The organism is Azospirillum sp. (genome assembly GCF_050789165.1).
Map to the genome: position 1 here is coordinate 1 of NZ_JBOZRT010000162.1, position 52,931 is coordinate 52,931.

The following is a 52,931-nucleotide window of genomic DNA, read 5'->3' on the forward strand; positions in this document are numbered from 1 at the left end:
CTGAAGCCGCCCGAAAGGCGGGCGCGCCTCGGCGCGCGCCTTGACAGGGAGCACCCACGGTTCACTCCCTCCTTCGGAAAAAGACGGTTGCTACAGCTCCGACGACCAGGGCGCCGGTTCGTACTCGAAGCCGCGCTCGCGCGCCGTGATGTGGCCGACGCCCGGGAACGGGAAGTGGTAGGCGACCACCGGCGCGCGGTCGGCGGCGACGCGGTCGAACAGCTTGCGGCGGTTGCTCTCGGCCAGCGTCGGGTCCATGTCGAAGATGGCGTGCCAGCCGGGGTTGCGCACGAACAGCGCCGGGTGGTTGCTGGTGTCGCTCAGCACCATCAGCTGCTTGCCGCCGGAGGACAGCCCGTAGACGGTGTGGCCCGGCGTGTGGCCCGGCGCGGCGATGGCCTGGATGCCGGGCACCACCTCGGCGTCCGATCCATAGCGCCGGATGCGCTCCGCCGGGTAGGCGGCGAAGCGGCCGCGGACCAGCTTGAAGGTACCCTGCATCGCCTCCGGCGCGCGCGACATGGCGCCGTCGTCCATCCAGAACGCCCACTCCGCCTCCGGCACCAGGATCTCGGCGTTGGGGTACGCCGCCTTGCCGTCGGCGCCGGTCAGGCCGCCGATGTGGTCGGGGTGGAAGTGGCTGATCACCACGTGCGTGACGCCGGCCGGGTCGATGCCGGCCGCCGCCATGTTGCGGGCGCCGTGCGCCGCCGTGGGCATGAGCTGCCCGCCGGTGCCGACGTCGAGCAGCACCGTGCGCCCGCCGCCCTGCACGGCCATGAAGGTGATGGGGATGGTCAGCGCCTCGGTCGGCAGGTGGGCGTTGCGCAGCGCCGCCGCGACCTCGTCGGCAGAGGCGTTGCGCACGAAGCCCTCGGTCGGCTTCGGGCGGGCGAACTGCCCGTCGTTGATGCGGGTGACGACGAGGTCGCCGACCCTGGTCCGGTAGAAGCCGGGCGCCTGCTGGGCGGCGGGTGCCGCCGCCGGCTGCTGGGCCAGCGCGGCGGCGGGGACGAGGTGGGGCAGAAGCGGAGCGGCGACGGGAACGGCGGCCAGCGCGCCCAGCGCCGCGCGGCGAGACAGCTTCACCATTGGGAGCACCCCTTCTTCGTTGGTGGAAGAAGGATTGCTCGGTACCCCGGCAGGTCAAGGGGAAGGGGGCGCGTGGTGCGGGCCGGGGGAGTCGAACCCCCACGCCGTTTCCGGCTGCGGATTTTAAGTCCGCTGCGTCTACCGTTCCGCCACGCCCGCGGCACGCGCACCGGTTGAATAGTGGGTTGCGCGAAACGGGTCAAGAGTCGTGGACGCCGCCGCCCCGCATCCCCATGTGGCAAGCATGACCGAGAACCAATGGATCGCCCTGGTGGGGCTGCTGATGGCCGCGGTGCTGGTGGTGCCCGGCGCGCTGCGGCGCACCCGCGGCCGGATGCTGCCCTACGCCGCCGCGTGGCTCGCCATCGTGGCGGCGCTGGTCTTCGCCTACAGCACCTTCGGGCCTTCCTGAGGGCGGGCCGTCCCGAGGGCGGGCCGACCTAGTCGTCCTGCCGCCCGTTCCAGCCAAGGGACATGATGCCGATGCCCATGGCGACGCTGCCGAAGGTGATCATCAGGCTGGCGAAGAGCAGGAACGAAGCGGCGAAGACGCTCTCGCTGGCGAAGATCAGCGTGCGCAGGTTCGCCACGTCGCACAGCAGCAGCCCCAGGCCCAGGACGACCGCCCCCGCCATTCCCGAGATCAGGTGGTTGAGCAGGAAGAAGACAGCCTCTTTCTCGAACGGCTTCATGGCTCGGTTACCGGACTGTTCACTGACTTATCGAAGTAGGAACAGCCGGGGCCGCGGCAATTCGCCGTTACGCAATAGGCTAGAAAGCTACCCTTTGGAGCCGACCGTGACGGTCGGCGTACCGCCGAGCCGCCGGACGATCCCCACCAGCTCCTCCGTCGCCTGCTCCACCGCCGCCTCGTCGGTGCCGCGCAGCACCAGCGAGACGCCGAAGTCGCCGCGGCGGAAGTACGGGTAGCTGCCGATCTCCAGGTCCGGATGACGCTCCTGCAGGGCGCCGAGGTCGGCGGCCAGCACCCCCTCGGCCAGCGCGCAGCTGACCGTACGGGCGTGGATCGGCGCACCGCCCCTCAGGCGCGGCAGCACGCCGTCGAGCATCGCCTGCATGATGTTCGGCACGCCGGCCATCACGTACACGTTGCCGATGCGGAAGCCCGGCGCGGCGCTGATCGGGTTGTCGATCAGCTCGCCGCCGGCCGGGATGTTGGCCATGCGCAGCCGCGCCTCGTTCAGCTTGGACGGGTCGCCGTAATGGCGCTCCAGCCGCGCCACCGCCTCCGGGTTGCGCTCCAGCGCCACGCCGAACGCCTTGGCGACGCATTCGGACGTGATGTCGTCGTGCGTCGGGCCGATGCCGCCGGTGGTGAAGACGTAGGTGTAGCGGGAGCGCAGCGCGTTCACCGCGGCGACGATCTCCTCCTCCACGTCCGGCACGACGCGGGCCTCGCGCATGCGGATGCCGTGCTCGCCCAGCTTCTCGGCGAGGTGCGGCAGGTTGGCGTCCTTGGTGCGGCCGGAGAGGATCTCATTGCCGACGATCAGCACGGCGGCGGTGGGGTTCGGGTCGGTGGTCGTCATGGGGAGGCTTCGTTCGGCGGGGTTCTCCCAAGATGAACCCATGACGGGCATTGTCAAGGCGACGGCGGCGCGGGTAGCGTGGCGGCCATGCGCTTCCCCTCCCCGCTCCTCGAAGGCCGGCTGGTCCGCCGCTACAAACGCTTCCTCGCCGACGTCGAGCTGCCCGGCGGTGAGGTGATCACGGCGCACGTGCCGAACTCCGGCAGCATGATGGGCGTGGACGCGCCGGGGGCGCCGGTGTGGCTGTCGCGCTCGGACAATCCGAAGCGCAAGCTCGCCCACACGCTGGAGATGGTGGAGGCGGACGGCGGGCTGGTCGGCGTCAACACCGCCCACCCCAACGCCCTGGTCGCCGCGGCGATCGCCGCCGGCCGCATCCCGGAGCTGGCCGGCTACACCCGCGTGCGGCGCGAGGTGAAGTACGGCAAGAACTCGCGCATCGACGTGCTGCTGGAAGACGACGTACGGCCCCCGGCGTACGTCGAGGTGAAGAACGTACACCTGCGCCGGCCGCAGCCGGGGGACGGCCGGGACGGCGTCGTCTGGGCGGAGTTCCCGGACTGCCCGACGGCGCGGGGCGCCAAACACCTGGAGGAGCTGGCGGCGATGGTGGCGCAGGGCTGCCGCGCGGTGATGCTCTATCTTGTCCAGCGCATGGACTGCACCCACTTCCGGGTGGCCCGCGACATCGACCCCGCCTACGACGCCGGCCTGCGCCGTGCAGTGGCGGCGGGTGTGGAAACTTTGTGTTGGTCTTGCGCGCTGACGCGCGAGTCGATTGAATTGGACCGGCCGCTGCCGCTGCGGCTCGCCGATTAGATAAGGGACTGTCCGTGGAACACAACGACCTCGATTCGCATCGCATCCGGCTGCACACGCCGGAGGACTTCGAGGGTATGCGCAAGGCCGGCCGCCTGGCCGCCCTGGCGCTCGACTTCATCACCCCCTACGTGCAGCCCGGCGTCGCCACCGGCGAGCTGGACCGGCTGCTGGCCGCCTTCATCGCCGAGCACGGCGGCATCAGCGCGCCCATGGGCTACCGCGGCTATCCGAAGTCGACCTGCATCTCGGTCAACCACGTGGTCTGCCACGGCATCCCGGGCGACAAGCGGCTGCAGAACGGCGACATCCTGAACATCGACGTCACCCCGATCGTCGACGGCTGGCACGGCGATTCCAGCCGCATGTACCTGTGCGGCGACGTCAGCATCAAGGCGAAGAAGCTGGTGGACGTCACCTACGAATCGCTGATGATCGGCATCGCGATGGTCAAGCCGGGCGCCACGCTGGGCGACGTCGGCCACGCCATCCAGCAGTACGCGGAGAGCCACCGCTATTCGGTGGTGCGCGACTTCTGCGGCCACGGCCTGGGCCGCGTCTTCCACGAGCCGCCGAGCGTCCTGCACTTCGGCAAGCCCGGCCAGGGCGTGGTGCTGCGCGAGGGCATGTTCTTCACCATCGAGCCGATGGTCAACGCCGGCCGCCACGACGTGAAGATCCTCGGCGACGGCTGGACCGCGGTGACCAAGGACAAGTCGCTGTCGGCGCAGTTCGAGCACTCGATCGGCGTGACCAAGGACGGCTGCGAGATCTTCACCGCCTCGCCCGCCGGCTTCACCAAGCCGCCCTACCCGGTCGTCGAGGCGACGGCGGCGGTGTGAGTTTGTCGTAAGCCCTCCCCCAGCGGAGCTGGGGGAGGGCTATTGATCAATCCCCGCCCGCCGGCCTAGCCTTGTCGGCCGGACCTTCGGCCAGCGCGCCGTAGTTGTCCTTGCGCAGCTCGTCCAGCGAGCCGTCCACCAGGTCGGCCGGCACGCCGGCGGAGCGCAGGGCGAGGCCGGCCAGCTGCAGGCTCGCCTCGATGGTCTCGGGCACCACGGCGGAGGCGCCGGCGTGCTTCAGGCGGCCGAACTGCGCCAGGTCGTGGGCGCGGGTGATGATCGGCAGGTGCGGGGCGTGGCGGCGGATCGCCTCCACCGCCTTCTCGGCCAGCGCCGGGCGGTTGACGGTGACCACCGCGGCGCGGGCGCGCTCCACCCCGGCGGCGCGCAGCACGCCGGCGTGGGTGGCGTCGCCGTAGTAGATCGGCCGGCCGCCGTCGCGCATCGCCGCCACCCGGTGCGCGTCGAGGTCCAGCGCCACGTACGGGATGCCATGCCGCGCCAGGATGCGCGCCACCGTGCGCCCGACCCGGCCGTAGCCGGCGATCAGCACGTGGCCCTTCACGTCGCTGGTCTCGACCCGGAACGCCTCGGCGCCCCAGCGGCGCTCCCAGGCTTCGGCGAGGCTGTGCGCCAGGACGCCGACCGCGGGGGTCAGCGCCATGCTGAGCGCCACCACGCTGGTCAGCGTCTGCCCGTCCTCGCCGTCGAGGATGTGCAGGCCAACCGCGCGGCTGAGCACCACGAAGGCGAACTCGCCGCCCTGCGACAGCAGCAGGCCGACCCGCAGCGCGTTGGCCGTGCCCAGGCCCGACAGCCGGCACAGCGCGAACAGCAGCACGCTCTTGCCGATCAGCAGCGCGGCGGTCAGCGCCAGGATGGTCTCCGCCTTGCGGGCCATGAAGGGCAGGTCGAGCGACATGCCCACGGTCATGAAGAACAGGCCGAGCAGCAGGCCGCGGAACGGCTCGATGTCGGCCTCGACCTGATGCCGGTAGGCGGTGTCGGCGAGCAGCAGGCCGGCCAGAAAGGCGCCCAGCGCCATCGACATGCCGACCTGCGCGGTCAGCAGCCCGACCGCCAGCACCAGGAACAGGTTGGTGGCGGTGAACACCTCGGGGCTGTTGGCCGACGCCACGAAGCCGTACACCGGCCGCACCACGTAGCGGCCCAGCAGCATGATGCCGACGATGGCCGCCACACCCTTGGCGATGGCGATGGCCAGCGCCTGCGGCAGGTTGGCGGCGTCGCCGGCCAGCAGCGGCAGCAGCGTCAGCAGCGGCACCACCGCGAGGTCCTGGAAGATCAGCACGGCGACCGAGACGCGGCCGAAGCGCGCCACCGTCTCGCCGCGCTCCACCAGCACCTTCAGCACGGTGGCGGTGGAGGAGAAGGCGAGCGCGCCGCCGACGATCAGCGCCGCGTTCGAGTCCAGCCCGAACGTGTAGGCGGCGACGCCGATGGCGGCGGCGGTCGCCACCACCTGCAGCAGACCCAGCCCGAAGATGAAGCGCCGCATCGCCCGCAGGCGCGACAGGGGCAGCTCCAGCCCGACCGCGAACAGCAGGAAGACGACGCCGAACTCGGCCAGCACGCCCGGCAGCGCCGGATCCACCACCGGCCCCGGGGTGTGCGGGCCGAGCACCACGCCGGCCGCCAGATAGGCGAGCACCGCCGGGATGCGCAGCGCCTGGAACAGCGGCACCAGCAGGATGGCCGCCATCAGGAGCAGCAGCACATCCATCAGCAGTCCGGTGTCGTGGATCATCGGGACAGCGGTCCGTCGATGGTCTGGCCGCGGCTGATCAGCGAGATGCCGCGGCTGCCGACGCCGCCGACCATCACCGCCTCGATCAGCGGGTCGCTGGCGCCCTCGGAGGCGCTCCACTCCACGACGAAGTTGGCGCCGGGGCCGCCGCGGCCGTCGGTCAGGTCGATGTAGAACTCCGCCGTGCCCATGGCGGCCAGCGCGTGCGGCGTGTCGATGAAGCGCTGCACCGCGTTGCCGGCGGTGTCGTAGTAGGTGATCCGCCGCACCGTCAGCCCCTGCGCGGGCGAGGTGTTGCGCACGCTGAGCGTCACCGCCAGGTTCGGCTGCGCCACCCCGTGGCCGAGGTACAGGGTGGAGTACACCGGCACGTACACCGTGCCGCCGCGCGGCCCCGTGCCGCCGTCGGGCGTCGGGCGGAAGTAGTCGCGCTCTGGCCGCTTCGCCGGCACGTCCACCGATTCCGCGTCGCGCACCCGCGACGCCTCGCCGGACGGGGCCGCCCCGCGCTTCTCCACCAGCAGGACGGTGGCGACGGCGGCCCAAACCAGAAGGCCGGCGGCGATGAACGAGCGGATCGGGGTCATAGGGCTCCGGAGGGGCGGGCACGGCGGGGAGGCCGCAGCATAGTCGATGATGCACGCCCTGTGTATGCCCGCGGCGTCCGCCTGCCGCATCCTCGGCACGCGTGCGGCGCAGTGTATGAATTCGCGTGAAAGAGGTATAGTCGGCACGCCCTTGTATGCAGGACAGCCATGGCCGCACCCCGCACGCGCAAACCAGTGCCGAGCTTCGCCGAACCCGCGCTGCCCGGCATCTCGCCGGAGGACGCACCCGGATCGACGTGCGAGGACCCGCACTACCATGGACACCGCGACCGGCTGCGCGGGCGCTTCCTGGCCGGCGGGCCGGACGCGCTGCAGGACTACGAGCTGCTGGAGATGATCCTGTTCGCGGTCGACCGCCGGCGCGACGTCAAGCCGCTGGCCAAGGCGCTGATCGAACGGTTCGGCGGGCTGTGGAACGTCGTCAACGCGCCGCCGGAGAAGCTGCGCGGCATCAAGGCGGGCGAGGTCGCGCTGACCAGCGACGCGGCGGTCGCGGCGATCCGCGCGGTCGGCGCCGCGGCGCTGCGCGGCATGCGGCAGGAGGTGATGAAGCGGCCGGTGCTGGCGTCCTGGCAGGCGCTGCTCGACTACGTGCAGGCGGCGATGGCGCACGAGACGACCGAGCAGTTCCGGCTGCTGTTCCTCGACATCAAGAACACGCTGATCGCCGACGAGGTGCAGCAGCGCGGCACCGTGGACCACACCCCCGTCTACCCGCGCGAGGTGGTCAAGCGCGCGCTGGAGCTGGGCGCCACCGCGCTGATCCTGGTGCACAACCACCCCTCCGGCGACCCCAGCCCGAGCCGCGCCGACGTCGACATGACCAAGGAGATCGTGCGCGCCGCCGACGCGGTGGGCGTGGTGGTGCACGACCACCTGATCGTCGGCAAGGGCAAGCACGCCAGCTTCAAGGCGCTGGGGCTGCTGTAGGCATCGCGTGAAGCCCCTCTCCCGTCGAGGGAGAGGGGCTTAGAACGCCACGGAGCCTACTCAGAATGGCGCGCGCACGTCCGGATGCGGCAGGTCGGCCGGCTGCCCGGCGGTCTCCGCCGCCAGCGCGGCGCGCGCCGCGGCCACCCGCTCCGGCGCGGCGTCCACCAGCCGGGCGGCGGCGTCGAAGACGGTCAGCGCGGTCGGGTAGTGCTCGGCCGCCAGCGCCGGGGCGCTGGGAGTCGGGCGGTCGGGCTGGCCGATGCGCACCGGGGCGCGGCGCAGCGCGCCGAAGGCCCGCTCGGTCACCGTCGCCACGATCTCCGACCCCATGCCGAGCGTCGTCCAGCCGGTGTCGGCGACGATCAGCCGGCCGGTGCGGCGCACCGAGTCCAGGATCATCTCCGGCCGGAAGGGGCGCAGCACCGCCAGGTCGATCACCTCGCACGACACGCCGGCGCCGGCCAGCGCCTCGGCGGCGCGCCGCGACTCCCGCAGCATCCAGGAGGTGCCGACGATGGTGACGTCGCTCCCCCGGCGGCGCAGCTTCGGGCCGTCCAGCGGCTCGGTCCAGTAGCCCTCGGGCACCGGGCCGTCCAGGAAGTGCAGCCAGCGGTGCTCGATGAAGACCACCGGGTTCGGGTCCTCTATGGAGGCGAGAAGCAGGCCCTTGGCGCTGGCCGGGTCGGAGGGCATGACGACCTTGAGGCCGGGCTCCGCGGCGAACAGCGCCTCCAGCGAGCGTCCGTGCGCCGGCCCCTGCCCCCAGCCGCGCCCGACGTACAGCCGCACCACCAGCGGCACCGGGCGCGCGCCCTTGCTGAGGAAGGCCATCTTGGCGGCGTTGTTGAACAGCTGCTCCAGGCCGAGCAGCGCGAAGTCGGCGCGGATGTGGAACAGCACGGGGCGCCGGCCCATCAGCGCCGCCCCCACCGCCACGCCGGTCATGGCGTTCTCCGACAGCGGCGATTCGACGATGCGGTCGGGGCCGTACTTCTCCAGCAGGTTCTGCGTGGCGCCGAACAGGCTGAGCGGCGGCAGCGCGCCCTGGCCGATGGCGAACACCCGCCCGTCGCGCTCCATGGCGAGGTCCAGCGCCTCGTTCAGCGCCTGCATGGTGGTCAGCGTGCGCGGCCCCGGGACCGGGGCAGGCGCGCGGGCGAGGCTAAACATAGAGGGTCTCCTCGACGCCGGCGGTGGTCGGGAAGGGGGCGCTGCGGGCGAAGGCGACGGCGTCCTCGATCTCGGCCAGGATCTCGACCGCCATGGCCTCCTCCATCGCCTCGGTCAGGGCGCCGGACCGCAGCAGGGGACGGCGCAGGCGCTGGATCGGGCAGTGCTCGCGCCACGCCGCGCGCTCGGCCCGGGTCGCCGCGTCCTCGGGCAGCGGCAGCGTGTGCTCGCAGTGGTCGCGCAGGCGGTAGGTGTCGCAGACCAGGAAGCCCGGCCCGTCGCCGCGCCGCCCCCGCGCCACGGCGCGCGCGGCGGCGGCGCGCATCGCCAGCGCATCGTTGCCGTCCACCGTCTCCGCCGGGATGCCGTGGGCGCGCGCCAGTTCGGTCAGCGGCCGGGCGGGCTGGCGGTGCTCCAGCGTGGTGACGATGGACCACAGGTTGTTCTCCAGCACGAACAGCACCGGCAGGGACCGCAGCGCCGCGAAGTTCATCGCCTCGTGCAGCACGCCCTCCTCCGCCGCGCCGTCGCCGAAGATGGTGACGGCCACGCCGTCCTGGCCGGCCTGCCGCATGGCCAGCGCGGCGCCGACCGCCACCGGGATGGCGCTGCCGATGGTGGGCGAGCTGAGCAGCAGCCCGGCCTCGGCGTCGTGCAGGTTCATCGAGCCGCCGCGCCCGCCGCAGCAGCCGGCGTCGCGCCCGTACAGCTCGGCGATCATCGCCCGGAGGTCGCCGCCCTTGGCCAGGTAGTGGGCGTGGCAGCGGTGGGTGGAGAGCACCTGGTCGGTGCGGCGCAGCTCAGCGCACAGGCCGACCGCGACCGCCTCCTGCCCGACCGAGAGATGGATGGGGCAGCGCATCTCCAGCTCGCCGTAGCGCAGCGCCACGGCCTCCTCGACGAGGCGGATGCGCAGCATGGCGCGGAAAAGCTCCAGCGCCGTCTGGCCGTCAAAGTCCGACATCGGATGACCACAGGATGGGAGTTCTGGACTGCTCAGGCAGGCCCGGTCACGCCCGCATGCGTGATTCGAGGCACCTCGTCCGAACTATAACCTAGCTCATAGATTATCGCATGCGGAAATTGCTACTGGTAATCATTTCATACTGAAGTATGCGGGCATACTCCAAGAAAAAGGCGGCGCGGATCAGGTCCACGCCGCCCTTTTCAGGACCTTCCCAAGTGAATACCCGGTTATGCGCCAAACACGCGCTTGAAAACCGTATCCACGTGCTTGGTGTGGTAATTCATGTCGAACATCGGCGCGAGCGTATCGCGGGCGATGTGCTTGGTGACCTCGGCGTCGGCCAGCAGGTTGTCCAGCAGGTTGCCGCCTTCCGCCCACACCTTCATGGCGTTGCGCTGGACGGCGAGGTACGCGTCCTCGCGGCTCATGCCGGCCTGGGTCAGCGCCAGCAGCACGCGCTGCGAGAAGACGAGGCCGCCGAGGTCCTCCAGGTTCTTGGTCATGCGCTCGGGATAGACGACCAGCTTCTCCATCATGCCGGTGGCGCGCACCAGGGCGAAGTCCAGCGTGACGGTGGCGTCCGGGCCGATCATGCGCTCGACCGAGCTGTGCGAGATGTCGCGCTCGTGCCACAGCGCCACGTTCTCCATGGCCGGGACGACGGCGGAGCGGACGATGCGGGCCAGACCCGTGATGTTCTCCGACAGCACCGGGTTGCGCTTGTGCGGCATCGCCGACGAGCCCTTCTGGCCGGGGTGGAAGAACTCCTCCGCCTCGCGCACCTCGGTGCGCTGCAGGTGGCGGACCTCCACGGCGAGGTTCTCCAGCGACGAGGCGATGACGCCGAGCACGGCGAAGAACATGGCGTGCCGGTCGCGCGGGATGACCTGGGTGGACACCGGCTCGACCGACAGGCCCAGCTTCTCGGCGACGTACTGCTCGACGAACGGGTCGATGTTGGCGAAGGTGCCGACGGCGCCGGAGATGGCGCAGGTGGCGATGTCCTCGCGAGCGGCCACGAGGCGCTCGCGGGCGCGCTGGAAGGCGGCGTAATGGCCGGCGAGCTTCAGGCCGAAGGTCGTCGGCTCGGCGTGGATGCCGTGGCTGCGGCCGATGGTGACGGTGTCCTTGTGCTCGTAGGCGCGGCGCTTCAGCGCGGCGAGCAGCCCGTCGAGGTCTTCCAGCAGCAGGTCGGCGGCCTGCTTCAGCTGCACGGCGAGGCAGGTGTCGAGCACGTCCGACGAGGTCATGCCCTGGTGCACGAAGCGCGCCTCGGGACCGACGTATTCGGCGAGGTTGGTGAGGAAGGCGATGACGTCGTGCCGGGTCTCGCGCTCGATGGCGTCGATGCGCTCGATCTCCCACTTGCCGCGCTCCCACACCGCCTTGGCGGCGTCGGCGGGGATGACGCCCAGCTTGGCCTGCGCGTCGCAGGCGTGCGCCTCGATCTCGAACCAGATGCGGAACTTGTTCTCCGGTTCCCAGATGCGGGCCATTTCGGGGCGGGTGTAGCGCGGGATCATCGTACTCTCCAACTACGGCAGCGACGGCGGCCGGACCTTAGCCCCACGGCGCCCGCGTGAAAAGACCTTGCGGACGGTGGGCGTTCGCGATGGTAGAACGGTCTGGGTTGCACCGGACGGGGGCGGCATGACGGCGATCGGACTGTGCCTGCAGGCGGGCGGCGCGCTGGGCGCCTACGAGGCCGGCGCGACGGCCCGGCTCCTGGAGGCGGGGCTGCGGCCGGTGGTGCTGACCGGCGTCTCCATCGGCGCCATCAACGCGGCGGTGCTGGCGGCGTCCCGCGATGCCGACCCGGCGGCGGCGCTGCGGGAGCTGTGGAGCACGCTGGAGGTGCCGGCGCTGCCGGTGCCGCCGGTGGTGCGGCAGGCGCTGACGTCGATGACCGGCATCCCCGGCTTCTACCGCCCGCACACCGACCCGTTCTCCCTGGGCACCTGGACCAGCTGGTACGACCTCGCGCCGCTGGCCGGCACGCTGGAGCGGCTGATCGACGTCGAACGGCTGAACCAGCCGGAGCGGGTGCGCGTGGCGCTGACCGCGACCAACGTGCAGACCGGCATCCTGGAGCGCTTCTGCAACGCCGACGCCCGGCTGGGCGTCGAGCACGTCCTGGCCAGCGCGGCGCTGCCGCCGTTCTTCCCGATGGTGCGGGTGGGCGAGGCGATGTACTGGGACGGCGGGCTGTTCGACCACATGCCGCTGCGCGCCATGCTCGACAGCCTGACGCCGGCCGAGCGCGAGGACCTGCCGCTGTTCGTGCTCGACCGCGAGACACGCGGCAGCACCATCCCGGAGAACCTGCACGAGGTCGGCGACCGCGTCCTGGAGATCCTGTTCCAGAACAAGTCCTGGGACGATTTCGGCGGGCCGCAGGGCCTGCGCCAGTACGCCGGGCTGATCGACGCCATCGACCGCGCGCTCCCCAAGGGCAGCCCGGTGCGGCGGAACCCGCAGTACGACAAGCTGATGGAGTACCGCTGCCTGAAGAACCTGCGCGTCGTCGCCTGCCCGCACCAGCCCTTGAGCGGGGCGGTGGACTACTCCGCCGACACGGTGGAGACGCGCATCCGCGCCGGGTGGAGCGCGGCCGACGAGCATCTGCGGCGCTTTCCGGTGGGATAGGCCGCCACGTCATCCGCGATCGTCACGCAGGCCGGAATCCTGGATACTTTCGACTTATGACCAGGAAACAATCGGAAACGGCCACAACTCTAATACTCTGGTATGATTGCCGATGAATTCTTTTCCATTCCGGACCCTCACTTGACACGGATTGTTTCTCGACCTATCATACTTCGTATCGAGCGAAACAGTTGACAGGAGCCACTCGTGTCAGTGATTCATGAGACGGACGTCGATAATTTTGCGCGCTACGAAAAAGATATGTCGTTGCGCCCAAATCTCCTGGAGAAGATCTCGATTTTCGCGTGCTTTATATTATTTTACCTGGTTTTAGCGTTTAAATGACTACGACACACTCCCCCGCCCAACAATCCTTTGATTCATTTGCCTTCTTGGATTGGTGCCCGAGAGCCACAAACGCCATAGAGCCTATTTCATTCAGCCTCTCGCCAGAAGTCCTGGCAAAGATCGACGTGAAAGGCAGAGCCGCATTTCTGCTGCCGGAATACCAGGTTTCCATTGACGAATGCCACTTCAGGAATGACGGCATTCTGATTTTTTCGCTATGCCTTACCTACGCCCCCGCGACACCGGGCACCAGCGGTTCGGGCACGCCACCGCCAGCCGGCACCGCCGGTGGCGGCTCCGAAACGGCCACCAAAGGAAAGCCCAACGGAGTTCCCTACGAAAGCCTGATTGCGGTTGCCGCATACATCTCGAACGAGGTCAAAACCTTGATCGGGCACACACACCTTTACGACACGGATTTCTACGAAAGACGGAAGAAGAACCGTTTCCCGAGCATCGCCAAACATCCCGTGCTCATCGACTCGTCCTCCCTGCTGGCGGTCGCAGGCGAACTGAAGCTGGACGATGTCCTGCGCGACAACAAAAAGCTGATGGATCTGTACTCGTCAAACCGAAACGGCGACAGACGGCGTTCGGTTTTGCTCATAAGGGAGCGGTTTTCCAAGATCTTCGACAAATCGTTCACCGCGATAGCACAGGTGAAACGGAATAAATTTGCCGGCATTCATATATTCAGACACTATTATTTCATATCTACGCTCGCTGTCCTGGCGTGCGCTCTGTATTCTCTGATCGACATGACCGCAGCAGACAAACCGAACACGATCATCACGGGGCTTTTCAACTTTATTTTTGCAATCGCGCTTCCGGGGACAATGTATCTGATACACGCAAAACATTTCGCGGAGTTTTCTATTTTCAAGCCGATCTACGAGAAAGCGAGAACGTCCTTGAGAAGGAGGGTTTCCGGCGTCGCAGAATGGCTCTTCACCGAGAAGGCGCGACAAGGAACCGCCGCATTCTTCAAGCAGCAGGGCCCGCGCATCCTGATCGCTCTGGTCCTGACTTCACCGGTCATCCTTGCCTCCGACCTCTTCCAGCCGGTCGCGGGGAGTCCATCCAGGTTCGTCCTCGGGGACCGTTCCGAATACTTCGCATTCGACGATATGCTCTCGCGTTTTTCGTTGAACGGCTTTCTCTACGGACTCATCGACAACATCCTGAGCATCCTGTGGGTCTGCGCCGCGGCCATCTTCATCACCGAAATCTCGATCAAGCGCCGAAAGATCCTGCAGATCCTGCACCGGGCGAAGGGCATCATGCAGTTCGGCTCCATATACAACGGAGTCGTCCAGAACATCGCTTCGTCGGTTGACGCGCTGCGCTATCACAACAACGCCTGCTTTCTCACTTTCGAGAACGCATACTCCATCCTGGATTCACGGATCGCGCTCGAGAAGCGGAAGAGAACCAGAACCTACATCCTGTGCGCGAGCATGGCCCTCGTCTCCCTGGCGTGGCATTTCAGAGCCCACCTGCCCCTTCCCTGATCCGCGCGCGGCGAATCGGCCCGCTACCCCCGGACGAACCACAGCACGAGGCGCAGGCCGAGGACCAGGACGCCGCTGGCGACGATGCCCATCACGGCGTCCCCGGCGTCCATGGCGCTGCCGTTCCAGACCATCGAGCCGACCAGCACCAGACCGACCAGCAGCCCGATGAAGAACCATCGGAGCAGGCTGTTCTCGATCAGCAGGTCCCACAGCGCTTCGATCAGGTCGGTCATGGGAGGGCCTCTGGGGTGTCGCGTTGACGAACCGGCCGGCAGCCGTCCGCCCAGAATGACGCGGCGGCATCGGGTCGGGAAGCGGTTTTCGCGCAGGTTCGCTCGACCGCGCGCCGCCAGGAACGTTCGCCCCGCCGGGGCTTCGCGCACAGTCGGTGCGACATTTCATTCGCTGAAAAAACAGATCAAAGATATTGCAGATTTTTCACGCGCTCGCGTACCATCCCCGGTTGGTAAGACCCAAAAAAATCATAACGGCGCAGTGCGGGAGAAACGCTTTGATCCACGGGCTTCTGGGCCTCGACGGGCCCGGCGGGGCGATCGTCGCCGCGCCGTCGGCGCCGGTTGAATCGGACCTGTCGCTGCCGAGCATCCTGCAGGGCACGCCGGTCCCCACCTTCGTCATCGACGCCGACCACCGGGTCACCCACTGGAACCGGGCCTGCGAAGCCATCATCGGCGTGCGCGCGGCGGAGATCCTCGGCACGTCGGACCAGTGGCGCGCCTTCTACACCGAGCCGCGGCCGACCCTGGCCGACCTGATCGTCGACGGCATCACCGAGGAGACGGTGGCGCGGCTGTACGCCGGGCGCTGGCGCGCCTCGCCGCTGATCGAGGGCGCCTACGAGGCCGAGGGCTGGTTCGAGCATTTCCCCGGCGGCGCGCGCTGGCTGTCCTTCACCGCCGCCCCGCTGCGCGGCAAGGACGGCCGCCTGCTCGGCGCCATCGAGACGCTGCAGGACATCACCGAACGCAAGCAGGCCGAGGAGGTCAAGCGCGAGCGGCTGGCCCGGCAGCGCCTGGACGAGATCGTCGAGGGCAGCCCGGTCCCCACCTTCGTCATCGATGCCGAACACCGCGTCACCCACTGGAACCGCGCCTGCGAGGCGGTGATCGGCGCGCCGGCGTCGGCGCTCACCGGCACGCGGCTGCAGTGGCAGGCCTTCTACACCGAGGAGCGGCCGGTGATGGCCGACCTCATCATCGACGGCGCGGGCGAGGCGGAGATCGCCCGCCACTACCCGACCAAGTTCCGCCACTCCCCCTTCATCGAGGGGGCGTACGAGGCGGAGGACTTCTTCCCGAAATGCCCCGGCGGCGGCCGCTGGCTGGCCTTCACCGCCGCCCCCCTGCACGACGGGGAGGGACGGGTCATCGGCGCCATAGAGACCCTGCAGGACGTCACCGAGCGCAAGCGGGCCGAGGAGGCGATGCGCCTCTACCACCGCGCGGTGGAATCGGCCAACAACGGCATCATCATCACCGACGTGAAGGCGCTCGACCACCCGGTGGTCTACGCCAACCCGGCGTTCGAGCGGATGACCGGCTATCCGCAGGTCGAGGCCATCGGCCGCAACCCGCGCTTCCTGCTGGGCCAGGACCGCGAGCAGATGGAGCTGGAAGCGATCAAGTCGGCGCTGCGCCAGAAGCGGCCGGGCAGCGCGGTGCTGCGCAACTACCGCCGCGACGGCACGCTGTTCTTCAACGAGCTGTTCGTCTCCCCCGTGCGCGACGAGGCCGGCGAGGTCACGCACACCATCAGCGTGATGACCGACATCACCGAGCGCAAGCGCTACGAGGAGCAGCTCGAGCACCAGGCCAACCACGACGCGCTGACGGGCCTCGCCAACCGCACGCTGCTGATGGACCGGCTGGAGCATTCGCTGGCTTGCGCCCAGCGCTACGGCCAGAAGCCGGCGGTGCTGTTCGTCGACCTCGACAACTTCAAGACGGTCAACGACACGCTGGGCCACAACGTCGGCGACCATCTGGTGCAGGCGGTGGCCAAGCGCCTGGTGCACTGCCTGCGCGAGGTGGACACGGTGGCGCGGCTGGGCGGCGACGAGTTCGTCGTGGTCATCCAGGACGCGCCGGAGGAGAGCGACGTCACCCACGTGATGCGCCGCATCATCGAGGCGCTGGGCCGGCCCTTCACCATCGACGGGTCGGAGCTGTTCGTCACCTGCTCGATCGGCGCGTCCATGTACCCGCGCGACGGCGAGGACGTGGCGACGCTGCTGAAGAACGCCGACGCCGCCATGTACCGCGCCAAGGAGATGGGCCGCGGCGGCTTCCAGTTCTTCACCCGCGAGATCAACGAGCGCGTCTGCGAGCGCATGGTGATCGAGCGCGAGCTGCACGGCGCCATCGCGCGCGGCGAACTGCAGGTGTTCTACCAGCCGCAGCTCGACGTGCGCACCGGCGCTATCGTCGGCGCGGAGGCGCTGCTGCGCTGGACCAACCCGCGGCTGGGCAGCGTGTCGCCCGGCCGCTTCATCCCGGTGGCGGAGGAGAGCGGGCTGATCCTCCAGGTCGGGCGCTGGGTGCTGGAGACGGCGTGCGCCGACAGCCGGCGCTGGATCGCCGAGGGCTGGAGCAACGCGCGGATGTCGGTCAACCTGTCGGCCCGGCAGTTCCGCCAGGCCGACCTCTACGCCCACATCGCCGAGCTGCTGCAGGACGCCGGCCTGTCCAACTTCATCCTGGAACTGGAGCTGACCGAGAGCATGGTCATGCAGAACCCCGAGCAGGCCATCGGCACCATGCGGGCGCTAAAGGACATCGGGCTGCGGCTGGCCATCGACGACTTCGGCACGGGGTATTCGAGCCTGAGCCACCTGCGGCACTTCCCGCTGGACATCCTGAAGGTGGACCAGAGCTTCGTGCGCGACATCACCAACCACGCCGAGGGCGAGGCCATCGCCGCCGCCGTGATCTCCATCGGCCACGCGCTGGGCAAGAAGGTGGTGGCGGAGGGGGTGGAGACGGACGTCCAGCTGGACTTCCTGCGCGGCCACGGCTGCGACGAGTACCAGGGATTCCTGTTCAGCCCGGCGGTGCCGGCGGAACGGTTCCGCGAGCTGCTGATCAGGAACGGGCAGCTGACGGGGGCCCCCTGAAGCCCCTCCCCCGCGAGGGGGAGGGGCTTGGAATTCTACTCCCGCACCACCTGATCGTGCGCCAGGCTCAGGAGCCGCTCCAGCTCCTTCTCGACGCGGTGGTCGGAGATGTCGATGCCCTTGGCGCGCAGGTCGTCGGCGATGCGGGTGCGGATCTCGTGCGGGCCGCTGGTGGAGAAGTCGACCTCGACCATCTGCCGGGCGTAGGCGTCCGCGTCGGCGCCGTGCAGTCCCATCAGATCGGCCGCCCACAGGCCGGCCAGCCGGTCGCGCCGCGCCCGGATCCGGAACAGCAGGTCCTGGTCGTGCTGGAACTTGTTCTCGAAGGCTTGCTCGCGCTCGTCGAACGTGGTCATGGGGACCCGGGCTCCTCGGCTTGTTTGCGTTTCTCGTTCACAGTCTTATATAGCCGGCTCGCCGCCCCGCGTCACCGGGGCGTGCTCGTCCGATACGCGCAGCGAGGCCGGAAGGCAAGAACACCATGTGCAGCGTCATCATCCTGCGGCGACCGGACGCGGCGTGGCCGCTCGTCCTCGGCGCCAACCGCGACGAAATGGCCGACCGCCCCTGGCAACCACCGGCGCGCCACTGGCCCGACCGCCCCAACGTGGTCGCCGGCCTGGACGAGCTGGCCGGCGGCACCTGGCTGGGCATGAACGACGAGGGGCTGGTGGCGGCCATCCTCAACCGCTACGGCACGCTGGGGCCCGAGGAGGGCAAGCGCTCGCGCGGCGAGCTGGTGCTGGAGGCGCTGGACCACGCCGACGCGTCGGAGGCGGCGCTGGCGCTCGCCCAGCTCGACACCCGCGCCTACCGGCCGTTCAACCTGCTGATCGCCGACAACCGCGACGCCTACGTGCTCGTGCACCGCGGCGGAGACGCCTCCCGTGGGCCGCGAAACCGCCCGGAGACGCAGCCCGTCCCCGAGGGCGTGCACATGCTGACCGCCGCCGACCTGGACGACGGCGCCGACCCGCGCACCGCGCTGTACCTGCCGCTGTTCCGCCACGCGCCGCCGCCGGACCCGGACGCCGGGAGCTGGGGCGGCTGGCCGGAGCTGCTGGGCAGCCGCATCTGGGACGGCGCCGACGCCCGCGGCGCCATGACCTTCCGCATGCCGAGCGGCTTCGGCACCTCGTCGAGCGCGCTCATCGCGCTGCCCTCGGTCGAGCGGCCGGATCTCGACCCGATCTGGCACTTCGCGCCGGGCGCGCCGCACGAAACGCCTTGGAAACCGCTGGATTTGGGCTGAGGCGGGGGGTATCCCCCTCGCATTGTGTTCCGTACGCCGGCTTGCTATATCACTCGGATAGATCCCCGGGCCGGCAACGGTTAAGCCGGGCCACACGCAGTTTGGACGACCACCCATGAGCAGACGCCGGCGCATCTACGAAGGCAGGGCGAAAGTCCTCTTCGAAGGCCCTGAGCCCGGGACCCTCGTCCAGTACTTCAAGGACGATGCGAGCGCCTTCAACAACAAGAAGCAGGGCGTCATCACCGGCAAGGGGGTGCTGAACAACCGCATCTCCGAATACCTGATGAGCCGGCTGTCGGAGATCGGCGTGCCGACGCACTTCGTGCGCCGCCTGAACATGCGCGAGCAGCTGATCCGCGAGGTCGAGATCATCCCCATCGAGGTGGTGGTGCGCAACGTCGCCGCCGGCTCGCTGTCCAAGCGCTTCGGCATCCCCGAGGGCACGCCGCTGCCGCGCTCGATCATCGAGTACTACTACAAGTCCGAGGAACTCGGGCACCCGATGGTCACCGAGGAGCACATCACCGCCTTCGGCTGGGCCGCCCCGCAGGACCTGGACGACATGGTGGCGCTGGCGCTGCGCGTGAACGACTACCTGTCGGGCCTGTTCCTCGGCATCGGGCTGAAGCTGGTGGACTTCAAGCTGGAGTTCGGCCGCCTGTGGGAGGAGGACGACATGCGCATCGTCCTCGCCGACGAGATCAGCCCGGACAACTGCCGGCTCTGGGACATCAAGACCAACGAGAAGCTGGACAAGGACCGCTTCCGCCAGGACCTCGGCAAGGTCGAGGAGGCCTACCAGGAGGTGGCCCGCCGCCTCGGCATCCTGCCCGAGGGCGGCCCCGGCGACGTCAAGGGTCCGAAGACGCTCCAATAAACAGCAACACCACCGACAAGCGAGAAGACACCCATGAAGGCCAAGGTTCACGTCACCCTGAAGCGCGGCGTCCTGGATCCGCAGGGCAAGGCCATCGAGCACGCGCTGCACACGCTGGGCTTCGAGGGCGTCGACAACGTCCGCGCCGGCAAGGTCATCGAGCTGGAGCTGAAGAGCACCGACAAGGACGCCGCCCGCAAGGAAGTGGAGGCCATGTGCACCAAGCTGCTGGCCAACACCGTGATCGAAGACTACGCCATCGAGCTGGCATAAGATTGCAGCCCCCTCCCCATCCCTCCCCCGCTTTGCGGTGGAGGGGGCAGAATGGCGGAGTCCCCTCTCCCGCGAAGCGGGGGAGGGTTAGGGAGGGGGCAAACGTTCCATGACCCCCGAACACCTCGCCTCCATCGACCCCATCTTCGCCGAGTGCGTGCGCGTCGGCGGACCGGTGCTGCGCGACTTCTCGCGGCCGGCGGGCTTCGAGGGGCTGCTGCGCATCATCCTCGAACAGCAGCTGTCCACCCAGGTGGCGCTGGCGCTGTGGCGCAAGCTGGAGGAGCGGGTGCCGGCGATCACGCCGGACTCCTACCTCGCGCTCGACGAGGCGACGCTGAAGGCCTGCGGCTTCAGCGGCCGCAAGATCGAGTACGGCCGCGTCCTGGCGGACTCCATCGCCTCCGGCCGGCTCGACCTGGACGCCCTGCACGCGATGGACGACGAGGCGGCCATCGCGGAGCTGGTCAAACTCAAGGGCATCGGCCGCTGGAGCGCGGAGGTCTACCTGATGACCTCGCTGGACCGTCCCGACCTGTGGCCGGTGGACGACCTCGCCATCATGCTGGGCGTGCAGCGCCTGAAGGGCTGGGCCGAGCGGCCGGGCCGCGACGCGCTGGTCGCCGTCGCCGAGCCCTGGCGCCCCTACCGCAGCCTCGCCGCAAAGCTGGTCTGGCATCATTACGTAGCTCTTCAGCAGCAGGCGCGGCAAAATCGGGCGGCCAAGACACGGCCGTGAGGTCAAGCATGCCGCGCACCGCCCTTGCCATCCGCCACGTTCATTTCGAGGACCTCGGCGCCTTCGCCGCCCCCATCGAGGCGCAGGGCTACCAGATCCGCATCCTGGACGCCGGAGTCGACGACCTGAGCGCCGTCGATCCGCTCGCCCCCGACCTGCTGGCCGTGCTGGGCGGCCCCATCGGCGCCTACGAGGAGGACCTCTACCCCTTCGTGGCCGACGAGGTGGCGATCCTCGAACGGCGGCTCGCCGCCGGCAGGCCGACGCTGGGCGTGTGCCTGGGCGCGCAGATGATGGCCCGCGCGCTGGGCGCCCGCGTCTACCCCGGCCCGGCCAAGGAGATCGGCTGGAAGCCGGTCGCCCTCACCGCCGCCGGCAAGGCCGGGCCGCTGGGGCATCTGGACGGCGTGCCGGTCCTGCATTGGCACGGCGACACCTTCGATCTGCCCGCCGGCGCCACGCTGCTGGCCTCGACCGACGTCTGCGTGAACCAGGCCTTCGCGGTGGGCCGGCATGCGCTGGCCTTCCAGTTCCACCCCGAAGCCTCTCCCGTCGGCTTCGAGCGCTGGCTGGTCGGCCACGCCGTGGAGATCGCCAAGGCCGGCCTGTCGGTGACCGATCTGCGCGACGGCGCCGCCCGTTTCGGCAACGACACCGCCGCCGCCGGCCGATGCTGCCTGACGGCGTGGCTGGCGGAGGTGCCGGCATGACGGCGGCCGGCCGCCTCGACGCGCTGCTGGTCGGAACCGCCGTCCCGTTCGGCCCGCCCGGCAAGACGAGCGCCATCACCAAGCGGCCGGTGGACGGGCCGCTGCTCCTCGGGCCGGAGGGCTTCCACGGCGACGAGCAGGCCGACCGCCGGGTGCACGGCGGCCCGGAAAAGGCGGTCCACCACTACCCGCGCGATCATTACGCAGCGTGGCGCGACGAACTCCATCCCGCGCCGGCCGCACTGAACGCGCCGGGCGCCTTCGGCGAGAATCTGTCCACCATGGGCCTGACCGAGGCGGACGTCTGCGTCGGCGACGTCTGGCGCCTCGGCGGGGCGGTGCTGCAGGTGGCGCAGGGGCGCCAGCCGTGCTGGAAGCTCAACCACCGCTTCGGCGTGCGGGACATGGCGCGGCGGGTGCAGACCACGGGGCGCACCGGCTGGTACTACCGGGTGCTGGAGCCGGGCAGCGTCGCCCCCGGCGACGCGCTGGCGCTGCTCGACCGGCCGCGCGCCGCGTGGCCGCTGACGCGGCTGCTGCGCGCGCTGTACGTGGACACGCTCGACCGCGCCGCGCTGGAGGCGATGGCCGCCATGACGGAACTGGCGTCGTCCTGGCGGACGCTGGCCGAAAACCGGCTCGCCCGCGGGGCGGTCGAGGACTGGAACCGGCGCCTGGACGGCGGCGCGTAGCGGCCGGCCTGCCCTGCCCCTTGCTTCGCCGGGTCTATGCCTCTAGTGTCCCGCCTGCATCGCCCACCCAGTCCTGAGCGGATCCGCGCCCCATGAAGGCTGCCGTCATCGTTTTCCCCGGCTCCAACCGCGAACGCGACGCCGTCGCCGCCCTGGAGACCGTTTCCGGGGTCAAGCCGTACGAGGTTTGGCACCGCGACACCGAGCTGCCCCAGGTCGACCTGATCGTCGTTCCCGGCGGCTTCTCCTACGGCGACTACCTGCGCTCCGGCGCCATGGCGGCCCACTCGCCGATCATGCGCGAGGTGAAGGCCCGCGCCGACAAGGGCGTGCGCGTGCTGGGCGTGTGCAACGGCTTCCAGATCATCACCGAGGCCGGGCTGCTGCCGGGCGCGCTGCGCCGCAACGCCGGGCTGAAGTTCATCTGCAAGCAGGTGGCGCTCCGCGTCGAGAACACCGACAGCGACTTCACCGCCAAGTACCGCAAGGGGCAGATCGTCCGCTACCCGGTGGCGCACGGTGACGGCAACTACTGGGCCGACGCCGACACCATCAAGCGCCTGGAGGACCAGGGCCAGGTCGCCTTCCGCTACGTCGCGGCCGACGGCGGCGACGATCCGCTGGGCAACCCGAACGGCTCCGCCGCGGCCATCGCCGGCGTCTTCAACGAGAAGAAGACCGTGCTGGGCCTGATGCCGCACCCGGAGGACGCCGTGGAGACGCTGCACGGCAACACCGACGGCCGGCCTATGTTCGAAGGCCTAGTTGACGCATTGCAATAAGCCTGGGTGCAGAATAGCGCCGCAAAAAGCCATAATTTGAAACTATCGCTGTGCGAATCGGTCGCGGTACGGTAGCCTGACAAGATCTGGGGCAAAATGTCCCAGTCATTGGGAGGCCCAGTATGCGTGGATTTTCCCTCAGCACCGGCATCCTCACCGCCGCCCTCCTCGTCGTGGCGGCCTTCGGCACCCCGGCCGAAGCCCTTGAATCCCGGCCCCGCGGCGCGTGCGACGCGCCGCAGCCGTTCACCCGACTCGTGCACTGCCCCTTCGCCGGGCAGCAGTTGGCCGGCTCCGATTTTCGCGGCGTCGACTTGGTGCAGGCGGATTTGAACGGCGTCGACTTGCGCGCCTGCCGGCTCGACGGCGCCGACCTGCGCAAGGCCGACCTGCGCTTCGCGAACCTCGCCGGATGCAGCCTCGTCGGCGCCGACCTGTCCGACGCCGACCTGTTCAACACCGTGCTGGACGGCGCCGACCTGTCGGGCGCGACGCTGGCCGGCGCCAACCTGCAGGGGGTGCGGCTGATCGGTGCACGCGCGCTGGCGGCCGACTTCTCCGGCGCCTACATCCGCGACGCGCGCCTCGACCGCGCCGACCTGACGGGCGCGCGGCTGGGGCAGGCGCTGCTGCTGAACGGCGTTCTGGCCGGCTCGACGCTGGCGGGGGCGGACCTGCGCGGCGCGGTGCTGACCGCCGCCAACGCGGTGGCGACCGACTTCTCCGGCGCCGACCTGGGCGGCGCCGTGCTGCTGGACGCGCAGCTGGCCGGCGCGGTGTTCGACGGGGCGGAACTGGCGGGTGCCACCTTCGACAACGCGCGCATCGGCGGCGCGCGCTTCGCCGGGGCGCTCCACCTGCCCGGCAAGCTGCAGACCATGGTCGCGGAGCGGTAGTCGGGGACGGATCAACTTGCTTTCGCGCGGGCGGGGCTTATAAAGCCCTGGAGACCCACCCCCGGGGCGCGGGCCCAGCCCGGCCGCCCGGACGAACCGGTGAGACCCGCCTTGACCGAAGCCGCCGTCACCCCCGAAATCGCCGCCGAGCACGGCCTCACGGCCGACGAATACCAGCGCGTCCTGGAGATCATGGGCCGCGTGCCCACCCTGACCGAACTGGGCATCTTCTCGGTCATGTGGTCGGAGCACTGCTCGTACAAGTCCTCCAAGGTGTGGCTGACGACGCTGCCGACCACCGGTCCGCAGGTCATCTGCGGCCCCGGCGAGAACGCCGGCGTGGTCGATTTCGGCGACGGCGACGCCATCATCTTCAAGATGGAGAGCCACAACCACCCGTCGTTCATCGAGCCCTACCAGGGCGCGGCGACCGGCGTGGGCGGCATCCTGCGCGACGTCTTCACCATGGGCGCCCGGCCCATCGCCAACATGAACGCGCTGCGCTTCGGCAGCCCCGACCACGCCAAGACGCGGCATCTGGTGTCGGGCGTGGTGTCGGGCATCGGCGGCTACGGCAACTGCGTCGGCGTGCCGACGGTGGGCGGCGAGACCAACTTCCACGAGTCCTACAACGGCAACATCCTGGTCAACGCGATGACCGTGGGCGTGGCCAAGGCCGACCGCATCTTCTATTCGGCCGCCGCCGGCATCGGCAACCCGGTGGTCTATGTCGGCTCCAAGACCGGCCGCGACGGCATCCACGGCGCCACCATGGCCTCGGCCGAGTTCTCCGAGGATTCGGAGGAGAAGCGCCCCACCGTCCAGGTCGGCGACCCGTTCACCGAGAAGCTGCTGATCGAGGCCTGCCTGGAGCTGATGGACACCGACGCCATCGTCGCCATCCAGGACATGGGCGCGGCCGGCCTGACCTCCTCCTCGGTCGAGATGGCCGGCAAGGGCGGCCTCGGCATCGAACTGGTGCTCGACCACGTGCCGATGCGCGAGACGGGCATGAGCCCGTACGAGATCATGCTCTCCGAGAGCCAGGAGCGCATGCTGATCATCCTCAAGCCCGGCCGCGAGGAGATCGCCCGCAAGATCTTCGAGAAGTGGGAGCTGGACTTCGCCGTCATCGGCCACCTGACCGACACCGGGCGCCTCGTGCTGAAGATGCACGGGCAGGTGTGGGCCGACATGCCGATCGCGCCGATCTCCAACCGCGCCCCGGTCTATGAGCGCCCGTGGGAGCCGACCCCGCCGCAGCCCGAGCTGGACGACGGCCTGTGGGACGGCTGGAGGCTGTCGCTGGAGGAGACGCTGGTCAAGCTGGTCTCCTGCCCCGACCAGGCGTCCAAGCGCTGGATCTGGGAGCAGTACGACAGCCTCGTCGGCGGCGACACCCGCTTCATGTCCGGCCAGGCCGACGCCGCGGTGGTGCGCCTGCCGAACCAGAAGAAGGCGGTGGCGATCACCACCGACTGCACGCCGCGCTACGTCAAGGCCGACCCGGTCCGCGGCGGCGCCCAGGCGGTGGCCGAGGCGTACCGCAACCTGTCGGCGGTCGGCGCGCTGCCGCTGGCGGTCACCGACAACCTGAACTTCGGCAACCCCGAGAAGCCGCGGATCATGGGCCAGATCGTCGGCGCCATCCAGGGCATGGGCGAGGCCTGCCGCGCGCTGGACTTCCCGGTCGTGTCGGGCAACGTGTCGCTCTACAACGAGACCAACGGCGAGGCGATCCTGCCAACCCCCGCGATCGGCGCGGTCGGCAGCCTGCCCGACGCCATGCTGGCGGTGGGCATCGCCTTCCGGAACGAGGGCGACACCATCCTGGCGGTCGGCGAGACCAAGGGACACATCGGCCAGTCGCTGTTCCTGCGCGAGATCCTCGGCCGCGAGGAAGGCCCGCCGCCGCCGGTGGACCTGAAGGCCGAGCGCCGCAACGGCGAGTTCGTGCGCGCCCTGGTGCTGGACGGCCTGGTGACCGCCAGCCACGACGTGGCGGACGGCGGCCTGCTGGTCGCGGTGGCCGAGATGGCGATTGCCGGCGGCGTCGGCGCCCACATCACCGGCCTGGACGGCGCGCACCCGAAGGTGCTGTTCGGCGAGGATCAGGCCCGCTACGTGCTGGCCGTCCGCCCGGACAAGGCCGAGGCGGTGCAGGCCCGCGCCAGGGAAGCCGGCGTGCCGGTGACCGTTCTGGGCACCACGCGCGGCACCGCGTTGACGGGCCGGGGCGGCGAGGCCATATCGATCGAGCGCCTGCGCAAGGCGAATGAGGCTTGGCTTCCGGCCTATATGACGGCCGGCGTCGAATAAGGACGAAGGACACGACCAATGGCGATGGAAGCCGCAACCATTGAACGCCTGATCCGGGAAGGCATTCCGGACTGCACCGTGCAGATCGCCGATCTGCGCGGCGACGGCGACCACTACGCCGCGCACGTCGAATCGCCGTCCTTCAAGGGCAAGTCGCGCGTGCAGCAGCACCAGATGGTGTACGCGGCGCTGCAGGGCAAAATGGGCGGCGAGCTGCACGCCCTGGCGCTCACCACCGGGGTCCCGGAAGGGGCCTGAGTCTTTACATAAGGGTACGAGACATGGTCGATCCGAACGTCGCCGAACGCATCAAGCAGGATCTCTCCGGCAGCGATGTCGTGCTGTACATGAAGGGCACCCCGGTGTTCCCGCAGTGCGGCTTCTCCGCCGCCGTCGTCCAGGTGCTGAGCCACGTGGGCGTGAAGTTCAAGGGCATCAACATCCTCGAGGATCCGGGCCTGCGCCAGGGCCTGAAGGAGTTCTCGAACTGGCCGACCTTCCCGCAGCTCTACGTCAAGGGCGAGCTGGTCGGCGGCTGCGACATCGTCCGCGAGATGTACGAGAACGGCGAGCTGCAGCAGCTCCTCGCCGACAAGGGCATCGCCACCGGCGCCAACGCCTGACGGCCTGGCCTTCGGGACACGAAAGGGCTCCGCCTCGGCGGAGCCCTTTTCGTTTGGGCGCCTAAATGGCGATCTGCGCCCGGATCTCCTCGACCTCGACCCGCAGGCCGTCCTCACCGCGCTCGATCAGGCCCAGTTCGGTCAGGTACTCGACATCCTCGTGCACCCGCTTGTAGTCGCGCCCCAGCGCCCGCGCCAGTTCAGCGATGCTGGCGGTCGGACTCAGGCGCAGGTGGTGCAGCAGCTCCATCCGCTTCGGTGTCAGCACCTTGACCAGGGTCTCCCAGTTCTCAAAGGTCAGGTGGTTCTCACGCACGTCTTCGCCGGCTTCGGCACGCTGAACGGCATCGAGCAGACGCGCCGTCATCCGGTCATAGTCTTCGCCCACGTGGATCTGCAGCTTGCCCATAGAGCCTCTCCCCTCATGGCCTCGACGTCGGCGCGGAAGTCCGCCAGCAGCCGTTCCAACGAGACAAAACAATACGGCGTCTCCCCGTCCCTCAGATGCCGATGGTCACCCTTGCCGCGTTCGTTGTCGTAGGCGACCAGACGCTCTGCCGGGTAGCCGTAGAACAGGCTGTACTTGTATCTGTGACGGCTTGGCGGAACCGGCATCGCGATGAGCCAGATGCGCCGGGATAAAATGGCGCCGTCGCGCAAAGACCTTCCGATCCTGAAAGACAAGCGCCGCCTTCGTCATGGGGCGTATCACGCCATAGGCGCGATATGGCGTCCAATGCCCTAAGGGGACGTCACGCCTCCGCCCGCGCCGCCTCCGTCATCACTTCCTGCGCGTCGCCGAACAGCGTCACCCCGGGCGGCACCGGCGGGCGGCGGCCCTCGTGCCACGCGGTCAGGAAGCGCACCACGGCGAACTGCGAGTCGCCGGACAGAGGCTTCTCGGCGAAGCCGATGGCGCGGGTGCCGTAGCGGTAGGCGAAGTCGCGGTTGGCGGTGACGTACAGCGACGTGGTGCCGAAGGTCTCGTTCAGGTACTCGTCCACCTTGGCGCCGCAGCGGCCGCCGCCGAGGCGCAGGTCCACCAGCGCCACGTCCGGCGCCTCGTGCCGCGTCAGCTCCTGGGCGGCCGGCAGGCTGGCGCAGATGCCCAGCACCCGGTGGCCGACACTCTCGACCACCTGCGCCCAGCTCAGCGCGATCAGCGCCTCGTCCTCGACGATCAGCACCTTCATGAGCCGCGTCCGCCCGAACGGGATGAAACTGTCCCAAGCGGGACAGGTGGCGCCGCCCCGCCCGGCGCGCAAGCCCGCTTTCGCCGTACCCGATTCGGGGGCTTGGCCGGAACCGGCCTGACCATCCGCCTGTTGCCTCTGACGAAGGATCAGGCCGAAGAATCGCGAAGGAGAGCAGCATGGCCGGCGACCATCACAGCCCGCGCAAGATGGGTGTCTACGAGGGGGCGGGCACGATCCGGTCGCAATCCCGGTCGTTCCTGTGGATCGTCGCGCTGGTGGTGGTGGCGCTGGTCCTGCTGGTGTGGATGCGCTGAGGAGGTTGTCATGGCGAAGACCCTGGTCGCCCTGTTCGACACGCTGGACGACGCCGAGGCCGCGGAGCGCGACCTGCTCGCCGCCGGCTTCTCCGACATGGAGGTCGAGGTGCTGCGCAACTCCGGCTACGGCGCCGGCGAGGGCTATGGCGAGGTCATGCCGCAGCTCAAGGGCTGGGGCGTGCCGCACGACGAGGCGGTGGCCTACGCCGAGGGACTGCGCCGCGGCGGCGCGCTGCTGGTCGTCTCGCCACGCGACGACGAGGCGGTGAGCCGCGCCGTCGGCGTGCTGGAAAGCGGGGACAGCGTCGATCTCGCCGCCCGCTCGGCCGAATGGCGCGCCTCCGGCTGGACCGGCGAGCCGGCCGTCATGGTGAAGCCGCGCGCCGACGGCGCCAGCGATGGCGTCGGCGACGAGGGCAACCTGGGCAAGGCCGCCGAGGCGCTGCGCGTCAGCAACGCCGAGGTGGTGCCGCCGCCCCCGCCGGATCCCGGCACGGCGTCGCCGTCCTACGTTCCCGGCTCGGCCATCGACGTGGCGCGCCAGCGCCTCGACCGCGAGGATCCGGAGCGCCGGTCATGAAACGCACCGCCCTGCTGCTGCCGGCGCTGCTGCTGCTCGCCGCGGCGCCGGCGCCCGCGCAGACCCAGGGCCGCGACCAGCGGGCTGCCGCCTGCCGCAACGAGGCCGAGCGCTTCGCCGCCACCTTCACGGCCCACGATCGCGCCGGCCGCGGCGCGGGGCCGGCCGACACGCCCGTGCCGGCGCCGAGCACCACCGGAGCCGAGCGCGACATGGCCCGGCGCGGCGGCGTCCTCACGCCGTCGCCGGTCGGCCGCGGCACGCAGCCGGAGGTCGATACCGCGCCGGGCGCCCGCGCCGGCACCACGCTGAGCGACGAGGACCGCCGGCGCATGCAGACCCGTGTCGACGAGGCCCGCGCCGCCGCCGACCGCGGCGACGCCGACGGATGCCTCCGCCACCTGCGCGAGGCGCGCACCGCCGCCCGCGAGGCCGGGATCGGCGGCGGGGGAGCCGGCAGCTCCGCCGCGTCGGGCGGCAACCGCGGCGGCAGCGGCGGCGCGACAGGCAGCGGATCGCTGAACACCAACACCGCCGGCAGCCGTCCGCCGGGCGCCCCGCCCGCGAGCGGATCCACGCCCGGCAGCGTCGGCGGTGCCGCCGGCGGAGGCGCAGCCGGCGGAGGCAGCGGCAGCCGCTGAACGTTCGTCCCACGGAGCGTCATGCCGGCGGTGCAGCCCGGTCATGCGCCCGGCATAACACGGGGCCGCCTCGCCGCCGCGCCGGTGCCCGTGCTACACCGGAGGCATGACGACCCTCAGTGACGCATCCGCCGACCGCCACAACCCGACGTTCACCGGCTTGGCCGCCGCGACCGGGGCCTTTCTGCTGTGGGGGCTGGTGGCGCCGGTCTACTTCAAGCTGCTGACCGGCATCGGCGCGGTGGAGATCGTCTCGCACCGCGTGGTGTGGACCGTGCTGCTGGTCGGCGCCTTCGTGCTGGCGGCGCGCGGGCCGATGGCGGTGGTGCGGGCGATCGGCACGTGGCGGCGCCTCGGCATCCTGGCGGTCACCACGGCGCTGGTCTCCTCGAACTGGCTGATCTTCATCTACGCCACGCTCAGCGGGCAGATGCTGCAGTCCAGCCTGGGCTACTACATCAACCCGCTGGTCAACGTGCTGCTCGGCGTCGTCTTCCTGCACGAGCGGCTGTCGCGCCAGCAGATGGTCGCGGTGGCGGTGGCGGCGACCGGGGTGCTCAGCCTCGTGCTGTGGTACGGCGTGGTGCCGTGGATCGCGCTGGCGCTGGCGGTGACGTTCGGCATCTACGCCCTGGTCCGCAAGAAGGCCGCCATCGAGCCGGTCACTGGCCTGCTGGTGGAGACCGGCCTGCTGATCCCGCCGGCGCTCGGCTACCTGCTGTGGCTGGGGCCGGAGGGGGCGTTCGTCGGCGGCGGCATGGGAACGGCGGTCCTGTTGGCGCTGGCCGGGCCGATCACCGCGGTGCCGCTGGTGCTGTTCATGGTGGGCGCGGCACGCCTCAAGCTCTCCACCATCGGGCTGCTGCAGTACATCGGCCCGACCGGGCAGCTGCTGCTCGGCGTGCTGGTCTACGGCGAGACCTTCACCGCGGCGCACGCCGTCGCCTTCGGCTGCATCTGGGTGGCACTGATGCTGTACTCGCACGACGCGTTCGCCACGCACCGGGCGGCCGTTCGGACGGCGGCGGCCGGGGACTGAGTACGGGGACCGAGGAACAACCCGGGCTTCACGGATTTCACGGATTGAGGCACGGATTACACGGATTTCCCTTATTCGTGCTGCGCCGAGTCCCATCCCGGAGGCCGATGCTGCGCACGATCAAAAAAGATCCGTGCAATCCGTGCCTCAATCCGTGAAATCCGCGTCGAAACGGTGACCCAAAACCTCACCCCTTCGGCGCCAGCCCCCGCGCCAGGGTCGTCGCGATGCTGCGCGCCACCGCGCACACCCGGCCGCTGTCCTCGGCGAATACCACCTGATCCAGGAAGCCCAGGCCGAAGCTCAGCGTCGCGATGCCGGCGGCGACGTTCGGCAGGTCGGCGTCGCGGTCGATCAGGCCCTTGTCGCGCAACGCTTCCAGCCGCGAGAGCAGGCAGGGGATGCGGCTCTCCGACAGCGTCCGCCCCATCTCCGCAGCGATGGCCGGATCGACCAGCGCGCGGCCCATGATCACCTTGGTGAACTCGCGGCACTTCCAGGCGTGCTCGGCCTGGTGGTGCAGGAAGGTGTGGATCTCCTTCTCCACACAGGTGCCGGCCGTCGGCGGCAGCGTGCAGCCCTGCGCCTCCTCGCGGCCATAGCGCTCGACCACCGCCAGCAGCAGGCCGGCCTTGCCGCTGAAGTAGCGCTGGATCAGCTGCTCGTTGACGCCGGCGCGCGCGGCGATCTCGCGCGTCGTCGCGGCGTCGAAGCCGCGCTCGGCGAACACCTGCTTGCCGGCGTCCAGCAGCGCGTTGGCCGTCGCCTCGCGGTCGCGCTTGCGGGGGCTTGTGCAGCCCTCGTCACCCCGCGCGCAGGGGGTTTCCTCGTCCAGCATGGCGTCCTTCCTCGCCGGGCACCGTGCCCGGCAAACCTATAATAGGTATGCACACGCATACTTGACAAGCGGCCTCGATGCAGTAAGTATGTACCCACATACATACTCAAGGACGCGAGCCTCCCAATGAGCCAGAACGACCTCTTCACGCCCGTCCGCCTCGGCGCCTTCGAGCTGCCCAATCGCATCGTCATGGCGCCGATGACCCGCAGCCGCGCCGGCGAGGGCAACGCCCCCACCCCGCTGATGGCCGAGTACTACGCGCAACGCGCCTCGGCCGGCCTGATCATCACCGAGGCCACGCAGGTGAACGACACCGCGCAGGGCTACCCCAGCACGCCGGGCGTCCACACCAACAGTCAGGCCGCCGGCTGGCGCCGCGTGACTGAGGCGGTGCACGCCAAGGGCGGGCGGATCTTCGTGCAGCTCTGGCACGTCGGCCGCATCTCGCACCCGATCTTCCAGCCGAACGGCGCGCAGCCCGTCGCCCCCTCCGCCATCGCCGCGGCGGGCGAGCTGTTCACCGGCGAGGGCATGAAGCCGTTCCCGGTGCCGCGCGCTCTGGAGACGGCCGAGATCCCCGGCCTCGTCCGCGACTTCGTCGAGGCGGCCAAGCGCGCGGTCTACGACGCCGGCTTCGACGGCGTGGAGATCCACGGCGCCAACGGCTACCTGATCGACCAGTTCCTGCGCGACGGCACCAACCAGCGCACCGACGCCTACGGCGGCTCCATCGAGAACCGCGCCCGTTTCCTGCTGGACGTCGTCGAGGCCACGGTGAACGCCATCGGCGCCGACCGCGTCGGCGTCCGCCTGTCGCCGAACGGCACCTTCAACGACATGCGCGACAGCGACCCGGTCGCCCTGTTCACCCACGTCGCCAAGGCGCTGAGCACCTTCAATCTCGCCTACCTGCACGTGATCGAGGGCATCGACGGCCCGATGGCCCTGCCGGCCGGCGCGCCGGCGGTGGCGTCGCAGCTGCGCGCCGCCTTCAAGGGCACCTTCATCATCAACGGCGGCTACTACACCCGCGCGGCCGCCGACGCCGTGCTGGCCAAGGGCGAGGCCGATCTGGTGAGCATCGGCATCCCGTTCATCGCCAACCCCGACCTGCCGGCGCGCCTGAGGGCCGGCGCGCCCCTGGCCGAGGGCGACAAGGAGACCTTCTACGGCGGCACGGAGAAGGGCTACACCGACTACCCGGCGCTGGAGATGGTGGACGCGTAAGGCGACGCATTGCCTGCCCTCCCCCAGCTCCGCTGGGGGAGAAAGCAAACGAAAAAGGCCGCCCCCTGCGGGGCGGCCTTTCGCGTATCGTCCGTGAACCGGCGGTTAGCGCGAGTAGAACTCGACCACCAGGTTCGGCTCCATCTGCACCGGGTACGGCACGTCGGCCAGCTGCGGGGCGCGCAGGAAGCTGCCCTTCAGCGCGCCGGTGTCGACGGTCAGGTACTCGGGGATGTCGCGCTCACCCGAGGCGATGGCCTCCAGGACGAGGGCGAGCTGCTTGGATTTGTTCTTCACCTCGATCACGTCGCCGTCCTTGACGCGGTAGGACGGGATGTTGACGCGCTTGCCGTTCACCAGGATGTGGCCGTGGTTGATGAACTGGCGGGCGGCGAACGGGGTGGGGACGAACTTCATGCGGTAGACGACGGCGTCCAGGCGGCGCTCCAGCAGGCCGATCAGGTTCTCGCCGGTGTCGCCCTTGCGGCGCACGGCCTCCTGATAGATCTTGCGGAACTGCTTCTCGCCGATGTTGCCGTAGTAGCCCTTCAGCTTCTGCTTGGCCATCAGCTGCAGGCCGTAGTCCGACGGCTTCTTGCGGCGCTGGCCGTGCTGGCCCGGGCCGTACTCGCGGCGGTTCAGCGGGCTCTTGGAACGGCCCCAGAGGTTGACGCCGAGACGGCGGTCAATCTTGTACTTGGACTCTTGACGCTTGCTCATACTCGTCCTCGGTTTTCGCGAGTTGGTTTTGTCCCGGTAGTTCCACCGGCGTTTCCGCCGGGGACGGGGCGCAAACAGGCACGCACGCCCGCCTTCCCGGGAAGTGAAGGCGCGCACTATACGGATCGCGCGCCGAATGTCAAACCCGCAAATCCGCCGGACGCGCGGGCGTCAGAAGCACTCCTCCTCCAGCTTCTTCAGCGCCGCCAGCGCCTCCCCGTCGTCGTGCTCCTCGAACAGCTCGACCATGTAGTAGACGTGCGCGTGCATGAGCAGCAGCGCGTCGGCCACCGGCACCCGGTCGCTCCCGGCCTCGGCGAGGCGCTGCTTGAAGCGCTCCCAGAAGGGGTTGGTCCTGGCCGGATCGTCGATGTAGCGGCGCAGGTGCCCGAGCACCGCGGCCATGTTGCCCTCGAAATCGATGCCGGCGAAGCTGGTGTAGCGGGCGAGCTGGGTCATCTCTCACCTGAGGGCTGCGTTGACCCGGGCAGCCTCGCACCGGCGGCACCGGCGCTCAACCGGCGGCGCCCGAACCGCGCCGGCGCTGCACGAACGGCATCATCGGCGCATGAACGGCATTACACCGCGAGCAGGCGGCGCACCAGCTCCACCCTGTCGCGGCCGACCGGGATGCGCGCGCCCTGCCCGGCCGACAGCGCCAGCGTCCAGCGGCCGTCCACCCGCTCGGCGGCGCGGACGTGGCGCAGATTCACCAGATGGCGGCGGTGGACGCGCACGAAGGTCAGGGGATCGACGCGCTTCTCCAGCTCCGCCAGCGCCAGCGGGCAGAGGTGCGTGCCGGCGCGGGTCAGCGCCTCGGCGTAGTGGCCCTGCGCGGTCAGGCAGACGACGTCGGCGATCTCCACCAGTTCGGTGGCGCCGCCGCGCAGCACCGGCAGCTTCAGCAGGTGCGGGCGCTCGGCGGGTTCGGCATCGCCCATGGGCAGTTCGCCCAGCGCGTGGAACATCATGCAGAAGCCCTGGTCGCCCAGCGTCGTCACCTTGGCGACGAGGCTGCCCATGGGCGTGGTCACCACCATGCCGGCGGTGCCGTCGGTGGCGTTCTCGGCGGCGTCGATCAGCCAGCGCACCTTGGCGCGCGAGGCCGGCGGGTGGAAGGCGAGGATGTCGGCGCCGATCGGGTCGGTGCCCTTCAGCCGCAGCAGCCGGCCCGCCACCGCGTTCACCGCGGTGATGCGCCGCGCAAGGTCCAGCATCACCACGCCCACCGCGGTGCGCTGCAGCCGGTATTCGAAACTGCCGGAGAAGGACGGGGCGGGGGGGCGGGCGGGCGGCATGACTCCCGGCAGCGTCGGACAGGCCGGCGCGGCGCGCAAGCGGTTTGTCGCTACGCCCCGCCCTTCCGCCGTCCGGTCAGGCTGGCCAGGATGCCGTGGAAGGTGCGGACCTCCTGCTCGGTCATCTGCATGCGCTCGAAGGCGTTGCGCAGGTTGCGCACCATGGAGGGACGCTTCTCCGGCGTGGTGAAGAAGCCGGTACGCTCCAGCTCGCCCTCGATGTGCTCGAAGAAGTTCAGCAGCTCCGCCTTGGTGGCCGGGCGCGACTGGCCGGTGTGCAGGACGCGCTCGGGCGGGACCTCGCCGGTCTGGAACCACTCGTAGCCGATCAGCAGCACCGCCTGCGCCAGGTTCAGCGAGGCGAAGGACGGGTTCAGCGGCACGGTGATCAGCTTGTCGGCCAGCGTCAGGTCGTCGTTGACCAGCCCGGTGCGCTCCGGCCCGAACAGCACGCCGGTCCTGTGGCCGGCGCTGTACTGGGCGCGCAATTCCTCGGCCGCCACGCGGGGCGTGACGAACTCCTGGACCATGCCGCGGGTGCGCACGGTGGTGGCGTAGACCACCTGCAGGTCGGCCACCGCCTCCGCCGTCGTCTCGTACAGTCTGGCGTTGTCGAGCACGAGGTCGGCGCCCGACGCGTTGGCCTGCGCCTTCTCGTTCGGCCAGCCGTCGCGCGGCTTGACGAGGCGCAGCTCGGTCAGGCCGCAGTTCAGCATGGCGCGCGCGCAGGCGCCGATGTTCTCGCCCATCTGCGGCTGGACGAGGATGATGGTGGGGCCGCCCGTGATGGTCGGGCGGTTGGGGTCCTTGCCGGAAGTCATGTCAGTCTCTCAAGGCGTCGGCGCGCTCACCCGCGCGCCGCCACGCCGTCCTTGAACAGGGTGTAGGTGTAGCTGTCCACCAGGGCCTCCATCGAGGCCTCGATGATGTTGGTGGAGACGCCGAGCGTCGACCACTCCGTACCCGAGGCGTTCTGGCTGCGGATCAGCACGCGCGGCATGGCGGCCGAGGCCGCGCTGGCAGCCAGGATGCGCACGCGGTAGTCCACCAGCCTGACGCCCTTCAGCTCGGGATAGCAGCCCTCCAGCGCCTTGCGCATGGCGTGGTCGAGCGCGTTGACCGGGCCGTTGCCTTCGGCGACGTGCAGCTGGATCTCGCCGCCGACGCGCACGCGCACCACCGCCTCGGATTCCACCACCAGCTTGCCGAGCGCGTTGTAGCGGCGCTCGTCGGTGACATGGAAGCGCAGCAGCTCGAAGTAGTTGGGCAGCTGCTTCAGCTCGCCGCGCACCAGCAGCTCGAAGCTGGCCTCGGCGGTGTCGTAGGCGTAGCCCTCGGTGTCGCGCTGCTTGACCAGGTCCAGCAGCCTGGGCAGGCGCGGGTCCTTGGCGTCGATGTCGATGCCGGCCTCGCGCAGGCGCGCCAGGATGTTGGAGCGGCCGGCCTGGTCGGACACCACGATCTGCCGGCGGTTGCCCACCGTCTCGGGCGGCACGTGCTCGTAGCAGGCGGGGTCCTTCTCGATGGCGGAGACGTGCAGCCCGCCCTTGTGCGCGAAGGCGGCGGCGCCGACGTAGGGCGCGTGCCGGTTGGGGGCGCGGTTCAGGCGCTCGTCCAGGTTCCGGCTGACCTCGGTCAGCAAGGGCAGGTCGTCGCGCCCGATGCCGGTCTCGAAGCCCATCTTCAGCATCAGCGTCGGGATCAGCGAGACGAGGTTGGCGTTGCCGCAACGCTCGCCCAGGCCGTTGATGGTGCCCTGGATCATCCGCACGCCGGCCCGCACCGCGGCCAGCGAGTTGGCGACCGCGTTCTCGGTGTCGTTGTGGCAGTGGATGCCCAGGCGCTCGCCGGGGATGCCGTGCTCCGTCACCACGGCGCGGACGATCGCCTCGACCTCGTCGGGCAGCGTGCCGCCGTTGGTGTCGCACAGCACGATCCAGCGGGCGCCGGCCTCGTAGGCGGCGCGGATACACTGCACGGCGTAGCCGGGGTTGCGCTTGTAGCCGTCGAAGAAGTGCTCGGCGTCGAACAGCGCCTCGCCCTTGGCGGCCTTCGCCGCGGCGACGCTGTCGGCGATCAGCTCCAGGTTCTCGGCGCGCGGGATGCCCAGCGCCACATCGACCTGGAAGTCCCACGACTTGCCGACCATGCACACCGCCTTGCAGCGCGCGTTGAACAGCGCCGACAGGCCGGGGTCGTTGGCGGCGCTGCGGCCGGGGCGGCGCGTCATGCCGAAGGCGGTGAAGGTGGCGCGCGCCAGCTCCGGCGCTTCGGCGAAGAACTGGTCGTCGGTCGGGTTGGCGCCGGGCCAGCCGCCCTCGACGTAGTCGATGCCGAGGCGGTCGAGGTCCCTGGCGATGGCGATCTTGTCGGCGACCGAAAAGTCCACGTCCTGGGTCTGCGCGCCGTCGCGCAGCGTGGTGTCGTACAAATAGATGCGTTCGCCGGTCATCGCCAAATCCCCGCCAAAAGGGCGAGAAGAATGGCCGATGGGCCGGATTATCTCAACCAATTCCTGCCATGCGCGCACGACGGAGGGCTTATAGAAACCTCCGCCCCCCTGCCTATGTTAGAGGCAGTGTGGGCGAGATGCCCTGACATGCGGGGAGCCGGCGCCCTGATCATCATCATCGACGACGAAACCACGGTCCTGAGCGCGCTCAACGTCCTCCTCGAGGCGTGGGGCTACCGCGTGCTCGCGGCCGAGAGCGAGCGCGAGGCGGTGGACAAGCTCTCCGCCGCCGGGGAGCCGCCGCAGGCCATCGTCGCCGACTACCGCCTGCGCGAGGGGAAGACCGGCGTCGAGGCGATCCGCCGCATCCGCGCCATGGTCGGCATCGAGATCCCCAGCATCATCATCACCGGCGACACCAGCACCGACGGCCTGCGCGAGGCGCGGGCGTCCGGCGTCACGGTGCTGCAGAAGCCGGTGCCGCCGCCGCACCTGCAGGCCGTCCTCGCCCGCGCGATCCAGCCGGGGGCGTGATGGCGGCGCCTCTGCCGGACCCGCCGCGGACCGACCACCGGCCGCCGTCCTGGGAGGCGGTGCTGGTGCTGGCGCTCGGCCTGACGCTGACCGCGCTGGCGGCGTGGCTGCTGCACCAGCAGGCGAACCGGCAGGCCGACGCGCGCTTCCGCGCCCAGGCGCGCGACCTCGCCGCCGCCATCGTCGAGCGCATGGACAACTACGAGCAGATCCTGCGCGGCGGCGTGGCGCTGATGGACGCCGGCGGCGCGCTGGTCACCCGCGCCACGTGGCGCGCCTACGTGGCGTCGTTGCGCGTGGAGGAGCGCTATCCCGGCATCCAGGGCATCGGCTTCGCCGAGCGCGTGGCCCCGGACGAGATCGCCGCGCACGAGATCACCGTGCGCGCCGAGGGCTTCCCCGACTACCGTGTGCAGCCGGACACGCCGCGCGACGCCTACTTCCCCATCGTCTACCTGGAGCCGTTCAGCGGCCGCAACCTGCGCGCCTTCGGCTACGACATGTTCTCCGACCCGGTGCGCCGCACCGCCATGGAACGGGCGCGCGACACCGGCCAGACCGCCGCCAGCGGCAGGGTCCGGCTGGTGCAGGAGACCGGCGTGGACGAGCAGGCCGGTTTCCTGATCTACCTGCCGGTCTACGACCGCGCCCTGCCGCTGGACAGCGTCGGGGACCGGCGGCGCGCCATCCGCGGCTTCGTCTACAGCCCGTTCCGCATGAGCGACCTGATGGACCCGCTGATGACCGGGCAACGGCAGGAATACCTGGACGTCCGCATCCACGACGGCGCCACCGCGGATCCGGCGACGCTGCTCTACGACGCGCCGACGGAGGCGGCGGGCACGCGCCAGCTGGTCACCGCGGTGGAGATCTTCGGCCGCTCCTGGACGGTGGACGTCCGCGCCACCCCCGGCTTCGAGGCGTCGGTGGACCGGCGCGCGCCGGTGGCGGTCCTGGTGGCCGGGCTGCTGATCAGCGTGCTGCTGGTGGCGGTGACCCGCTCGCTGCTGGCCGAGCGCGGCCGCGCCGCCGAGCTGCGCCGCAGCTACGACGCGGCGGCCCGTGCCCGCGCCGAGGCGGAACACGCCAACGCCGCCAAGTCCCGCTTTCTGGCCGCGGCCAGCCACGACCTGCGCCAGCCCATGCAGACGCTGGGCATCTACCTGCACCTGATCTCCGAGCACGCGGCGGCGACCTCGATGCGCCGGCTGGTGGACGGCGCCCGCGACGGCTTCGACGCGGCGCAACGCATGCTGACGGCGCTCATGGACATCGCGGCGCTGGAAACCGGCGCGGCGAAGCCGGTCCTGCGCCCGATCGACCTCGACGCCTTCCTCGGCCGCATCGCGCGCGAGCTGCACGTCGAGGCCGAGGCGAAGGGGCTGGAACTGCGCGTGCACCTGGACCGCCTCAGCATCGACACCGACCCGGCGATGCTGGAACGCATCGTGCGCAACCTGCTGCACAACGCGCTGAAATACACGGAGTCGGGATGCATCCTGCTGGCCTGCCGGCCGCGGCAGGGGGGAGCGGTCATCAAGGTGCAGGACACCGGCCCCGGCATCCCGCGCGAACGCCTGCACCTGATCTTCGAGGACTTCTACCAGGTCGACAATCCCGAGCGGGACCGCAGCAAGGGCCTGGGACTCGGCCTGGCGACGGTGGCGCGGCTGACGCGCCTGCTCGGCTACCGGATCGGGGTGCGCTCGCGTCCGGGCCGCGGCGCGGTCTTCAGCGTGGAGATCCCGGCCGCATCCCGGACGGCGGCCGAGGCGATGCCGGAACGGCGCATCGCCTGAGGGATCGGCGTGACCGGTCAGCGGCGGGGACGGCGGCGGTCGTCGTCCGTGCGGATGCGGATCGGCTTCAGCTCGTGCGGCTCCCCGGCCAGCAGGACGCGGTGGATCAGCCAGCCGGCGAACACGGTGACCGGGCCCATCAGGCCGAACACCAGCGCCTCGGCGACGGCGCGCGCGTCGGCCTGGAAATCCTCTGTCCACCAGTACAGGAACCCGACCACACCACACAGGTACCAGGCGGCGCCCGCCAACAGCAGATCCCACATGCGTCGACACTCCACTGGTTCGTCGTCACTCCGCGGCGCGGACCGTGCCCGGGTCATGCCGCACTGCAACAGCGGCACCACCTCGGGGCCGGCGGCTCCGCCGCGGTACCTCTTCCCTCACCAACACGCGGGATCCGCATTGGATCCCTTGCCCGAATCCGAAGCTCCCTGCCCGGGATCCGCGCACCGTCCCTGGAATCCACATAAGCATCGCCCCGAACGCGGCAAGTCGGCGGCGTGACCGAGGCGCCCCCCGCCGTCCGCCAACCCCTCCGGCGAAGGGCGTAGGTCAGCCGGCCAGCAGCGCCCGCTCCGTTTCGAACACCGCGGTCATGTGGTCGAGCAGGGCGCGGACGCGCGGCACGTCGCGCAGGTCGCGGTGCACCACCAGCCACGCCTCGCGCTCCGGCGTCGGGGCCGGCGGGGCGAGCGGCCGCAGCTCCGGCTCCGCCGCCGCCAGCCAGCGCGGCAGCAGCGCCCGCCCGAATCCGGCCCGCGCCGCGGCGAGCTGCGTCGAGAGGCTGTTGGCCCGAAACGCCACCCGGCAGCCGGCGGCGTGGCGGGCCAGCCAGCGCATCTCCGGCAGGTGCGCCAGGGAGTCGTCGTAGCCGATCACCGCGTCGGCCGCGCCCTCGGCGGCGTACAGGCCGTAGCCGATGGCGGCGAGGCGGCGGGCGACCAGCTCCCCCGCCTCCGGCCGCGCCAGCCGGATCGCCACGTCGGCCTCGCGCCGCGCCAGGCTGAGCGAGCGCGGGTCGGTCATCACCTCCAGGTCGATCCCGGGATGGCGGCGGCGGAAGGCGGCGAGGCGCGGCACCAGGAAGCGCTCGCCCAGCATCTCGGTGGCGGTCAGCCGCACCGTGCCGGTCAGCCCGCCGCCGCGCCCGGCCCGGCGCAGGATCGCCTGCGCCCGCTCGTCCATTCCCGCGGCGAGGTCGAGCACCGCCTGCCCCTCGGCGGTCAGCGCGTACCCGTCGGCGCGCCGGTCGACCAGCACCGCGCCCACCGCCGCCTCCAGGTCCGCCACCCGCCGCCCGACGGTGGCGTGGCTGACCCGCAGGCTGCGCGCCGCCGCCGACAGGCTGCCGGTCCGCGCCAGCGCCACGAAGACGCGCAGGTCCTCCCAATCCAGCCCCGATGTTCGTTTTTGCACAGCCATGGCGCGATCTTAGCGAATGTTGGCGCGGGATTGAACAGGCGACGATGCGCGCACCGACCATCCCGCTCCGGAGGACACCATGACCGACCCCCGCACCCTGCTCGCCCTGGCCGGCGCGCCGCTCCACCCCAGCCCTCTCGACCGCGCGGCGCTGGTGGTGATCGACCACCAGAAGGAATACACCGAGGGCCGGCTGCCGCTGGATGGCATCGACGCCGCCGCGGCCGAGGTCGGCGCCCTGCTGGCGCTGGCGCGCCGCGAAGGCGTGCCGGTGTTCCACATCGTCCAGCACGGCAAGGCCGGCGGCCTGTTCGACCCGGAAGGGCCGATGAGCGGCGTCATCCCCGGCCTGGAGCCGCTGTACGGCGAGGCGACGGTGGTCAAGCGCCTGCCCAACGCCTTCGCCGGCACCGACCTGCACGAGCGGCTGACGGCGACCGGGCGCAGCGAGCTGATCGTCGCCGGGTTCATGACGCACATGTGCGTCTCGTCCTCCGTGCGGGCGGCGTTCGACCTGGGCTGGCGGGTCACCCTGGTGGCCGGCGCCACCGCGACGCGCGCCCTGCCCGACCCGTTGGGCGGGGTGATCCCGGCCGCGGCGGTGCACCGCGCCAACCTCGCCGCGCTGGCGGACCGGTTCGCGGTGGTGGTGGCGGATCACCGGGCGTGGTGAGCCGCTTGCCGTCCCTTTCCCGCCCCAACTTCTGCGCATTTATGCTTTCTTCACCATAAAAGCATCAGGAGTACAACGCGCTCCGGTATCGACCCGGACCGGAGCGTCCCATGCCCCTCCCTGCCCCGCGCGCCACGCTGCCGCTGCTCGCCTCCGTCGTGGCGATGGTGCTGTGCACCGGCTTCACCGCGACGCTGCTGCCGCTCGCCGCCGGCGACGCCACGGCGGCGGCGGCCATCGCCTCGGCGCACTTCGCCGGGGCGCTGGCCGGGGCACCGGCGGCCGGACGGGTGATCGCCCGCCTGGGCGTGCCACGCGCCGCGCTGCTGTTCGCCCTGACCATCGCGCTCGGCACCGCGGGGCTGGCGGCGAGCGACGGCGTGCCGGCCTGGATGGCGCTGCGCTTCGCCGCGGGCGTCGCCGCGTCCGGCTATTTCGTGCTGGTGGAGAGTCGGCTCAACGACCTCGCCGACGCCGCCACGCGCGGGCGGCTGATGGCCGCCTACCTCGTCGCGTACTACGCGGCGCAGGCGGTGGGCACGTCCATGGCCGGGTTCGCCGGGCCGGCCGGCATGGCGTGGCTGGTCGTCGTCGTGCCCCTGCCGTTGCTGGCCGCGCTGCCCGTGCTCGGCGCGGCGGCGCTGCCGGCGCGCGTCGGTGCCCGCACGCCCTGGGCGCGCCTGCTGGCGCGCGCGCCGGCGGCATACGCCAGCAGCCTGTGCGGCGGGCTGCTGCTTGGCGCCTTCTACGGGCTGGGGCCGCTCTACGCCGCGGCGGTGGGCGGCGGGGCGTCGGCCTCGGGGCCGTTCATGGCGGCGGCGATGCTGGGCGGCGTGGTGGCGCTCGGCCCGGTGGGGCGCGGCGCCGACCAGGGGCACCGCGAGCGCTGGCTGACCGCGGCGCTGGCCGCCACCGCCGGGGCGACGGTGGTGCTGGCGCTGGCGCCGGCCGGCGACCTGCTGGCGCTGTGCATGGGCGGGGTGCTGCTGGGGGCGTCGGCGTTCACGCTGTACCCGCTGGCGTCGGGCTGCGTGAACGACGCGGTGCGCGCCGACGAGCGGCTGGGCGCCAACAGCCTGCTTCTGCTGCTGAACGCCGCCGGGGCCAGCGTCGGGCCGGTGCTGGCCGGCTGGGCGATGACGCACCTGGGCACCGGACGCTTCCTGCTGCCGGCGGCCATGGCGTGCATCGTCGCCTCGGCCGCCGTGGTCGGGACGCGCCCGATGCCCGAACTGCGCGCGTCCGGGTCGGCTTAGGCCGCCGCGTACCCCCGGCCCTCGCGGGCGCGCATCAGCAGCCAGACCGCGCTCACGCCAGCCAGCTTGGAGGCGATGCTGGCGGTCCACACGGCGGGCGACCAGACGCCGATCATGCCGAAGAAGATCGCCGTGTCGGCCGGCACCGACAGCGCGGCGCTCAGCCACAGGCGGTCGCGCAGCGGGCGTTTGGTGACGGTGAAGACCGCCCAGTCGATGGTCTCCGACGCCGCGAAGGCGGCGACGCTGGCCAGCGCCACGAACGGGTCGGCCAGCAGGTAGGACAGCACGCTGCCCACGGCCATGGCGGCCAGCGACCAGTGCCCGAAGCGCACTTGCACCATGTCGCGCAGGATGAAGATGAAACCGACCCAGCAGGACCAGACGAGGTCCAGGTGCGGGGCCATGCTGAAGGCGTAGTTGATGGCAACCACGCTGCCGATGTAGGCGGCGAGCCAGATCATGGAATCCTCCGATGCCACCCGCCTGAACGCGGGCGCGCAGACACGAAACCGGGGCAGACCCGCCTGAACGCGGGCGCCCCGGCGCCTGCTTTAACACGGATGGGCGGAGGAAGTCAGCCCCGCTTCCAGGTCGTCCCCTGCGGCCCGTCCTCCAGCACGATGCCCTGGTCGAGCAGGTGCTTGCGGATGCGGTCGGCCTCGGCGAAGTTCTTGGCAGCCCGCGCCGCCTTGCGGTCGGCGATCAGCTGCTCGATCTCCGCGTCGGCGAGCTGCGCGGCGCCCTTGGGCGCCCAGCGGAACCACGCCTCCGGGTCCTGCTCCAGCAGGCCCAGCGCGCGGCCGGCGGCCAGCAGTCCGCCCTTCGCCATCGCCTTGTTGGCCGGCGCCTCGGCCTTGTGGACCGCCGCGGCGAACTCGTGCAGGTGCGCGATGGCGAGCGGCGTGTTGAGGTCGTCCTCCAGCGCCGCCAGCATGTCGAAGGGCAGATCCTGTTCCAGCGGCTCCGGGTCGCCGCGCAGCGCCCCGTACCAGCGGTCCAGCGTCGCCTTGGCCGCGCGCAGGCCGTCGCGGGTGAAGTCGAGCGGCTGGCGGTAGTGGGCGGACAGCAGCGTCAGGCGGATCGCCTCGCCGGGGAACTCGTCCAGCAGGTCGTGCACGGTGAAGAAGTTGCCCAGTGACTTGGACATCTTCTCGCCCTCGACCGTGACGAAGCCGTTGTGCACCCAGTAGCGGGCGAGATGCGCGCCGTCGTGCGCGCAGCGGCTCTGCGCGATCTCGTTCTCATGGTGCGGGAAGATCAGGTCCAGCCCGCCGCCGTGGATGTCGAAGGTGACGCCCAGGTGCTCCTTCGCCATGGCCGAGCACTCGATGTGCCACCCCGGCCGGCCGCGGCCCCAGGGCGAGTCCCAGCCCGGCACACCCTCGGCGCTGGGCTTCCACAGCACGAAGTCCTGCGGGTCGCGCTTGTAGGGCGCCACGTCGACGCGGGCGCCGGCGATCAGCTCGTCGATGGAGCGGCGGGAGAGCTGGCCGTACTCCGACATCGACGGCACCGAGAAGAGGACGTGCCCCTCGGCGGCGTACGCGTGGCCGGCGTCGATCAGGCGCTGGATGATGGCGATCATCTGGCCGATGTGCTGCGTGGCGCGCGGCTCGATGTCGGGGCGCAGCGCGTTCAGGGCGCCCATGTCCTCGTGGTACAGGCGGGCCGTACGCTCGGTAAGATCCGCGATGGATTCGCCGGACTCGCGGGACCGGTCGATGATCTTGTCGTCCACGTCGGTGATGTTGCGGACGTACGTCACCGATGGGTACAGGCGCTTCAGCAGCCGGTACAGCACGTCGAACACCACCACCGGCCGGGCGTTGCCGATGTGCGCCGTGTCGTACACCGTGGGGCCGCACACGTACATGCCGACGCTGTCCGGCGACAGCGGCTCGAAACGCTCCTTGCGGCGGTTCAGCGTGTTGTACAGGTCGAGCGGCATGGTTTTTCCTGCGTCTTCAGGCGGTCTCACCGGAGAGCCGGCGCACGGCGCGCGCGCGGCCAATCAGGGGTAGCAGGTTCTTCAACTCCGGTCCATGCTCCCGCCCGGTGAGCGCGAGGCGCAGGGGGTGGAACAGCTCCTTCCCCTTGCGGCCGGTGGCCTGCTTCACCGCGCCGGTCCAGGCGCTCCAGGTCGCGGCGTCCCACGGCTCCTCCGGCAGCAGGCCGGCGGCGGCCTTCGTGAAGGCGGCGTCCTCGACCAGCGGGGCGACCGGGGCGTGCGTGACGCTCCACCACGCGGCGACGTCGGCCAGCGTCTCCAGGTTCGGCCGCACCGCTTCCCAGAACGCCGCGTCCACGCCGTGGAAGCCGCGCGCGTCGAGGTCGGCGCGGACATCCTCGAACGGGGTGGCGTGCAGCAGGCGGGCGTTGAGGCGCTTCAGCTCCTCCAGGTCGAACTTCGGCGTGGCGCGCGAGACCTTCTCCATGGCGAACTCGGCGACCAGTTCGTCCAGGGTCAGCCGCGGCTCGATGGCGTCGGAGGTGCCGAGCTTGGCGAGCAGGCTGGCCAGCGCCATCGGCTGGATGCCCTCCTCCTCGCGGAGCGACGTCACGGACAGGCTGCCGAGGCGCTTCGACAGCCCCTGCCCGCCCGCGTCGGTCAGCAGCGGCAGGTGCGCGAAGGTCGGCACAGCGGCGCCCAGCGCCTGCCAGATCTGGATCTGCACGGCGGTGTTGGCGACGTGGTCCTCGCCGCGGATGACGTGGGTGATGGCGAAGTCGGCGTCGTCCACCACCGAGGTCAGCGTGTAGAGCGGCCGCCCGTCCTCGCGGATCAGCACCGGGTCGGACAGCGCCGCGCCCTCGAAATGCACCGGCCCGCGCACGAGGTCGGTCCACTCCACGGGCGCGTGCTCCAGCTTGAAGCGCCAGTGCGGTTTGCGGCCCTCACCTTCCAGGCGGGCGCGGTCGGCGTCGGTCAGCCGCAGCGCCGAGCGGTCGTAGATCGGCGGCCGGCCCTGCGACAGCAGGCTGGCGCGCTTCAGCGACAGCTCCTCGGCGGTCTCGTAGCAGGGGTACAGCCGCCCGGCGGCCTTCAGCGTGTCCGCCGCCTCGTCGTAGCGGGCGTAACGGTCGCTCTCCCGCGCGAAGCGGTCCCAGCCCAGGCCGAGCCACGTCAGGTCCGCCTCGATCCCCTGGGCGTACTCGGGCTTCGAGCGCTCCTCGTCGGTGTCGTCCATGCGCAGCAGGAACGAGCCGCCGGCCTTGCGGGCGAACAGCCAGTTGACCAGCGCCAGGCGCACGTTGCCGACGTGCAGCAACCCGGTGGGCGACGGAGCGAAACGGACGGCGACGGACATGGCGGGGCGCCTGACACGGGAACAGGGGGGTGTCGGGATAGCATGGAACAGGCGGAGGCGCGAGAGGGCTCCATACGCTCCGCGACTTGATCCAGAGCATTGTGCACCCCCATCGCCTCGGCCAATCTGCCGCCCGCGGGGGAAACGCATAAGAACCGAAGGGAACTGGAGACAATGAGGCTCGCAGAGGCTTTGCTGCACGCGCTGAAGGACCGCGGCGCGCAGACGGTGTTCGGCATTCCGGGCGATTTCGCCCTGCCGTTCTTCAAGGTCATGGAAGAGACGAAGATCCTGCCGCTGGTGACGCTGAGCCACGAGCCGGCGGTCGGCTTCGCGGCGGACGCGGCGGCGCGCGCCGGCACCACGCTGGGCGTGGCGGCCGTCACCTACGGCGCGGGTGCGCTGAACATGGTCAACGCGGTGGCCGGCGCCTACGCCGAGAAGTCGCCGGTGGTGGTGATCTCCGGCGCGCCCGGCGCCGGCGAGGGCGGCGGGCTGCTGCTGCACCACCAGGGCAAGACGCTGGACACCCAATACCGCGTCTTCCAGGAGATCACCGTGGCGCAGGCGCGCCTGGACGATCCCGCCACAGCACCCGCCGAGATCGCCCGCGTGCTGGGCGCCGCGCAGGCGCTGCAGCGCCCGGTCTACCTGGAGCTGCCGCGCGACATGGTGAACCGCGAGGTCGAACCCGTCGGCCCCGACCCGGTGCTGCCGGTGGACGGCGACGCGCTGGCCGCCTGCGCCGACGAGGTGCTGGCGCAGCTGCGCAAGGCGACGTCGCCGGTGCTGATGGTGTGCGTCGAGGTGCGCCGCTACGGCCTGGAGGACAAGGTGGCGGAGCTGGCGCGCCGGCTGGGCGTGCCGGTGGTGACCTCGTTCATGGGGCGCGGCCTGCTGTCCGGCAAGCCGTGGCCGCCGCGCGGCACCTACCTGGGCGTCGCCGGCGATCCGGCGATCACCAAGCTGGTCGAGGAGTCGGACGGGCTGTTCCTGCTGGGCACCCTGCTGTCCGACACAAACTTCGCGGTGTCGGAGCGCAAGCTCGACCTGCGCAAGACCATCCACGCCTTCGACCGCGAGGTGACGCTGGGCTACCACAGCTACCGCGACATCCCGCTCGACCGGCTGGTGGACGCGTTGCTGGAGCGTTTGCCGGCCAGCGACCGCGTGGCGGAGACGCAGGGCCGCGCCTGCCCGACCGGCCTGATCCGCGACGCGCAGCCCATCGGCCCGATGGACATCGCCTGCGGCGTCAACGACATGGCGGCGCGGCACGGCGACCTGATGATCGCCTCGGACATCGGCGACTGCCTGTTCACCGCCATGGACATCCGCGACGACGGGCTGATGGCGCCGGGGTACTATGCGGGCATGGGCTTCGGCGTGCCGGCCGGGCTGGGCGCGCAGGCGGCGACGGGCAAGCGGATGCTGATCCTGGTCGGCGACGGCGCCTTCCAGATGACGGGGTGGGAGCTGGGCAACGCGCGGCGCTTCGGCCTCGATCCCATCGTCATCCTGTTCAACAACGCCAGTTGGGAGATGCTGCGCACCTTCCAGCCGGAGTCGGACTTCAACAACCTCGACGACTGGCACTACGCCGACATGGCGAAGAGCCTGGGCGGCGACGGCATGCGCGTGCAGACGCGGGCCGAGCTGGGCGCCGCGCTCGACACGGCGTGGGAGACGCGCGGGCGCTTCCAGCTGATCGAGGCGATGATCCCGCGCGGCGTGCTGTCCGACACGCTGGCCCGCTTCGTCAAGGGCCAGAAGCGCCTGCACAAGAAGCCCGCGGAGTAGAAGCGGTCGCAGGCTTGCGCTACCGTACAGCCCCTCTCCCTTGACGGGAGAGGGGTTGGGGAGAGGGTGGCGCCGGTGAATGCCGGCCACGAACCATGTCCGCCGCCTGCCGGCGGCCTCCCCCCTCTCCCCAAACCCCTCTCCCGTCAAGGGAGAGGGGCTTAAAAGCAATGACATGAGGAGGAACCGAGCATGGCGAACGACAAGCTGCGGATCGGCGTGGTGCTGTCGGGCTGCGGCGTCTATGACGGCGCCGAGATCCACGAGGCGGTGTGCACGCTGATCGCCATCGACCGGGCGGGGGCGGAGGCCGTGTGCTACGCCCCCAACGTCGCCCAGGCGCACGTCATCGACCACACCACCGGCCAGGAAACGGGCGAGACCCGCAACGTGCTGGTGGAATCCGCCCGCATCGCCCGCGGCAAGATCACCGACCTTGCCCAATTCCAGGCCGGCGACGTCGACGCGCTGATCTTCCCCGGCGGCTTCGGCGCGGCCAAGAACCTCTCCAGCTTCGCTTTCCAGGGCCCGGACTGCACGGTGAACCCGGACGTCGAAAAGGCGGTGCGCGCCATGGTCCAGGCCGGCAAGCCGATCGGCGCGCTGTGCATCGCCCCGGCGATCCTCGCCAAGCTGCTGGGCACGGAGGGGGTGGAACTGACCATCGGCTCCGACGCCGGCACCGCCCAGGCGCTGGAGACGCTGGGCGCCAAGCACCGCACCACCACGCACTGCGAGGTGGTGGTGGACAAGGCGCACAAGGTGGTGACCGCGCCCTGTTATATGCTGGACGCGTCCGTTGCGCAGATCGCCGATGGTGCGGCCAACGCGGTGGACGCGCTGATCGGGCTCGTCCGTTCGGCCTGATCGGCCACGGGTTTTACCCCGCCGGGCGGAATTTACCCGGCGGGATCCCGCCCGTAGCATGCTTCCCTAATGAAGCGGTCCCCCGGCCGCGGAGGGCAGCATGGCGCGCACGCTCTTCCTTGCGATCCTCGTCCTCGCCACCGCTCCGGCGGTGGCCGCGGACTGGTACGCGGTGGATGCGTCCCGGGTGCGCATCACCGCGAAGCACCCCGCCTTCGCCGGCCAACCGCCGGCGGTCAGCGTCCGCATTCCCGACGACATCGCTCGCACCGCGCAGTCCGACTGGTTGCGCTTCGGCTCGCTGGCCGAGACGGGGCCGGTGTTCACCGCCACCTACCAGACCGAACACCGCGGCTTCCCGTCCTACACGCTTGTGGAGAGCTTCCGCCACAAGCTGGCCTTCCGCGCCTGGGCGATGATCACGGTGGCCGACGGGCCGACCGTGCGCTCCGACTTCGGCCCGGTCGAGACCATGAAGGTGACCATCGCCAAGGACGGCGTGGAACGGCAGTGCGGCTACTGGCACTGGCAGGAGTCCGACAACCGCGCCTACTTCGACGGCTGGTACTGCCCGGCGGTCGGCCACGAGGTCAGCGACGCCGACATCCAGCGCTCCGTCTGGGCGGTGCGCTGGCGCACCCAGGAAGCGCGCGCGCCCTGATCCGGCGAATCACTTGCGGTTGCGGCACTGCCAGTGCCTCCGGGGCTTGACGGCGCGTTCGCCCAGGAAAGCGGCAGCATGATGATGCGTTGTGCAGACGATGACTAATTTTCGTACATCTTGTGGCGCGTTTTGCAGCCTTACGCGATACAAAAGAGCGCGAATTTGAAATTTTCGCGACATGCGGTATCGTCGGTTCGTGCGCCAAACAATGGATCCGACGATGACGAACCGCGTGTGGAAGCGTCCGACGATTGCCGGTCTGGTGAACTGGTTCGGCATCCTGCTTACGCTCAGCTTCCTGGCCGCGGGCGCCGCCGGCAACGTCGCCATCAACGAGCTGAAGGTCGGCGGCCCGATCTACCAGCGCATCATTTTCGGCAAGGACCTGATCGCCGACATCCTGCCGCCGCCGGAGTACGTCATCGAGTCCTACCTCGAGGCGACTCTGGCGATGAACGACCCGGCCTCGGTCGAGGCGCACCGCGCCCGGCTGGCCAAGCTGCGCAAGGAATACGACGAGCGCCACGACTACTGGCTGGCGCAGGACTTCGAGCCGGCGCTGCGCGACACGCTGACCCGCACCTCGCACGCCCACGTCATGCGCTTCTGGGAGGCGCTCGAAGGACGGCTGCTGCCGACGCTGGCGACGCGCGACATGGAGGCGGCGCGCGCCGGCGAAGCGGGCAAGGGCTTCGCCGTCGTCGCCTCGGAGGTGAAGAGCCTCGCCACCCAGACCGCCAGGGCGACCGACGAGATCGCCAGCCAGATCACCGAGATCCAGACCACCACGGCGGAAACGGTGGAGGCGGTGCGCGCCATCACCGGCGCCATCCGCAACGTCGAGACGGTATCGACCACCATCGCCACCGCCATCGACCAGCAGGGGGCGGCGACCAGCGAGATCGCCCGCACCGTGGCGCAGACCTCGGAAGCCGCGCAGGAGGTGGCGGAGCGCATCGCCCAGGTCTCCGCCGAGGCGTCGGTGACCGGCGAGCGGGCGACGCAGGTGAACAGCCTGTCCGGCATGGTGGCGCAGAGCATCGACCAGCTGCGCCACGTGGTGATCGAGGCGGTGCGCACCGCCACGCCGGAGGTCAACCGCCGCCGCCTGCCGCGCTATCCGCTGAACCGGCCGGGCACGCTGGCGGTCGGCGCCCGGCAGAGCGCGGTGACGGTGGAGAACGCCTCGGAGGGCGGCGCCCAGGTGGCGGGCGACATCGCGGGGCTGAGCCCAGGGAGCGCGGTGCAATTGAGCGTGCGGGGGATGGAACGGGCGATCCCGGCGACGGTGAAGCGCATCGAGGACGGCCGGGCGCACCTGACCTTCACGGTGCCGGCGTCCGACGCCCCGGCGTTCGCCGAGACGTTCCGGCGGCTGGTGGCGGGGTTGAGGCCGCTGGAGCGGGCGGCGTAGGGCGGAAGCTGCCGCGTCGGCCCCCCACCCAAATCCTCCCCCCACTTCGCGGGGGAGGGCTTATTCCTCCCCCCCGCGAAGTGGGGGGAGGTTGGGAGGGGGGCCCAGCGCGGAAACGCCTCCTTTAGAACCGCAGCACCTTCGCCTGCACCACGCTGGGCAGCGCGGCGATGGTCGCCAGCAGGTCGTCGGCGACCGGCTGGTCCACCGAGACCAGCGCGATGGCGTTGTCGCCCGGCGCCGTGCGGCCGAGGTGGAAGGACGCGATGTTGACGCCGGCGTCGCCCAGCGTCGCGCCCAGCCGGCCGATGAAGCCCGGCTTGTCCTCGTTGCGGATGTACAGCATGTGGGTGGACAGCTCGGCCTCCACCGGCACCTCGTCGATGCCGACGAGGCGCGGCTTGTCGCCGCCGAACAGCGAGCCGGTCAGCGTGCGGCTGCGCTGCTCGCTGACCACCGTCACGCGGATCAGCGTGTGGTAGTCGCCAGCCCGGTCGCGCTTGGTCTCAGCGATGTCGATGTTGCGCTCGCGCGCGATCACCGGGGCGTTGACCATGTTGACGCTGTCCAGCAGCGGCGACAGCAGGCCCATGACCACCAGCGCGGTCAGCGGCTTGGTGTTCAGCTCGGCCACGTGGCCCTCGTACTCCACGGTGATGGAGCGCAGGCCGGACTGGGTGATCTGCCCGGCGAAGCTGCCCAGCTGCTCGGCCAGCCGCATGTAGGGCTTCAGCTTCGGCGCGTCCTCGGCCGAGACCGAGGGCATGTTCAGCGCGTTCACCACGGCGCCGGTCATCAGGTAGTCCGACATCTGCTCGGCCACCTGGAGCGCCACGTTCTCCTGCGCTTCCGAGGTGGAGGCGCCGAGGTGCGGGGTGCAGATCACCTGCTCCATGCCGAACAGGGCGTTGTCCTTGGCCGGCTCCGTCGCGAACACGTCGAGCGCCACGCCGGCGACGTGGCCGGATTCGATGGCCGCCTTCAGGTCGGCCTCGACGATCAGGCCGCCGCGGGCGCAGTTGACGATGCGGACACCCTTCTTGCACTTGGCCAGCGCCCTGGCGTCGAGGATGTTCTTCGTCTGCTCGGTCAGCGGCGTGTGCAGCGTGATGAAGTCGGCGCGCGCCAGCAGCTCGTCCAGCTCGACCTTCTCGACGCCCAGCGCGGTGGCGCGCTCGTGCGACAGGAACGGGTCGTAGGCGACCACCTTCATCTTCAGCCCCTGCGCCCGATCGGCGACGATGGAGCCGATGTTGCCGGCGCCGATCAGGCCCAGCGTCTTGCCGGACACCTCGACGCCCATGAAGCGGTTCTTCTCCCACTTGCCGGCGTGGGTGGAGGCGTTGGCCTGCGGGATGTCGCGGGCGACGGCGAACAGCAGCGCGATGGCGTGCTCGGCCGTGGTGATGGAGTTGCCGAACGGCGTGTTCATGACGACCACACCGCGCTGGGTGGCGGCCGGCACGTCCACGTTGTCGACGCCGATGCCGGCACGGCCGACGACCTTCAGGTTGGTCGCCGCGGCCAGCAGATCCCTGGTCACCTTGGTGGCCGAGCGGATGGCGAGGCCGTCGTAGTCGCCGATGATGGTCTTCAAGTCGTCGGCGGACAGGCCGGGACGGACGTCCACCTCGACGCCGCGCTCGCGGAAGATCTCGACGGCGCGGTCGGACAGCTTGTCGGAAATCAGGACCTTGGGCATGTGAGTTTCCCCCGAAATTGTATGGGTATGCCAGGTCAGAGGCCCCCTCCCCATCCCTCCCCCGCTGACGCGGTGGAGGGGGCTGAGCAGCGGAGTTCCCTCCACCGCCGGAGGCGGGGGAGGGTTAGGGAGGGGGCAATCTGTGCGCGCTTACGCCGCCGCCGTGATCTCGGCCTTCGCCGTGGCGAACGCCCAGTCGAGCCAGGGCAGCAGCGCGTCGATGTCGCTGCCCTCGACGGTGGCGCCGCCCCAGATGCGCAGGCCGGCCGGCGCGTCGCGGTAGGCCGCGATGTCGTAGGCCACGCCTTCCTTCTCCAGCAGCGACGCCAGCTTCTTGGCGAAGTCGGCCTGGGCCCCCGCGTCCAGCGCGGTGACCGCCGGGTCGGCGATGGTCAGGCAGATCGAGGTGCAGGAGCGGATGGCCGGGTCCTTCGCCAGGAACGCCGCCCAGTTGCCGCTCTTCGCCTGCCAGTCGGCGATCTTCTTCAGGTTGCCTTCCGAGCGCTCGACAAGCGCCTTCAGGCCGCCGACCGACTTCGCCCACTGCAGGCCGTCGATGGCGTCCTCGACCGCCAGCATGGACGGCGTGTTGATGGTGTCGCCCTTGAAGATGCCCTCG

57 protein-coding genes and 1 tRNA gene (1 of these 58 running past the window's edge) are annotated in these 52,931 nt (G+C 70.4%); 31 read left to right on the forward strand and 27 right to left on the reverse strand.

Annotation, left to right across the window (positions count from 1 at the left end):
• Positions 1–90 precede the first annotated feature (90 nt).
• Both ACRWK7_RS34360 and ACRWK7_RS34365 read right to left on the reverse strand, forming a co-directional pair.
• Complete coding sequence (locus tag ACRWK7_RS34360; RefSeq protein WP_431862229.1) at positions 91–1,092, reverse strand: MBL fold metallo-hydrolase; 1,002 nt, start codon at positions 1,090–1,092, stop codon at positions 91–93.
• 73 nt (positions 1,093–1,165) lie between these two features.
• A tRNA-Leu gene (locus tag ACRWK7_RS34365) sits at positions 1,166–1,251 on the reverse strand.
• A gap of 85 nt (positions 1,252–1,336) precedes the next feature.
• Between ACRWK7_RS34365 and ACRWK7_RS34370 the strand changes: the two genes are divergently transcribed.
• The gene (locus tag ACRWK7_RS34370) at positions 1,337–1,504 is read left to right on the forward strand and encodes a hypothetical protein (protein ID WP_431862231.1); all 168 of its coding nucleotides are present in this window, start codon (positions 1,337–1,339) and stop codon (positions 1,502–1,504) included.
• 28 nt (positions 1,505–1,532) lie between these two features.
• Here the strand turns inward: ACRWK7_RS34370 and ACRWK7_RS34375 are convergent, their stop codons facing one another.
• Together ACRWK7_RS34375 and ACRWK7_RS34380 are read right to left on the reverse strand one after the other, a co-directional pair.
• Complete coding sequence (locus ACRWK7_RS34375) at positions 1,533–1,784, reverse strand: hypothetical protein (RefSeq protein ID WP_431862233.1); 252 nt, start codon at positions 1,782–1,784, stop codon at positions 1,533–1,535.
• A gap of 87 nt (positions 1,785–1,871) precedes the next feature.
• Entirely contained in the window at positions 1,872–2,642 is a 771-nt protein-coding gene (locus ACRWK7_RS34380; protein WP_431862235.1) for a competence/damage-inducible protein A, read from the reverse strand.
• Positions 2,643–2,729: 87 nt separating this feature from the next.
• Between ACRWK7_RS34380 and sfsA the strand changes: the two genes are divergently transcribed.
• Both sfsA and map read left to right on the forward strand, forming a co-directional pair.
• On the forward strand, positions 2,730–3,461 hold the full coding sequence (gene sfsA, locus ACRWK7_RS34385) for a DNA/RNA nuclease SfsA (protein ID WP_431862237.1): 732 nt from the start codon (positions 2,730–2,732) through the stop codon (positions 3,459–3,461).
• Between the two features lie 14 nt (positions 3,462–3,475).
• Positions 3,476–4,303, forward strand: a complete 828-nt coding sequence (gene map / locus ACRWK7_RS34390; RefSeq protein WP_431862239.1) for a type I methionyl aminopeptidase — start codon at positions 3,476–3,478, stop codon at positions 4,301–4,303.
• A gap of 46 nt (positions 4,304–4,349) precedes the next feature.
• Here map and ACRWK7_RS34395 read toward each other — a convergent pair whose 3' ends face one another.
• Together ACRWK7_RS34395 and ACRWK7_RS34400 are read right to left on the reverse strand one after the other, a co-directional pair.
• A complete protein-coding gene (locus tag ACRWK7_RS34395) occupies positions 4,350–6,071 on the reverse strand; it encodes a monovalent cation:proton antiporter-2 (CPA2) family protein (protein ID WP_431862241.1) in 1,722 nt (573 codons plus the stop codon).
• The gene (locus ACRWK7_RS34400; protein ID WP_431862242.1) at positions 6,068–6,658 is read right to left on the reverse strand and encodes a DUF3124 domain-containing protein; all 591 of its coding nucleotides are present in this window, start codon (positions 6,656–6,658) and stop codon (positions 6,068–6,070) included. Before ACRWK7_RS34400 ends, ACRWK7_RS34395 begins: the two co-directional genes overlap by 4 nt.
• Before the next feature lie 168 nt (positions 6,659–6,826).
• On the opposite strand from ACRWK7_RS34400, the gene radC reads away from it, so the two are divergent.
• Entirely contained in the window at positions 6,827–7,609 is a 783-nt protein-coding gene (gene radC, locus ACRWK7_RS34405) for a RadC family protein (protein ID WP_431862244.1), read from the forward strand.
• A gap of 60 nt (positions 7,610–7,669) precedes the next feature.
• On the opposite strand, the gene ACRWK7_RS34410 is transcribed toward radC, so the two are convergent.
• From ACRWK7_RS34410 to purB, 3 genes are all read right to left on the reverse strand, one after another.
• Positions 7,670–8,782 (reverse strand): alpha-ketoacid dehydrogenase subunit beta, encoded by a 1,113-nt coding sequence (locus ACRWK7_RS34410; RefSeq protein ID WP_431862246.1) that lies wholly within the window; start codon positions 8,780–8,782, stop codon positions 7,670–7,672.
• A complete protein-coding gene (locus tag ACRWK7_RS34415; RefSeq protein WP_431862248.1) occupies positions 8,775–9,746 on the reverse strand; it encodes a thiamine pyrophosphate-dependent dehydrogenase E1 component subunit alpha in 972 nt (323 codons plus the stop codon). The genes ACRWK7_RS34410 and ACRWK7_RS34415 overlap by 8 nt, the downstream gene beginning before the upstream one ends.
• 230 nt (positions 9,747–9,976) lie before the next feature.
• Entirely contained in the window at positions 9,977–11,272 is a 1,296-nt protein-coding gene (gene purB / locus ACRWK7_RS34420) for an adenylosuccinate lyase (RefSeq protein WP_431862250.1), read from the reverse strand.
• A gap of 127 nt (positions 11,273–11,399) precedes the next feature.
• Between purB and ACRWK7_RS34425 the strand changes: the two genes are divergently transcribed.
• Together ACRWK7_RS34425 and ACRWK7_RS34430 are read left to right on the forward strand one after the other, a co-directional pair.
• Positions 11,400–12,395, forward strand: coding sequence for a patatin-like phospholipase family protein (locus ACRWK7_RS34425; protein ID WP_431862251.1), 996 nt, complete (start codon positions 11,400–11,402; stop codon positions 12,393–12,395).
• Positions 12,396–12,868: 473 nt separating this feature from the next.
• The gene (locus ACRWK7_RS34430) at positions 12,869–14,254 is read left to right on the forward strand and encodes a hypothetical protein (RefSeq protein ID WP_431862253.1); all 1,386 of its coding nucleotides are present in this window, start codon (positions 12,869–12,871) and stop codon (positions 14,252–14,254) included.
• A gap of 23 nt (positions 14,255–14,277) precedes the next feature.
• On the opposite strand, the gene ACRWK7_RS34435 is transcribed toward ACRWK7_RS34430, so the two are convergent.
• On the reverse strand, positions 14,278–14,490 hold the full coding sequence (locus ACRWK7_RS34435; RefSeq protein ID WP_431862255.1) for a hypothetical protein: 213 nt from the start codon (positions 14,488–14,490) through the stop codon (positions 14,278–14,280).
• A 278-nt stretch (positions 14,491–14,768) separates the two neighbouring features.
• Between ACRWK7_RS34435 and ACRWK7_RS34440 the strand changes: the two genes are divergently transcribed.
• A complete protein-coding gene (locus tag ACRWK7_RS34440) occupies positions 14,769–17,390 on the forward strand; it encodes a sensor domain-containing protein (RefSeq protein WP_431862257.1) in 2,622 nt (873 codons plus the stop codon).
• A gap of 35 nt (positions 17,391–17,425) precedes the next feature.
• On the opposite strand, the gene ACRWK7_RS34445 is transcribed toward ACRWK7_RS34440, so the two are convergent.
• Positions 17,426–17,746 carry a DUF1476 domain-containing protein gene (locus ACRWK7_RS34445; protein ID WP_431862259.1) on the reverse strand — a complete coding sequence of 107 codons (321 nt, stop codon included), beginning with the start codon at positions 17,744–17,746 and terminating at the stop codon, positions 17,426–17,428.
• Between the two features lie 125 nt (positions 17,747–17,871).
• On the opposite strand from ACRWK7_RS34445, the gene ACRWK7_RS34450 reads away from it, so the two are divergent.
• The 11 genes from ACRWK7_RS34450 (at position 17,872) to grxD (ending at position 26,556) form a co-directional block, all read left to right on the forward strand.
• The gene (locus ACRWK7_RS34450; protein WP_431862260.1) at positions 17,872–18,642 is read left to right on the forward strand and encodes an NRDE family protein; all 771 of its coding nucleotides are present in this window, start codon (positions 17,872–17,874) and stop codon (positions 18,640–18,642) included.
• Between the two features lie 115 nt (positions 18,643–18,757).
• On the forward strand, positions 18,758–19,522 hold the full coding sequence (gene purC / locus ACRWK7_RS34455; protein ID WP_109118412.1) for a phosphoribosylaminoimidazolesuccinocarboxamide synthase: 765 nt from the start codon (positions 18,758–18,760) through the stop codon (positions 19,520–19,522).
• A gap of 33 nt (positions 19,523–19,555) precedes the next feature.
• The gene (purS, locus tag ACRWK7_RS34460; RefSeq protein WP_109118411.1) at positions 19,556–19,795 is read left to right on the forward strand and encodes a phosphoribosylformylglycinamidine synthase subunit PurS; all 240 of its coding nucleotides are present in this window, start codon (positions 19,556–19,558) and stop codon (positions 19,793–19,795) included.
• A gap of 109 nt (positions 19,796–19,904) precedes the next feature.
• Entirely contained in the window at positions 19,905–20,534 is a 630-nt protein-coding gene (locus ACRWK7_RS34465) for a DNA-3-methyladenine glycosylase family protein (protein WP_431862263.1), read from the forward strand.
• Positions 20,535–20,542: 8 nt separating this feature from the next.
• Positions 20,543–21,244 carry a glutamine amidotransferase gene (locus ACRWK7_RS34470; protein WP_431862265.1) on the forward strand — a complete coding sequence of 234 codons (702 nt, stop codon included), beginning with the start codon at positions 20,543–20,545 and terminating at the stop codon, positions 21,242–21,244.
• Positions 21,241–21,936 (forward strand): MOSC domain-containing protein, encoded by a 696-nt coding sequence (locus ACRWK7_RS34475; protein ID WP_431862267.1) that lies wholly within the window; start codon positions 21,241–21,243, stop codon positions 21,934–21,936. The genes ACRWK7_RS34470 and ACRWK7_RS34475 overlap by 4 nt, the downstream gene beginning before the upstream one ends.
• 92 nt (positions 21,937–22,028) lie before the next feature.
• Positions 22,029–22,718 (forward strand): phosphoribosylformylglycinamidine synthase subunit PurQ, encoded by a 690-nt coding sequence (gene purQ / locus ACRWK7_RS34480; RefSeq protein ID WP_431862269.1) that lies wholly within the window; start codon positions 22,029–22,031, stop codon positions 22,716–22,718.
• Positions 22,719–22,840: 122 nt separating this feature from the next.
• A complete protein-coding gene (locus ACRWK7_RS34485) occupies positions 22,841–23,614 on the forward strand; it encodes a pentapeptide repeat-containing protein (RefSeq protein ID WP_431862270.1) in 774 nt (257 codons plus the stop codon).
• Between the two features lie 111 nt (positions 23,615–23,725).
• Entirely contained in the window at positions 23,726–25,933 is a 2,208-nt protein-coding gene (gene purL / locus ACRWK7_RS34490) for a phosphoribosylformylglycinamidine synthase subunit PurL (protein ID WP_431862272.1), read from the forward strand.
• A gap of 18 nt (positions 25,934–25,951) precedes the next feature.
• Positions 25,952–26,191 (forward strand): BolA family protein, encoded by a 240-nt coding sequence (locus tag ACRWK7_RS34495; protein WP_431862274.1) that lies wholly within the window; start codon positions 25,952–25,954, stop codon positions 26,189–26,191.
• A gap of 23 nt (positions 26,192–26,214) precedes the next feature.
• Positions 26,215–26,556: a Grx4 family monothiol glutaredoxin gene (gene grxD / locus ACRWK7_RS34500; protein ID WP_431862276.1), complete on the forward strand. Its 342-nt coding sequence runs from the start codon at positions 26,215–26,217 to the stop codon at positions 26,554–26,556.
• 61 nt (positions 26,557–26,617) lie between these two features.
• Here grxD and ACRWK7_RS34505 read toward each other — a convergent pair whose 3' ends face one another.
• From ACRWK7_RS34505 to ACRWK7_RS34515, 3 genes are all read right to left on the reverse strand, one after another.
• Positions 26,618–26,965, reverse strand: coding sequence for a hypothetical protein (locus ACRWK7_RS34505; protein WP_431862278.1), 348 nt, complete (start codon positions 26,963–26,965; stop codon positions 26,618–26,620).
• Positions 26,920–27,171 carry a toxin-antitoxin system TumE family protein gene (locus ACRWK7_RS34510; protein WP_431862469.1) on the reverse strand — a complete coding sequence of 84 codons (252 nt, stop codon included), beginning with the start codon at positions 27,169–27,171 and terminating at the stop codon, positions 26,920–26,922. The genes ACRWK7_RS34505 and ACRWK7_RS34510 overlap by 46 nt, the downstream gene beginning before the upstream one ends.
• Before the next feature lie 137 nt (positions 27,172–27,308).
• Positions 27,309–27,749 carry a response regulator gene (locus ACRWK7_RS34515; protein ID WP_431862280.1) on the reverse strand — a complete coding sequence of 147 codons (441 nt, stop codon included), beginning with the start codon at positions 27,747–27,749 and terminating at the stop codon, positions 27,309–27,311.
• A 179-nt stretch (positions 27,750–27,928) separates the two neighbouring features.
• Here ACRWK7_RS34515 and ACRWK7_RS34520 point away from each other — a divergent pair, with 179 nt between their 5' ends.
• The 4 genes from ACRWK7_RS34520 (at position 27,929) to rarD (ending at position 30,329) form a co-directional block, all read left to right on the forward strand.
• Positions 27,929–28,066 carry a hypothetical protein gene (locus ACRWK7_RS34520; RefSeq protein WP_431862282.1) on the forward strand — a complete coding sequence of 46 codons (138 nt, stop codon included), beginning with the start codon at positions 27,929–27,931 and terminating at the stop codon, positions 28,064–28,066.
• 10 nt (positions 28,067–28,076) lie between these two features.
• Entirely contained in the window at positions 28,077–28,649 is a 573-nt protein-coding gene (locus tag ACRWK7_RS34525; RefSeq protein ID WP_431862284.1) for a hypothetical protein, read from the forward strand.
• Complete coding sequence (locus ACRWK7_RS34530; protein ID WP_431862286.1) at positions 28,646–29,290, forward strand: hypothetical protein; 645 nt, start codon at positions 28,646–28,648, stop codon at positions 29,288–29,290. The genes ACRWK7_RS34525 and ACRWK7_RS34530 overlap by 4 nt, the downstream gene beginning before the upstream one ends.
• Before the next feature lie 106 nt (positions 29,291–29,396).
• On the forward strand, positions 29,397–30,329 hold the full coding sequence (gene rarD, locus ACRWK7_RS34535) for an EamA family transporter RarD (protein ID WP_431862288.1): 933 nt from the start codon (positions 29,397–29,399) through the stop codon (positions 30,327–30,329).
• Between the two features lie 187 nt (positions 30,330–30,516).
• Here the strand turns inward: rarD and ACRWK7_RS34540 are convergent, their stop codons facing one another.
• Complete coding sequence (locus ACRWK7_RS34540) at positions 30,517–31,167, reverse strand: TetR/AcrR family transcriptional regulator (RefSeq protein ID WP_431862291.1); 651 nt, start codon at positions 31,165–31,167, stop codon at positions 30,517–30,519.
• A gap of 126 nt (positions 31,168–31,293) precedes the next feature.
• Here ACRWK7_RS34540 and ACRWK7_RS34545 point away from each other — a divergent pair, with 126 nt between their 5' ends.
• Positions 31,294–32,397 carry an alkene reductase gene (locus ACRWK7_RS34545; RefSeq protein WP_431862292.1) on the forward strand — a complete coding sequence of 368 codons (1,104 nt, stop codon included), beginning with the start codon at positions 31,294–31,296 and terminating at the stop codon, positions 32,395–32,397.
• A gap of 105 nt (positions 32,398–32,502) precedes the next feature.
• Here the strand turns inward: ACRWK7_RS34545 and rpsD are convergent, their stop codons facing one another.
• The 5 genes from rpsD to cimA all read right to left on the reverse strand — a co-directional run bounded on the left by rpsD (position 32,503) and on the right by cimA (position 36,867).
• On the reverse strand, positions 32,503–33,117 hold the full coding sequence (rpsD, locus tag ACRWK7_RS34550; RefSeq protein ID WP_431862294.1) for a 30S ribosomal protein S4: 615 nt from the start codon (positions 33,115–33,117) through the stop codon (positions 32,503–32,505).
• Between the two features lie 171 nt (positions 33,118–33,288).
• Positions 33,289–33,576, reverse strand: a complete 288-nt coding sequence (gene cowN / locus ACRWK7_RS34555) for a N(2)-fixation sustaining protein CowN (protein ID WP_431862296.1) — start codon at positions 33,574–33,576, stop codon at positions 33,289–33,291.
• Positions 33,577–33,695: 119 nt separating this feature from the next.
• Positions 33,696–34,415, reverse strand: a complete 720-nt coding sequence (locus tag ACRWK7_RS34560; RefSeq protein ID WP_431862298.1) for a PAS domain-containing transcriptional regulator — start codon at positions 34,413–34,415, stop codon at positions 33,696–33,698.
• 50 nt (positions 34,416–34,465) lie between these two features.
• Positions 34,466–35,236, reverse strand: a complete 771-nt coding sequence (locus tag ACRWK7_RS34565; RefSeq protein ID WP_431862300.1) for an RNA methyltransferase — start codon at positions 35,234–35,236, stop codon at positions 34,466–34,468.
• 26 nt (positions 35,237–35,262) lie between these two features.
• Complete coding sequence (cimA, locus tag ACRWK7_RS34570) at positions 35,263–36,867, reverse strand: citramalate synthase (protein WP_431862302.1); 1,605 nt, start codon at positions 36,865–36,867, stop codon at positions 35,263–35,265.
• Between the two features lie 147 nt (positions 36,868–37,014).
• On the opposite strand from cimA, the gene ACRWK7_RS34575 reads away from it, so the two are divergent.
• Entirely contained in the window at positions 37,015–37,401 is a 387-nt protein-coding gene (locus ACRWK7_RS34575) for a response regulator (protein WP_431862304.1), read from the forward strand.
• The gene (locus tag ACRWK7_RS34580; RefSeq protein ID WP_431862306.1) at positions 37,401–39,200 is read left to right on the forward strand and encodes a CHASE domain-containing protein; all 1,800 of its coding nucleotides are present in this window, start codon (positions 37,401–37,403) and stop codon (positions 39,198–39,200) included. Before ACRWK7_RS34575 ends, ACRWK7_RS34580 begins: the two co-directional genes overlap by 1 nt.
• 17 nt (positions 39,201–39,217) lie before the next feature.
• Here ACRWK7_RS34580 and ACRWK7_RS34585 read toward each other — a convergent pair whose 3' ends face one another.
• Together ACRWK7_RS34585 and ACRWK7_RS34590 are read right to left on the reverse strand one after the other, a co-directional pair.
• Positions 39,218–39,466, reverse strand: a complete 249-nt coding sequence (locus tag ACRWK7_RS34585; protein WP_431862308.1) for a hypothetical protein — start codon at positions 39,464–39,466, stop codon at positions 39,218–39,220.
• A 289-nt stretch (positions 39,467–39,755) separates the two neighbouring features.
• Entirely contained in the window at positions 39,756–40,625 is an 870-nt protein-coding gene (locus tag ACRWK7_RS34590) for a LysR family transcriptional regulator (protein WP_431862310.1), read from the reverse strand.
• A 79-nt stretch (positions 40,626–40,704) separates the two neighbouring features.
• Between ACRWK7_RS34590 and ACRWK7_RS34595 the strand changes: the two genes are divergently transcribed.
• A complete protein-coding gene (locus tag ACRWK7_RS34595; protein ID WP_431862312.1) occupies positions 40,705–41,298 on the forward strand; it encodes a cysteine hydrolase family protein in 594 nt (197 codons plus the stop codon).
• Between the two features lie 110 nt (positions 41,299–41,408).
• Complete coding sequence (locus ACRWK7_RS34600; protein WP_431862314.1) at positions 41,409–42,554, forward strand: MFS transporter; 1,146 nt, start codon at positions 41,409–41,411, stop codon at positions 42,552–42,554.
• Here the strand turns inward: ACRWK7_RS34600 and ACRWK7_RS34605 are convergent.
• The 3 genes from ACRWK7_RS34605 to gltX all read right to left on the reverse strand — a co-directional run bounded on the left by ACRWK7_RS34605 (position 42,551) and on the right by gltX (position 45,865).
• Positions 42,551–43,018 carry a preQ0 transporter gene (locus ACRWK7_RS34605; RefSeq protein ID WP_431862316.1) on the reverse strand — a complete coding sequence of 156 codons (468 nt, stop codon included), beginning with the start codon at positions 43,016–43,018 and terminating at the stop codon, positions 42,551–42,553. The genes ACRWK7_RS34600 and ACRWK7_RS34605 overlap by 4 nt on opposite strands.
• A 113-nt stretch (positions 43,019–43,131) precedes the next feature.
• Positions 43,132–44,505 (reverse strand): cysteine--tRNA ligase, encoded by a 1,374-nt coding sequence (gene cysS / locus ACRWK7_RS34610; protein ID WP_431862317.1) that lies wholly within the window; start codon positions 44,503–44,505, stop codon positions 43,132–43,134.
• 16 nt (positions 44,506–44,521) lie between these two features.
• Entirely contained in the window at positions 44,522–45,865 is a 1,344-nt protein-coding gene (gene gltX, locus ACRWK7_RS34615) for a glutamate--tRNA ligase (RefSeq protein WP_431862319.1), read from the reverse strand.
• A gap of 174 nt (positions 45,866–46,039) precedes the next feature.
• Between gltX and ipdC the strand changes: the two genes are divergently transcribed.
• The 4 genes from ipdC to ACRWK7_RS34635 all read left to right on the forward strand — a co-directional run bounded on the left by ipdC (position 46,040) and on the right by ACRWK7_RS34635 (position 50,610).
• Positions 46,040–47,665, forward strand: coding sequence for an indolepyruvate/phenylpyruvate decarboxylase (gene ipdC / locus ACRWK7_RS34620; protein ID WP_431862321.1), 1,626 nt, complete (start codon positions 46,040–46,042; stop codon positions 47,663–47,665).
• 192 nt (positions 47,666–47,857) lie between these two features.
• Entirely contained in the window at positions 47,858–48,532 is a 675-nt protein-coding gene (elbB, locus tag ACRWK7_RS34625; RefSeq protein ID WP_431862323.1) for an isoprenoid biosynthesis glyoxalase ElbB, read from the forward strand.
• Positions 48,533–48,632: 100 nt separating this feature from the next.
• Positions 48,633–49,193, forward strand: a complete 561-nt coding sequence (locus tag ACRWK7_RS34630) for a hypothetical protein (protein WP_431862325.1) — start codon at positions 48,633–48,635, stop codon at positions 49,191–49,193.
• Positions 49,194–49,416: 223 nt separating this feature from the next.
• Complete coding sequence (locus ACRWK7_RS34635; protein ID WP_431862326.1) at positions 49,417–50,610, forward strand: methyl-accepting chemotaxis protein; 1,194 nt, start codon at positions 49,417–49,419, stop codon at positions 50,608–50,610.
• Between the two features lie 124 nt (positions 50,611–50,734).
• Here the strand turns inward: ACRWK7_RS34635 and serA are convergent, their stop codons facing one another.
• Positions 50,735–52,312: a phosphoglycerate dehydrogenase gene (gene serA, locus ACRWK7_RS34640; protein ID WP_431862328.1), complete on the reverse strand. Its 1,578-nt coding sequence runs from the start codon at positions 52,310–52,312 to the stop codon at positions 50,735–50,737.
• Positions 52,313–52,462: 150 nt separating this feature from the next.
• A protein-coding gene (locus tag ACRWK7_RS34645; RefSeq protein ID WP_431862330.1) for a phosphoserine transaminase crosses the window boundary here: on the reverse strand, positions 52,463–52,931 show its end. Its footprint extends 695 nt past the window's final position; 469 of the gene's 1,164 nt are visible here — the last part of the coding sequence; its start codon lies off the right edge, out of view; it ends in the stop codon at positions 52,463–52,465.

Bases quoted from the DNA above. Each gene is read 5' to 3' on its own strand.
- ACRWK7_RS34360 (WP_431862229.1), bottom strand. From the start codon at position 1,092: ATGGTGAAGCTGTCTCGCCGCGCGGCGCTGGGCGCGCTGGCCGCCGTT.
- ACRWK7_RS34370 (WP_431862231.1), top strand. From the start codon at position 1,337: ATGACCGAGAACCAATGGATCGCCCTGGTGGGGCTGCTGATGGCCGCG.
- ACRWK7_RS34375 (WP_431862233.1), bottom strand. From the start codon at position 1,784: ATGAAGCCGTTCGAGAAAGAGGCTGTCTTCTTCCTGCTCAACCACCTG.
- ACRWK7_RS34380 (WP_431862235.1), bottom strand. From the start codon at position 2,642: ATGACGACCACCGACCCGAACCCCACCGCCGCCGTGCTGATCGTCGGC.
- sfsA (WP_431862237.1), top strand. From the start codon at position 2,730: ATGCGCTTCCCCTCCCCGCTCCTCGAAGGCCGGCTGGTCCGCCGCTAC.
- ACRWK7_RS34395 (WP_431862241.1), bottom strand. From the start codon at position 6,071: ATGATCCACGACACCGGACTGCTGATGGATGTGCTGCTGCTCCTGATG.
- ACRWK7_RS34400 (WP_431862242.1), bottom strand. From the start codon at position 6,658: ATGACCCCGATCCGCTCGTTCATCGCCGCCGGCCTTCTGGTTTGGGCC.
- radC (WP_431862244.1), top strand. From the start codon at position 6,827: ATGGCCGCACCCCGCACGCGCAAACCAGTGCCGAGCTTCGCCGAACCC.
- ACRWK7_RS34410 (WP_431862246.1), bottom strand. From the start codon at position 8,782: ATGTTTAGCCTCGCCCGCGCGCCTGCCCCGGTCCCGGGGCCGCGCACG.
- ACRWK7_RS34415 (WP_431862248.1), bottom strand. From the start codon at position 9,746: ATGTCGGACTTTGACGGCCAGACGGCGCTGGAGCTTTTCCGCGCCATG.
- purB (WP_431862250.1), bottom strand. From the start codon at position 11,272: ATGATCCCGCGCTACACCCGCCCCGAAATGGCCCGCATCTGGGAACCG.
- ACRWK7_RS34425 (WP_431862251.1), top strand. From the start codon at position 11,400: ATGACGGCGATCGGACTGTGCCTGCAGGCGGGCGGCGCGCTGGGCGCC.
- ACRWK7_RS34435 (WP_431862255.1), bottom strand. From the start codon at position 14,490: ATGACCGACCTGATCGAAGCGCTGTGGGACCTGCTGATCGAGAACAGC.
- ACRWK7_RS34445 (WP_431862259.1), bottom strand. From the start codon at position 17,746: ATGACCACGTTCGACGAGCGCGAGCAAGCCTTCGAGAACAAGTTCCAG.
- ACRWK7_RS34450 (WP_431862260.1), top strand. From the start codon at position 17,872: ATGTGCAGCGTCATCATCCTGCGGCGACCGGACGCGGCGTGGCCGCTC.
- purC (WP_109118412.1), top strand. From the start codon at position 18,758: ATGAGCAGACGCCGGCGCATCTACGAAGGCAGGGCGAAAGTCCTCTTC.
- purS (WP_109118411.1), top strand. From the start codon at position 19,556: ATGAAGGCCAAGGTTCACGTCACCCTGAAGCGCGGCGTCCTGGATCCG.
- ACRWK7_RS34465 (WP_431862263.1), top strand. From the start codon at position 19,905: ATGACCCCCGAACACCTCGCCTCCATCGACCCCATCTTCGCCGAGTGC.
- ACRWK7_RS34470 (WP_431862265.1), top strand. From the start codon at position 20,543: ATGCCGCGCACCGCCCTTGCCATCCGCCACGTTCATTTCGAGGACCTC.
- ACRWK7_RS34475 (WP_431862267.1), top strand. From the start codon at position 21,241: ATGACGGCGGCCGGCCGCCTCGACGCGCTGCTGGTCGGAACCGCCGTC.
- purQ (WP_431862269.1), top strand. From the start codon at position 22,029: ATGAAGGCTGCCGTCATCGTTTTCCCCGGCTCCAACCGCGAACGCGAC.
- ACRWK7_RS34485 (WP_431862270.1), top strand. From the start codon at position 22,841: ATGCGTGGATTTTCCCTCAGCACCGGCATCCTCACCGCCGCCCTCCTC.
- ACRWK7_RS34495 (WP_431862274.1), top strand. From the start codon at position 25,952: ATGGCGATGGAAGCCGCAACCATTGAACGCCTGATCCGGGAAGGCATT.
- grxD (WP_431862276.1), top strand. From the start codon at position 26,215: ATGGTCGATCCGAACGTCGCCGAACGCATCAAGCAGGATCTCTCCGGC.
- ACRWK7_RS34505 (WP_431862278.1), bottom strand. From the start codon at position 26,965: ATGGGCAAGCTGCAGATCCACGTGGGCGAAGACTATGACCGGATGACG.
- ACRWK7_RS34510 (WP_431862469.1), bottom strand. From the start codon at position 27,171: ATGCCGGTTCCGCCAAGCCGTCACAGATACAAGTACAGCCTGTTCTAC.
- ACRWK7_RS34515 (WP_431862280.1), bottom strand. From the start codon at position 27,749: ATGAAGGTGCTGATCGTCGAGGACGAGGCGCTGATCGCGCTGAGCTGG.
- ACRWK7_RS34520 (WP_431862282.1), top strand. From the start codon at position 27,929: ATGGCCGGCGACCATCACAGCCCGCGCAAGATGGGTGTCTACGAGGGG.
- ACRWK7_RS34525 (WP_431862284.1), top strand. From the start codon at position 28,077: ATGGCGAAGACCCTGGTCGCCCTGTTCGACACGCTGGACGACGCCGAG.
- ACRWK7_RS34530 (WP_431862286.1), top strand. From the start codon at position 28,646: ATGAAACGCACCGCCCTGCTGCTGCCGGCGCTGCTGCTGCTCGCCGCG.
- rarD (WP_431862288.1), top strand. From the start codon at position 29,397: ATGACGACCCTCAGTGACGCATCCGCCGACCGCCACAACCCGACGTTC.
- ACRWK7_RS34540 (WP_431862291.1), bottom strand. From the start codon at position 31,167: ATGCTGGACGAGGAAACCCCCTGCGCGCGGGGTGACGAGGGCTGCACA.
- ACRWK7_RS34545 (WP_431862292.1), top strand. From the start codon at position 31,294: ATGAGCCAGAACGACCTCTTCACGCCCGTCCGCCTCGGCGCCTTCGAG.
- rpsD (WP_431862294.1), bottom strand. From the start codon at position 33,117: ATGAGCAAGCGTCAAGAGTCCAAGTACAAGATTGACCGCCGTCTCGGC.
- cowN (WP_431862296.1), bottom strand. From the start codon at position 33,576: ATGACCCAGCTCGCCCGCTACACCAGCTTCGCCGGCATCGATTTCGAG.
- ACRWK7_RS34560 (WP_431862298.1), bottom strand. From the start codon at position 34,415: ATGCCGCCCGCCCGCCCCCCCGCCCCGTCCTTCTCCGGCAGTTTCGAA.
- ACRWK7_RS34565 (WP_431862300.1), bottom strand. From the start codon at position 35,236: ATGACTTCCGGCAAGGACCCCAACCGCCCGACCATCACGGGCGGCCCC.
- cimA (WP_431862302.1), bottom strand. From the start codon at position 36,867: ATGACCGGCGAACGCATCTATTTGTACGACACCACGCTGCGCGACGGC.
- ACRWK7_RS34575 (WP_431862304.1), top strand. From the start codon at position 37,015: ATGCGGGGAGCCGGCGCCCTGATCATCATCATCGACGACGAAACCACG.
- ACRWK7_RS34580 (WP_431862306.1), top strand. From the start codon at position 37,401: ATGGCGGCGCCTCTGCCGGACCCGCCGCGGACCGACCACCGGCCGCCG.
- ACRWK7_RS34585 (WP_431862308.1), bottom strand. From the start codon at position 39,466: ATGTGGGATCTGCTGTTGGCGGGCGCCGCCTGGTACCTGTGTGGTGTG.
- ACRWK7_RS34590 (WP_431862310.1), bottom strand. From the start codon at position 40,625: ATGGCTGTGCAAAAACGAACATCGGGGCTGGATTGGGAGGACCTGCGC.
- ACRWK7_RS34595 (WP_431862312.1), top strand. From the start codon at position 40,705: ATGACCGACCCCCGCACCCTGCTCGCCCTGGCCGGCGCGCCGCTCCAC.
- ACRWK7_RS34600 (WP_431862314.1), top strand. From the start codon at position 41,409: ATGCCCCTCCCTGCCCCGCGCGCCACGCTGCCGCTGCTCGCCTCCGTC.
- ACRWK7_RS34605 (WP_431862316.1), bottom strand. From the start codon at position 43,018: ATGATCTGGCTCGCCGCCTACATCGGCAGCGTGGTTGCCATCAACTAC.
- cysS (WP_431862317.1), bottom strand. From the start codon at position 44,505: ATGCCGCTCGACCTGTACAACACGCTGAACCGCCGCAAGGAGCGTTTC.
- gltX (WP_431862319.1), bottom strand. From the start codon at position 45,865: ATGTCCGTCGCCGTCCGTTTCGCTCCGTCGCCCACCGGGTTGCTGCAC.
- ipdC (WP_431862321.1), top strand. From the start codon at position 46,040: ATGAGGCTCGCAGAGGCTTTGCTGCACGCGCTGAAGGACCGCGGCGCG.
- elbB (WP_431862323.1), top strand. From the start codon at position 47,858: ATGGCGAACGACAAGCTGCGGATCGGCGTGGTGCTGTCGGGCTGCGGC.
- ACRWK7_RS34630 (WP_431862325.1), top strand. From the start codon at position 48,633: ATGGCGCGCACGCTCTTCCTTGCGATCCTCGTCCTCGCCACCGCTCCG.
- ACRWK7_RS34635 (WP_431862326.1), top strand. From the start codon at position 49,417: ATGACGAACCGCGTGTGGAAGCGTCCGACGATTGCCGGTCTGGTGAAC.
- serA (WP_431862328.1), bottom strand. From the start codon at position 52,312: ATGCCCAAGGTCCTGATTTCCGACAAGCTGTCCGACCGCGCCGTCGAG.